The sequence below is a fragment of the Asticcacaulis sp. P4_H10 genome, assembly GCF_056400965.1.
On record NZ_JBFUKH010000007.1, the window covers coordinates 1 to 57,671 of the forward strand.

The 57,671-nt window shown below is 59.8% G+C and carries 48 protein-coding genes (1 of these 48 running past the window's edge); 19 read left to right on the top strand and 29 right to left on the bottom strand.

All coding sequences use genetic code 11. The features are described from left to right. The 10 genes from AC1DON_RS13520 to AC1DON_RS13565 all read left to right on the top strand — a co-directional run. Positions 1-289 (top strand): sugar phosphate nucleotidyltransferase (locus AC1DON_RS13520; protein ID WP_476935333.1); only part of this gene is annotated, 289 nt, incomplete at its 5' end. A gap of 37 nt (positions 290-326) precedes the next feature. Then, a complete protein-coding gene (locus AC1DON_RS13525; RefSeq protein WP_476935334.1) occupies positions 327-1,109 on the top strand; it encodes an ABC transporter permease in 783 nt (260 codons plus the stop codon). 3 nt (positions 1,110-1,112) lie between these two features. After that, a complete protein-coding gene (locus tag AC1DON_RS13530) occupies positions 1,113-1,877 on the top strand; it encodes an ABC transporter ATP-binding protein (RefSeq protein ID WP_476935335.1) in 765 nt (254 codons plus the stop codon). Positions 1,878-1,994: 117 nt separating this feature from the next. Continuing rightward, positions 1,995-4,052, top strand: coding sequence for a hypothetical protein (locus AC1DON_RS13535; protein WP_476935336.1), 2,058 nt, complete (start codon positions 1,995-1,997; stop codon positions 4,050-4,052). A 10-nt stretch (positions 4,053-4,062) separates the two neighbouring features. After that, complete coding sequence (locus AC1DON_RS13540; protein WP_476935337.1) at positions 4,063-4,713, top strand: PI-PLC domain-containing protein; 651 nt, start codon at positions 4,063-4,065, stop codon at positions 4,711-4,713. A gap of 2 nt (positions 4,714-4,715) precedes the next feature. Continuing rightward, positions 4,716-5,336 (top strand): HAD family hydrolase, encoded by a 621-nt coding sequence (locus AC1DON_RS13545; RefSeq protein WP_476935338.1) that lies wholly within the window; start codon positions 4,716-4,718, stop codon positions 5,334-5,336. Positions 5,337-5,352: 16 nt separating this feature from the next. Then, a complete protein-coding gene (locus tag AC1DON_RS13550) occupies positions 5,353-6,849 on the top strand; it encodes a glycosyltransferase family 2 protein (RefSeq protein ID WP_476935339.1) in 1,497 nt (498 codons plus the stop codon). Beyond that, positions 6,846-7,565, top strand: a complete 720-nt coding sequence (locus AC1DON_RS13555; protein ID WP_476935340.1) for a glycosyltransferase family protein — start codon at positions 6,846-6,848, stop codon at positions 7,563-7,565. Before AC1DON_RS13550 ends, AC1DON_RS13555 begins: the two co-directional genes overlap by 4 nt. Before the next feature lie 28 nt (positions 7,566-7,593). Beyond that, positions 7,594-9,705, top strand: a complete 2,112-nt coding sequence (locus AC1DON_RS13560) for a glycosyltransferase family 2 protein (protein WP_476935341.1) — start codon at positions 7,594-7,596, stop codon at positions 9,703-9,705. Between the two features lie 209 nt (positions 9,706-9,914). After that, positions 9,915-10,937, top strand: coding sequence for a sulfotransferase family 2 domain-containing protein (locus tag AC1DON_RS13565; protein ID WP_476935342.1), 1,023 nt, complete (start codon positions 9,915-9,917; stop codon positions 10,935-10,937). 81 nt (positions 10,938-11,018) lie between these two features. Here AC1DON_RS13565 and AC1DON_RS13570 read toward each other — a convergent pair whose 3' ends face one another. After that, complete coding sequence (locus AC1DON_RS13570; protein WP_476935343.1) at positions 11,019-12,845, bottom strand: glycosyltransferase family 2 protein; 1,827 nt, start codon at positions 12,843-12,845, stop codon at positions 11,019-11,021. 243 nt (positions 12,846-13,088) lie between these two features. Here AC1DON_RS13570 and AC1DON_RS13575 point away from each other — a divergent pair, with 243 nt between their 5' ends. From AC1DON_RS13575 to metK, 4 genes are all read left to right on the top strand, one after another. Continuing rightward, positions 13,089-14,243 (top strand): efflux RND transporter periplasmic adaptor subunit, encoded by a 1,155-nt coding sequence (locus AC1DON_RS13575; RefSeq protein ID WP_476935344.1) that lies wholly within the window; start codon positions 13,089-13,091, stop codon positions 14,241-14,243. 3 nt (positions 14,244-14,246) lie between these two features. Further along, positions 14,247-17,393 (top strand): efflux RND transporter permease subunit, encoded by a 3,147-nt coding sequence (locus AC1DON_RS13580; protein WP_476935345.1) that lies wholly within the window; start codon positions 14,247-14,249, stop codon positions 17,391-17,393. After that, positions 17,390-18,754 carry an efflux transporter outer membrane subunit gene (locus AC1DON_RS13585; protein ID WP_476935346.1) on the top strand — a complete coding sequence of 455 codons (1,365 nt, stop codon included), beginning with the start codon at positions 17,390-17,392 and terminating at the stop codon, positions 18,752-18,754. The genes AC1DON_RS13580 and AC1DON_RS13585 overlap by 4 nt, the downstream gene beginning before the upstream one ends. Positions 18,755-18,846: 92 nt before the next feature. Then, entirely contained in the window at positions 18,847-20,025 is a 1,179-nt protein-coding gene (metK, locus tag AC1DON_RS13590) for a methionine adenosyltransferase (RefSeq protein WP_476935347.1), read from the top strand. Between the two features lie 11 nt (positions 20,026-20,036). On the opposite strand, the gene AC1DON_RS13595 is transcribed toward metK, so the two are convergent. Continuing rightward, complete coding sequence (locus AC1DON_RS13595) at positions 20,037-20,336, bottom strand: hypothetical protein (protein WP_476935348.1); 300 nt, start codon at positions 20,334-20,336, stop codon at positions 20,037-20,039. Positions 20,337-20,492: 156 nt separating this feature from the next. Here AC1DON_RS13595 and AC1DON_RS13600 point away from each other — a divergent pair, with 156 nt between their 5' ends. Further along, complete coding sequence (locus AC1DON_RS13600; RefSeq protein WP_476935349.1) at positions 20,493-21,302, top strand: hypothetical protein; 810 nt, start codon at positions 20,493-20,495, stop codon at positions 21,300-21,302. Between the two features lie 4 nt (positions 21,303-21,306). Here the strand turns inward: AC1DON_RS13600 and AC1DON_RS13605 are convergent, their stop codons facing one another. From AC1DON_RS13605 to AC1DON_RS13650, 10 genes are all read right to left on the bottom strand, one after another. Next, entirely contained in the window at positions 21,307-22,230 is a 924-nt protein-coding gene (locus tag AC1DON_RS13605; RefSeq protein WP_476935350.1) for an RDD family protein, read from the bottom strand. Next, positions 22,223-23,260 carry a stage II sporulation protein M gene (locus AC1DON_RS13610; protein WP_476935351.1) on the bottom strand — a complete coding sequence of 346 codons (1,038 nt, stop codon included), beginning with the start codon at positions 23,258-23,260 and terminating at the stop codon, positions 22,223-22,225. Before AC1DON_RS13610 ends, AC1DON_RS13605 begins: the two co-directional genes overlap by 8 nt. A 12-nt stretch (positions 23,261-23,272) precedes the next feature. After that, the gene (locus AC1DON_RS13615) at positions 23,273-24,589 is read right to left on the bottom strand and encodes a DUF58 domain-containing protein (protein ID WP_476935352.1); all 1,317 of its coding nucleotides are present in this window, start codon (positions 24,587-24,589) and stop codon (positions 23,273-23,275) included. Between the two features lie 10 nt (positions 24,590-24,599). Next, on the bottom strand, positions 24,600-25,556 hold the full coding sequence (locus tag AC1DON_RS13620) for an AAA family ATPase (RefSeq protein ID WP_476935353.1): 957 nt from the start codon (positions 25,554-25,556) through the stop codon (positions 24,600-24,602). Beyond that, positions 25,543-27,111, bottom strand: coding sequence for a hypothetical protein (locus AC1DON_RS13625; RefSeq protein WP_476935354.1), 1,569 nt, complete (start codon positions 27,109-27,111; stop codon positions 25,543-25,545). Before AC1DON_RS13625 ends, AC1DON_RS13620 begins: the two co-directional genes overlap by 14 nt. Then, positions 27,111-27,830, bottom strand: coding sequence for a hypothetical protein (locus tag AC1DON_RS13630; protein WP_476935355.1), 720 nt, complete (start codon positions 27,828-27,830; stop codon positions 27,111-27,113). The genes AC1DON_RS13625 and AC1DON_RS13630 overlap by 1 nt, the downstream gene beginning before the upstream one ends. 750 nt (positions 27,831-28,580) lie before the next feature. After that, positions 28,581-29,549 carry a replication initiator protein A gene (locus AC1DON_RS13635; RefSeq protein WP_476935356.1) on the bottom strand — a complete coding sequence of 323 codons (969 nt, stop codon included), beginning with the start codon at positions 29,547-29,549 and terminating at the stop codon, positions 28,581-28,583. A gap of 87 nt (positions 29,550-29,636) precedes the next feature. Next, positions 29,637-30,011, bottom strand: coding sequence for an energy transducer TonB (locus AC1DON_RS13640; RefSeq protein ID WP_476935357.1), 375 nt, complete (start codon positions 30,009-30,011; stop codon positions 29,637-29,639). Between the two features lie 62 nt (positions 30,012-30,073). After that, the gene (locus AC1DON_RS13645) at positions 30,074-30,427 is read right to left on the bottom strand and encodes a ribbon-helix-helix domain-containing protein (RefSeq protein WP_476935358.1); all 354 of its coding nucleotides are present in this window, start codon (positions 30,425-30,427) and stop codon (positions 30,074-30,076) included. After that, complete coding sequence (locus AC1DON_RS13650) at positions 30,424-31,116, bottom strand: AAA family ATPase (protein WP_476935359.1); 693 nt, start codon at positions 31,114-31,116, stop codon at positions 30,424-30,426. Before AC1DON_RS13650 ends, AC1DON_RS13645 begins: the two co-directional genes overlap by 4 nt. Before the next feature lie 1,141 nt (positions 31,117-32,257). On the opposite strand from AC1DON_RS13650, the gene AC1DON_RS13655 reads away from it, so the two are divergent. Beyond that, entirely contained in the window at positions 32,258-33,367 is a 1,110-nt protein-coding gene (locus AC1DON_RS13655) for a Gfo/Idh/MocA family protein (protein WP_476935360.1), read from the top strand. 75 nt (positions 33,368-33,442) lie between these two features. Beyond that, complete coding sequence (locus tag AC1DON_RS13660) at positions 33,443-33,622, top strand: hypothetical protein (protein WP_476935361.1); 180 nt, start codon at positions 33,443-33,445, stop codon at positions 33,620-33,622. Positions 33,623-33,632: 10 nt separating this feature from the next. On the opposite strand, the gene AC1DON_RS13665 is transcribed toward AC1DON_RS13660, so the two are convergent. From AC1DON_RS13665 to AC1DON_RS13695, 7 genes are all read right to left on the bottom strand, one after another. Then, positions 33,633-36,410, bottom strand: coding sequence for a bifunctional diguanylate cyclase/phosphodiesterase (locus tag AC1DON_RS13665; protein WP_476935362.1), 2,778 nt, complete (start codon positions 36,408-36,410; stop codon positions 33,633-33,635). Between the two features lie 178 nt (positions 36,411-36,588). After that, positions 36,589-36,999: a death-on-curing protein gene (locus AC1DON_RS13670; protein WP_476935363.1), complete on the bottom strand. Its 411-nt coding sequence runs from the start codon at positions 36,997-36,999 to the stop codon at positions 36,589-36,591. Between the two features lie 3 nt (positions 37,000-37,002). Then, the gene (locus AC1DON_RS13675) at positions 37,003-37,224 is read right to left on the bottom strand and encodes an AbrB/MazE/SpoVT family DNA-binding domain-containing protein (RefSeq protein ID WP_476935364.1); all 222 of its coding nucleotides are present in this window, start codon (positions 37,222-37,224) and stop codon (positions 37,003-37,005) included. A 170-nt stretch (positions 37,225-37,394) separates the two neighbouring features. Continuing rightward, positions 37,395-38,996: a tryptophan halogenase family protein gene (locus tag AC1DON_RS13680; RefSeq protein ID WP_476935365.1), complete on the bottom strand. Its 1,602-nt coding sequence runs from the start codon at positions 38,994-38,996 to the stop codon at positions 37,395-37,397. A 157-nt stretch (positions 38,997-39,153) separates the two neighbouring features. Next, on the bottom strand, positions 39,154-40,734 hold the full coding sequence (locus AC1DON_RS13685) for a tryptophan halogenase family protein (protein ID WP_476935366.1): 1,581 nt from the start codon (positions 40,732-40,734) through the stop codon (positions 39,154-39,156). Between the two features lie 99 nt (positions 40,735-40,833). Further along, positions 40,834-41,754, bottom strand: coding sequence for a glycoside hydrolase family 16 protein (locus tag AC1DON_RS13690; protein WP_476935367.1), 921 nt, complete (start codon positions 41,752-41,754; stop codon positions 40,834-40,836). 127 nt (positions 41,755-41,881) lie between these two features. Beyond that, a complete protein-coding gene (locus AC1DON_RS13695; protein ID WP_476935368.1) occupies positions 41,882-43,471 on the bottom strand; it encodes a sodium:solute symporter family transporter in 1,590 nt (529 codons plus the stop codon). Positions 43,472-43,735: 264 nt separating this feature from the next. Here AC1DON_RS13695 and AC1DON_RS13700 point away from each other — a divergent pair, with 264 nt between their 5' ends. Further along, a complete protein-coding gene (locus tag AC1DON_RS13700; RefSeq protein ID WP_476935369.1) occupies positions 43,736-44,641 on the top strand; it encodes an NUDIX domain-containing protein in 906 nt (301 codons plus the stop codon). Here the strand turns inward: AC1DON_RS13700 and AC1DON_RS13705 are convergent. From AC1DON_RS13705 to AC1DON_RS13720, 4 genes are all read right to left on the bottom strand, one after another. Beyond that, positions 44,586-44,861, bottom strand: coding sequence for a type II toxin-antitoxin system RelE/ParE family toxin (locus tag AC1DON_RS13705; RefSeq protein ID WP_476935370.1), 276 nt, complete (start codon positions 44,859-44,861; stop codon positions 44,586-44,588). The genes AC1DON_RS13700 and AC1DON_RS13705 overlap by 56 nt on opposite strands. Continuing rightward, complete coding sequence (locus AC1DON_RS13710) at positions 44,858-45,163, bottom strand: antitoxin of toxin-antitoxin stability system (protein WP_476935371.1); 306 nt, start codon at positions 45,161-45,163, stop codon at positions 44,858-44,860. The genes AC1DON_RS13705 and AC1DON_RS13710 overlap by 4 nt, the downstream gene beginning before the upstream one ends. A 153-nt stretch (positions 45,164-45,316) precedes the next feature. Next, entirely contained in the window at positions 45,317-46,129 is an 813-nt protein-coding gene (locus tag AC1DON_RS13715) for a DODA-type extradiol aromatic ring-opening family dioxygenase (RefSeq protein ID WP_476935372.1), read from the bottom strand. A 58-nt stretch (positions 46,130-46,187) separates the two neighbouring features. Next, positions 46,188-46,766, bottom strand: a complete 579-nt coding sequence (locus AC1DON_RS13720; protein ID WP_476935373.1) for a YceI family protein — start codon at positions 46,764-46,766, stop codon at positions 46,188-46,190. Positions 46,767-47,076: 310 nt separating this feature from the next. Between AC1DON_RS13720 and AC1DON_RS13725 the strand changes: the two genes are divergently transcribed. Beyond that, on the top strand, positions 47,077-47,610 hold the full coding sequence (locus AC1DON_RS13725) for a DUF1993 domain-containing protein (RefSeq protein WP_476935374.1): 534 nt from the start codon (positions 47,077-47,079) through the stop codon (positions 47,608-47,610). 64 nt (positions 47,611-47,674) lie between these two features. On the opposite strand, the gene AC1DON_RS13730 is transcribed toward AC1DON_RS13725, so the two are convergent. The 6 genes from AC1DON_RS13730 to AC1DON_RS13755 form a co-directional block, all read right to left on the bottom strand. Further along, the gene (locus AC1DON_RS13730) at positions 47,675-48,061 is read right to left on the bottom strand and encodes an OsmC family protein (protein WP_476935375.1); all 387 of its coding nucleotides are present in this window, start codon (positions 48,059-48,061) and stop codon (positions 47,675-47,677) included. Then, on the bottom strand, positions 48,061-48,660 hold the full coding sequence (gene wrbA, locus AC1DON_RS13735) for an NAD(P)H:quinone oxidoreductase (protein WP_476935376.1): 600 nt from the start codon (positions 48,658-48,660) through the stop codon (positions 48,061-48,063). The genes AC1DON_RS13730 and wrbA overlap by 1 nt, the downstream gene beginning before the upstream one ends. A 231-nt stretch (positions 48,661-48,891) precedes the next feature. Then, positions 48,892-51,210, bottom strand: a complete 2,319-nt coding sequence (locus AC1DON_RS13740) for a glycoside hydrolase family 3 C-terminal domain-containing protein (protein ID WP_476935377.1) — start codon at positions 51,208-51,210, stop codon at positions 48,892-48,894. 29 nt (positions 51,211-51,239) lie between these two features. Beyond that, the gene (locus tag AC1DON_RS13745; RefSeq protein ID WP_476935378.1) at positions 51,240-52,778 is read right to left on the bottom strand and encodes a tryptophan halogenase family protein; all 1,539 of its coding nucleotides are present in this window, start codon (positions 52,776-52,778) and stop codon (positions 51,240-51,242) included. A 10-nt stretch (positions 52,779-52,788) separates the two neighbouring features. Next, on the bottom strand, positions 52,789-54,324 hold the full coding sequence (locus AC1DON_RS13750; protein WP_476935379.1) for a tryptophan halogenase family protein: 1,536 nt from the start codon (positions 54,322-54,324) through the stop codon (positions 52,789-52,791). 366 nt (positions 54,325-54,690) lie between these two features. Next, positions 54,691-57,671 carry the 3' portion of a TonB-dependent receptor gene (locus tag AC1DON_RS13755; RefSeq protein WP_476935380.1) on the bottom strand. 160 nt of this gene lie beyond the right edge of the window, so the window shows 2,981 of its 3,141 coding nt (coding positions 161-3,141); its start codon lies beyond the right edge, outside the window; its stop codon occupies positions 54,691-54,693.

A 57,671-nucleotide genomic window follows, 5' to 3' on the forward strand; every position in this document is an offset into this window, starting at 1 on the left:
GATCACCGACGTCAATCGCGTCTATCTCGAGCGCGGCCAGCTCTCCGTCCAGCCCATCGGCCGCGGCTATGCCTGGCTCGATACCGGCACGCCCGACAGCCTGCTTGATGCTGCCGAGTTCGTTCGCGTCCTCGAAAAACGCCAGGGCATGAAAATCTGCTGCCCCGAGGAAATCGCCTGGCGTCAGGACTTCATCGACAATGCCCAGCTCGAAGTCCTCGCAAAAGCCCTCGGCAAAAGCGAATACGGCCAATATCTGCTAAAAGCTCTATGCTTTGGCACGGCATGATTGTGAAAACCACGAGCAATGAAAAGTAAATTACAACATGTTTGAACGATCACTTCGCGACCTAGTCGCGGGAATTAAGCTGTATTATGTTTGGGTCTACCAAGCATATCACGATATCACAGCGAAGTATAAACGCACGGTTCTGGGGTCGCTTTGGGTGTCGGGCGGGATGGTGGTCACGTCCATATCGATTGCCGTTATTTTCGGGGCCCTTTTCGGCCAAAGCTTGCAAGAAGCCCTGCCCTACACCATGGCCGGCATTCTTGTTTTTGGCATGGTAGGGTACGTATTCTATGATGGTGCAGAGATGTTTATGACATCCGGCGGCATCATAAAAAATCACGCCTACCCGTTCACGTTTTATGCTTTCCACACTGTGTGCAAATCTTTTTTTCTGTTCCTGCACAACGTCGTCGTCTTCTGGATATTAATGGTCATTATCGGGACGATCGCCATTCCAAATTGGTCTTTGGTGTTCGGCCTGATTATAGCATTGATCTTCATGTTTACCTGGGGGATGCTCGCGGGTATGCTTGCCGCTCGCTTTCGCGACATGCGCATTATGCTGCCTTACCTTGGCCAGCTTTTCTCGATGCTCACTCCCATCTTCTGGCGTGCCGAAAATCTTCCCCCGAATATTCTGTTTATCGTCAATCTTAACCCAATATATCAGGTCATCCAGATTGTCAGAATGCCGCTGATGGGGCAAATGGCGAGCTCAACAGCATGGAGCATTGCATTAGCTTACACTGCTGCAGGTGTAGTGATTTGGGCTTTAGTGTTCACCGGCTTCCGCCGTCGCATTCCTTTCTGGGTATAAATAATGTCTACTATCGTTGAACTACAGCATGTTGAACTGAGCTACCCAATATATTCGACGAAGGCGCAGTCTCTCAGAAATGCGATTGCAAATATAGCGGTGGGCGGCAAGTTGCTCCGTGACGGGCATGACTTTGTGCATGTTAAGGCCCTCGACCGTATTTCCTTTACCCTCAACGAGGGCGACCGGCTGGGCATTATAGGGCACAACGGCGCGGGCAAGTCGACGCTGCTCAAGGTTCTGGCAGGCGTTTATGAGCCTGACCGAGGCAGGGTTCACATCGCCGGCCGCATCTCGTCCATGATCGACATCAACCTGGGTCTGGATTTTGAACTGACCGGTCGCGAAAACCTCATCACTATGGGGCGGATGCGCGGGTTTACGCTCAAGCAAATCCATCAGAAAATTCCAGGGATCATCGAGTTTTCGGAACTCGGCCAGTTCATCGATCTTCCCATCAAAACCTACTCTGCCGGCATGACGACCCGCCTGGTTTTTGCCGTAGCCACCAGCCTTGAGCCCGACATACTGCTCATGGATGAATGGATCGGCGCTGGAGACGCCTCCTTCTTCCAAAAGGCAGTTGATCGACTAAACGATATCCTGCAGAGATCGCGCGTGATCGTTTTGGCCAGCCACAATCAGCAGTTGATTCGGGATGTCTGTAACAAGCTTCTGGTGCTTGATGGCGGCCAACAGCGGTACTTCGGCAGGACGGATGAATGGGACTTCCAAAACCAGACAAAGCTGACCCAGAATATCGCCTAATCCCGCGTCTGGGGCCGTACCATCTGCTTGGCCCGCTTGGTTTGTTCTATGAATGCCGGCTCGGTTTGAAGCCCCCTTCACCGCAGCCATACGACGCATATGTTTCAGGAAATGAATATGAGTAACGTTCGCACTTACGACTTCAGTAAGACAAAGCAACGGGTGACCGATGCGGCCAATGACCTGAACCTTGGAAAAGTTGTAGAGTGTCTTGAACAGTCCCTTCCTGACATGCCCGCACCGGAAGCTTCCGCACTGATCAGGATTGCGCTGAACGCAATCGTCCAGGTACGGGACAAGGGAAACGCTCCAAAGGCTCTGGATACGTTATTGGCCCTGTGGCGTACGTACAAGTCCCATGACATCTGTGTGGAATTGCTGGTTATACTGACCGTAGTCAGACCCTCCGCTGATGGCTTTAACCATCTCGCCAAAGACATACCCGCCCATATCAGGGAGAACGGGCGCATTCAGCTTCTTCTTGCTAACGGATACAGCAATGAGCGAAATGTAGTCCTTGCGGCGGAACATCTGCGCAATGCGCGTTTCGCAGACATTTCCGATGTGCCGTCATTCGTGGCGCTCCGGAAAACCCTGATTGCCAGGATTATAGACACTGCGGCGACCGTCATAGGCGCGATGGCTGATCAGTGCGACATCCCCGGACTGGCCGACCAGTCACGCAACCTTGCTGCCGCGTCGGTAGTCCAACGACTAAAGGATTTGTCTCCGACCGAGTTTGACTGGCAATTGCGTAATATCGCCTTTATTGGGCCTGCCAGCGAACGCCAGCCGCTTGAAGTCATAGCGCGGGCAATCGAAATCCTTTCCGAGTGCACAACTCCGGAAAATCTTGTCGTCGCGCTCAGGATGCTTGTATCGATAAGGTTTCACGAGCAGGCGAATGCACTGGCCGAGCGGCTCTATAATATCGAGGCAATCCGGCAGCATCCGGGCTTTGTCAAGAGCATTGTCAAACTGGACGAACTGGTGCCATCGGAGCTCTGGACGCAGCGCGCGATGGAATGCTCGGAAGCCATTGCTACCGGAAAGGCACCGGAGTGGGAAGGCCCGCGCGTTCACCTGCAGAGACCCGAGGTCATCGGCAGATTTGCCCAGGCCACATACCAGCCCACACTCGCAAAGGCTCACAAGACACTCCCCCCGACGGTAAAAAATACCCATTCCGGAGAGGGCGTCTCCCACCTTTTCGTCGGCATATTCGGCCAACTGCGCTTCCCGAACGCCGTGCTGCCGACATTGAACACCTATCTTAACCATCCGGCGGACCGGCCTAGTGACTGCCCGGTGTCATTTGGCATCAGCACCTGGGACAAGGTTGGCCACAGAATGGTCGCCACCGACGATCCGATCGTCTTCGTTCTTGACCTCCTTCCGGGAGAGATTGCCTCCGCGGTCAACGACATTGCGCCAGTTGCCGTCAAAGGTGCACGCCAGATACTGCCGCGTACGGTCGATCGTATCCTGGATTCGCAATTGTCGGGAGATCAGGTAACGGCGGCCTCCATATCCGCGATCTGGGGCGATAATATCGCCGCCGACATCTCTACGGATCGCAAATTCATGGAGGAAAAAGGACAGTTCGTTGCTGCCCGCTGTAACAACGACCCTCACTTTGTCAACCAGGCCAGGATGTGGAACCGTATCGCCGGTCTGCAGAATCTGCTCGTCGAAGCTGAAAAATCGAAGGGTATTCCTGTTTCACACGCCATTCTTCTGAGGTCGGACCTCAAATTCCACCACGGCTCGCTTGTTGCCCTTGTTGAAAGCGTGGCCAGGATGGGAAGCAATTGCGTCTTTGCGGACCATGATCCGCATGCGAATTACATCGAAGGTCTTGGCGACAGATTCATGGTTGCGGACCGTACGGCGTTGGACCGGATACTGGATGCCGAGCGGCTGATGCAGATGGCGGCGGCAAAAGGCGATACAATCGACCAGACCTACATCAAACGTTTCGCGGCACACGAATTCCTGGACACGATCCTATTCGAGCACGGATCCAGAGTGGTACGCGTTCCGTCTGGCGAAGTCGGTTTCGAGATTTTCCGCGGACGCTGGTCGGTGGCAGATCTGCGCCAAGAACTGTTAGCCGATTTCGAAAGCGCTCCCCCGTCCGTCAAAGCCGCAATCAAGATTGCATTGGGTATATAGGTACTGGAACATGGAAATAATCGCGCATCGCGGCTGGTGGCACGCACCAGATGAAAAAAACACAAAGCTTGCCTTTAGTCGGGCACTGGAAGCCGGCTACGGAATCGAGACGGACATACGCGATTACAACGGTGTCGCGGTAATCAGCCATGACCCCCCCACTTCGCAGAATCAGACACTCGACGATTTTCTTCAGAAATACCGGGACCTCGGCGCTACAGGAAAACTTGCGCTCAATGTCAAGGCCGACGGCCTGCAACGACTGATCAAGGACGCCTTGGAGGCGCACGAAATAAGCAGCTATTTCGTATTCGACATGTCTGTTCCGGACAGCCTGCACTATCTGAGGAGCGGGTTGACACTATACACACGACGCAGCGAGTACGAACTGGGCTCAAGCCTCGACGAGAGCGCTGCCGGATTTTGGCTGGACGCCTTCCTTGAGCCTTATGTCCCCTCCCGGCTCGTCACAGATGCCCTTCAAACGGGAAAGGAAATTGCCATCGTATCCCCGGAACTGCACGGCAAGCCGCATCTGGACGCCTGGAATGACTGGTTTAAAATCCTTGAATCAAATCCGACTCGAGCTAAAGGTGTCGGCCTCTGCACTGATTTTCCCGATGCCGCGCAAGAGTTTTTCCAGGCAGTCTTGGAGCACTAAGAATGATAAAAGCTGTACTCTTCGATATGGACGGGGTCCTGATCGACGCAAAAGACTGGCACTACGAAGCTCTGAATATGGCGCTGGATAATTTCGGTATGGCGATAGATCGCGACACGCATCTTTCGACCTACGACGGCCTGCCGACGAAGACGAAGCTTCAAATCCTGACGAAAAGCCGCGGATTACCTGTCAAATTACATACATTTATGAATAATTTGAAGCAAATCCACACGATCGAACTCACCTATGCCCGTTGCCGGCCGGTATTCAATCACAGGAAGGCTTTGGCCAAGTTGCAGGCTGACGGTCTGAAAGTCGCGGTTTGCTCGAATTCCATCCGCAAGACCATAGAGCTGATGATGGATTTGTCACAGCTCCGCGAGAATATCGATCTTATTCTTTCAAACGAAGACGTGGAAAAGCCAAAGCCGGATCCCGAAATCTATCAAAAGGCGATGGCCCATTTTGGCATCCAGCCGGAGGAAGCCGTGATACTCGAAGACAACGACCACGGCATTCAGGCCGCCCGGGCGAGCGGGGCCCACGTCCTTGTTGTGGGCACTCCGTTCGATGTAACTTACGAAAGAATCACGGCGGCAATTGCCCAGGCCAACAGCTGATCGAATCGAGTAATCAATGCAAATTCTTGTTCCCATCGCCGGCCTCTCTCCGTTCTTTAAACCGGAGGATTACCATTTCCCCAAGCCGCTGATTGAAGTGGCGGGCAAGCCAATGATCCAGCTTGTTCTTGAGAATCTGGTCGATATTTCGCCAGACGCGAAGTTTCTGTTCGTTACCGCCTGGGAAGATACAGCCAAGTATTCATTGGCCAGTGCGCTTAGCCTGCTATCACCGACATGCAAGGTGATTTCCCTGCGGGAAAAGTGCAACGGAGCCTTGTGCTCCTGCCTGATGACCGTCGACGACTTGGAAGAAGACGAACCGTTGATCATCGCAAACGGCGATCAGATTATTGATGCCTCCTTGAAGTCGATCATTGCTGATCTGGAACTTAAATGTGTTGACGCCGGCGTCATTACTTTTGAAAGCATTCACCCGAGGTGGTCCTATGTCAAGACGGACGCTGACGGTACGGTATTGCAGGCCGCGGAGAAGCAGGTAATCAGCAACAGCGCGATCGCAGGCGTCTACTATTTCAAGAAGGCATCTCTGTTCATAGAGGCGGCGAAGAAATGTATTATCGGCTCGTCTACGACCAACGGTCAGTACTATATCTCAGCGACATTGAACGAGCTTATTCTTGAGGGTAAGGAAGTTCAGGCCGTCAGGATTTCCAACGACGCCTTTCACAGCTTCTATTCTCCGGCAAAAATTCAGGAATTCGAGGACAAAAGGCAGTTGCAACAGGTCCGCTCTTCGAAGGCTGTAAACGTCGTCATTCCAGCTGCCGGTGAAGGTAGCCGCTTCAAAGCCGCCGGCTATGAGAAGCCCAAGCCGTTTATCGATGTCCTGGGGGTGCCAATGATACAGCACGTCATCGGTAACGTGACCCCTGAAAATTCGAAGGTTCATGTGATCTTCCGCAAGGCGCACATGGAGGCAGAGCCCGGTGTCGCCGGCAAGCTGGTTGCTGGTGGCATTCAGCTGCATGCAGCGGATCGCCTGACCGAAGGCACCGCTTGCACCTTGCTGCTGCACAGGCCTGTCTTCGATAACGACACCCCGCTTCTGGTCGCCAATTCAGATCAGTATGTCGATTTCTCGGTTGATGCCTTTGTCAACGATTGCCGCAGGCGCGGTCTTGACGGGTCCATTCTGGTCTTCAAGGATCCGACGATGGATCCAAAGTGGTCGTTTGCCAAGATCGACGAAAATGGGCTGGTCACCGAGGTCGCAGAGAAAAAGCCAATATCGGACCTGGCGACCGTGGGTATTTACCTGTTCAGCAAGGGCAGTGAATTTGTCAGCGCCGCCATTGACATGATTGCGCGCAATGACCGGGTCAACAACGAGTTCTACACATGCCCTGTGTACAACTACATGATTGCCAACGGCGCCAGGATCGGCGTCTACGAGATTCCGCAACACGCTATGCACGGCCTGGGAATTCCGGCCGATCTTGACGCATTTATCCGGTTCAAGCAGCCAGATGGGGCGGCAGTCGCCAAATGAATGTAATTGTGCCGCTGGCGGGGCCGGATTTCGAAGTATCGGATTCAAGAGTAAAGGCTGAAGTACTCACTGCCGGCAACCCCTTGTTGCTGGCAGCACTTCATAAACGGCCCTGGATGCAGGCTTCCGGAACCGGCAATATCGCACTAACGTTCATTTTACGGGACTCACCGAATACGAAGCGCTTTGCCAATGGCCCGCTCCGCGACTGGTTTCCCGACGCGCGGCAGGTATTCATTTCAGAGTACACCGACGGCGCAGCCTTGTCCGCGCTGGCAGGCGTCGCATGTTCGTCAACGAATGATCGCCCTTTTTGCGTCGACCTTGCAGATATCCTTTACGACTGCACATTCGATCCCATGCAAGCCTTCGAGCGTGAGCAAGCGCTTGGAGGGGTCGCTCTTACCTTCCAGTCCGATAACCCTGTCTATAGCTATCTGGACATCGATGAATCCGGATATGTAACCAGGGCAGCTGAGAAGGTCGTCATTTCATCCCACGCGTCTGCGGGAACCTACTGGTTCAGATCGTTCGCAGTTTATCTGCGCGCAATGGCACACGCCCTGGAAAATCGTCATATTCAGACCTATAATGGTCGCTTTTTCGTGTGCCCGCTCTATAACGGCGTAATCGACCAGGGATTACGCGTTCGTTGCGGTGAGGTGTCCAATATACAGGACGTCAAAATTTTAGCTAACGCGTCAGGGGCGGCGTAATTATTATGCAGTATTACGAGCTGATTAAATGAACTTGAAGAATCTTTTTACGCTCTTAAAAGCACGGGTATATTCTGCGTATTTGGCTTCGAAACAAGAGCGGACGCCGAGCCTGAACAGAAAAGAGCATGAGTTTGCTCACATATTTCATGGAAGGCGTTATTTTTGGGCCGATGATTACCTAACGCGCTATTCGGATATTGCGCGGGCGGAAGTCGATCCTTTCAAGCACTTCATTGAATTTGGCTTGAAAGAAGGTCGGTCGGCCCTGTTTTTTGACAATCAATGGTATCTCTCAACACACAAGGACGTCGCTGCCGCCGGCTTCGACGGGCTGCTACACTATCGTCTTTTTGGCAAGGCTGAAGGGCGCATGGCGCGCCTGCTTACCGTTCAGGGCACCAGCGAAAAGAAGGGGCAGATTTCTTACGAGGAATGGCACCGGAAATACGGCGCCTACAGTGAGGCGGAACAACCCATTTTCGAAGAAATGGGATCAACATTTCCATATCGGCCCCTGATCTCCGTCGTCATGCCTGTGTACAAGACGCCAATCCGCTTCCTGCGGGAGGCGATCGAGTCCGTGCTTGGCCAAAGCTACGAAAATTTTGAGTTGTGCATAGCCGATGATGCATCAGGCAGTGACGAAATCACGCAACTCCTCAAGCACTATCAGGATACCGATTCCCGGGTAAAGCTCTGCCTGCGGGAGCAGAACGGCCACATATCCGAAGCCTCCAACAGCGCGCTTGAACTGGCGTCAGGCGAATTCGTGGCGCTGTTCGATCATGATGATCTTCTGGACCGGAATGCACTGTTCTGGGTTGTCGACCAACTGAACAAGTCGCCCGAAGTCGATCTGATATATTCCGATGAGGACAAGGTGGACGCGCGCGGACGCTTGTTCGATCCGTATTTCAAGTCTTCATTCAACTACGAACTCTTCCTGGCGCAGAATATGATCTGCCATCTGGGCGTTTATCGCACTGCGCTGGTGAGAAAGGTTGGCGGCTTCCGCAAGGGATATGAGGGTTCGCAGGATCACGACCTTGCGCTCAGAGTCATCGAGAAAACGGAACCGCAGAATATTGTCCATATTCCCCGCATCCTGTACCATTGGCGGGCCATACAGGGCAGCACGGCGCTGGCGACGAGCGAGAAGTCCTATACGGTGTCTGCCGGCCTTAACGCGGTCAACGACCATTTCAAGCGGATAAAGGTCAACGCGACGGTTTCGATCGCCGACGGCAAGTCGGGCCACTTCCGCATCCGCTATCAGTTGCCCAAGCGCGCAGCCAAGGTAAGCATCATCATTCCGACCCGTGACAAGGCCGAGCTGCTAAAGCAGTGCATCGACTCCATCATCACGCGGTCGACCTACATCAATTACGAGATCGTCGTCCTGGATAACGGAAGCCAGGAAGAAGAGACGATAAAATATTTCGCTGAGATATCGAAAGCGAAGAATATAAAAGTCGTTCGGGATGAGGGTGAGTTCAACTACTCCCGTATCAACAATGTTGCCGTCAGAAAATCGACGGGCAAGTTCATCTGCCTGATGAATAACGACATTGAAGTGATAACACCCGACTGGATCGAAGAAATGGTCGGCTTCGCACAGCAAAAGGATGTCGGATGCGTCGGCGCAAGGCTGTGGTATCCCGATAAGACCTTGCAGCACGGCGGCATCATTCTGGGTATCGGGGGAATAGCCGGCCATTCGCACAAGTATGTCAGTGCGTCAAACAAGGGATATTTCGAGCGGGCGATACATCATCAGGCCTTCAGCGCGGTAACAGCTGCCTGCCTAATGATAAAGCGGTCCACCTATGACGAGGTTGGCGGGCTGGACGAGGGCCTGGCCGTCGCGTTCAATGACGTCGATTTCTGCCTGCGCGTAAGGTCCGCCGGATATCGCAACGTCTGGACGCCGTATGCGGAAATGTTCCATCACGAGTCGGCGTCGCGTGGGGCGGAAACAACACCAGAAAAGCAGGCGCGCTTCAACGGCGAAGTGGCGTTTATGAAGAATCGCTGGAGCGACGCACTTCTGAATGATCCCTACTATAATCCCAACCTGACGCTTGAGCACGAAGACTTCACAATCGCGTCGCCGCCGCGGGTGCACCGGTTACCTTAGATGTAACGGTTTTTTGAATGGAAACATTCAGTTCTAAGTTTGTGTTGCCGGTGTTTATATTTGTATGCCTTTACAAAGGCTACTACAGTTCTGTAGCCTAAGGTAGGCGGTGGCGGCACTCCGATATGGTAGGCAATAACCGCAACGCAACGCCGGCATGGCCGGTTTCAGAAACAGCGGTTATTCGCTAATCCCGTGTAGGATACACTATGGAACTCCAACCTAAGGCGTTCATCGATTCACCTGTAAGTAGTGCGATTTCATCAAATCTACTGAAGATGGAGGGCTGGTACGCTTCTGACGCCAATGCGCTTGTTGAAATCTGCATAAATGGCATCGAACTCGACTATGTGCATTGGATAGAGCGGCCGGACGTCAGTGAGGCGCATCCCCAGCACCATTGCCGCGGGTGGATGGTCTGGGCCGATGTGGGCCAGTTCAGGAATTTAAATCGCCGGGGTGTTACACTTTCCGTTCGTGTGGACGGCCGGATCGTTTCTTCGAAGGTTATACGCCCGGTATGGCAGGGCGACACGACGGAGCAGCTCCTTTACTACTTCCTTCACGTGCCCAAATGTGCAGGAACCAGCATCGCCAGTTCGCTGGAGGGGGCATTGGATAAGGCGTTTTTCCGTGTGTATGAGGACCACCCTCAGTACCCTTGCTACGAACAGTTCTGTGAGTTTTCGTCGGCAACGACCAGCAAGGTCGAGGTTATATTCGGCCATTATTCATTTGGAATGCACAGGGACCGCATCGACCCTCGCCCCTACAAATATGTGGCCATGGTCAGGGAACCTGCCAACTACCTGCTTTCGCAGTTCCTGTTTCAGAAATTCAACTGCCTGAACCCCGAGTTCGCCGAATACAAAGATCCCTACGAGATGCTGGAAAAATGCTCGCGGTCGGACATGGACAATGTGTTTTGCCGGCAGCTGTCCGGCGCCTTCCGTTACAACAAGCCGGTCACCAGAAGACATCTGGAACTGGCAAAGAAAAATATCGATGACCACTTTGAATTTGTGGGCATCGCGGAGAAAATTGAGGCCAGCGCTAAAACTATATCCGAAATTTTCGGCGTGAATATCGGCCGGCCGCCTGTTGAAAATGTCTCTCAGAACAAGGAACTAATAGACGATATAAACACCTCGACCTTCCGAAATGCGGCCAGGCAACGTATTGTCTACGACGAAGAACTGTATGAATACGTGAAGGAAAAGTACTGGTCGTAGCCGCCGCTAACCTGCCCACGCCGCGACGTCAAACCAGGACGTCACGATGGTGCAGAAGCGGTTGCCGCCGGCTGGTCACGCTTACCCCAGCCGCCCCGTCTCATCCGCGCGCGTTGTCGCCGGCGACAGCCATGGGTCACACTCTATAAAGCTATGCCACCGTTCGGCAAAAACCCGCAGCTCACGTTCGCGTCTTGACCGCTTAGCCGCGTTCAGGTCTTCTCCGCGGCTTTTTCCCTCAAGATGCAAGGCCTGCGCATCCGCGCAGTAGAGAGAATACCAGCCACGCCGTGTAAGCTTCAGGCAGAGGTCTACGTCATTCAGCGTGACGGGAAAGGCATCCTCGTCAAATCCACCAACAGCGTTGAACTTGTCAACGGCGACGCAAAGACATGCCGCTGTAACGGCAGCCCGCAAGGAAGAGTGCAGCAGGCGCTCGTTTCCGGCAATCTGGTCATACGGCGTACCGCGCCATAAATGGCCACAAGCCTCGGTCAGTCCGATGGCAACCCCGCCGTGCTGAAGTGTAAGATCGTCGTAAAGTAGCCGGGCCCCAACTGCGCCGATATTGGTCCGTTGAGCATGCCGCATCATGTTCCCCAACCAGTTCCGGTCCTGCAGCACAATATCATTGTTCAGAAATACAACATATGGAGTGTTCACTTCCCGCACCCCCTGGTTGCACAGGGCGGAAAAATTGAACAGCCCGGCGTTTCGAACAATCCTCAAACCTTTGGCGGCAAATCGCTCGAACACGGCAAAGGTCTCCGGCTCGCTGGATCCATTGTCGATTACGATGACTTCATGGGGCCAGTCCGTATTGTCGAACAGTCCTTCGAGGCACGCTTCAAGAAGGTCCGAACGATCGCGGGTCGGGATGATGATGGTACACCCGGGCCTGTCAGCTTCGACCGGTACCGGCACAGATAATGGCAGCGTGGTTTCTCCCGACACCATGGGCGCCGACGCGACGGGCACAGCGACGAGCTGCGCCTCTTCAAGGGCAAAAGACAGGCCCTCGACATCCCGTCGCAAGGCGCATGGCGTAGGAAGATGCGAGGCATACAGGATCGGATCCCAGGCTATTCTCGCCGTCGCTTCATTGCCCCGCCAGACGTCGGCAATCACGGCCCTGCAAGGCTTCTCGGCCGACAATATGCATTCAGCAAACAGCAGCAGGGCATCCCGCGTCAGGCGCTCTTCTGCATCGATTATTAAACGGAAATCCCAGTCGTCCTCCGGACGGATCGACCAGTGAGGATAGATTTGCGCGGCAAGACGGTCGGCGCTAACGGTGCCGCCAGCGCTGTCACATATCAGGAACAACAGAGGGCGGGCAAGCTTGGCAAGACGTTGCTGTCCCGTTTCGTCAGCAAGACGGGCATGATGAAGGCAGTCGAACCGGCTGTGGGGCGCCTCCAGCACCGAACTGCGCTGGGACGGTGCTCGAGCCCCGAAACTGCCCCTGCCTGCTAGGGCGCGCCGCACCAGTCCAGCGATGCGCCCAACCGATAGACCGGAGCGCACGGCGGACAAAAGCCGCCCCCCCAGCATGGCGGCCAGTGACAAGACACCGAGGGGTTCCAGACACAGGTTCTCTACACGATAGCGCCCCGGCCGCGCCCCGGCCTGCACGCACAGATCGTACCGCCCGGCTTCCAGTCGTATATAAACCGGACATCCCGACTCGACCGTCAATTCCATGAGCGAGGCAATGTCGGGCTGGCTCAATCTCAACTTCACCGGCCCGTCGCTCTGCCGGACGGAAAGCCGGTACCAGCCTGCAGCCAGGTCGACGGTTCCTGCATCAAGCCTGCCCCATGGCCGGTCAATGCAAATCCCGCCGGCATATACCCCAGCTTCGCCGCCTCCTGCCTGAACATGCCTCAAAACATCGATTGCTACCATGCATACCTCCCTCGTCGCTCTATGAAGAGCGCGCCCGGGTGTGACAACCCTTGCAATCGCTTTCTTGAATCGCGGTGAATATTTTTCCGCGATTGCCGGTAAAACCCTCACACTCGATGCAACACAACCCGTCGCATCGAAAAAACCTGTGAAATTTGCATATGAACGGCACTAACCTGGCATGTTAATGCGCCGGGAATCTGGCATGAAGCCGTTATACGTCAGTATACAAGAGGCGCATTGATGTTAAATCGGATTTTCGTGGTGACGACAACGATCATAATGATCTCCGTTATGCTCACCGCCTGCAGCAAGAAACCCGAAGATGGCCAGGGACAACGTGGTGGCGCGGCCAGCGTTGGCGTCATGGTGCTCCAGGCGCGCCCGGTCAATTTGACGCAGGAACTGACGGGACGAACCTCGGCCTGGCTGGTGTCCGAAGTGCGCCCTCAGGTCGGCGGGATCATCAAGGCGCGCCAGTTCACCGAAGGCGCCAGTGTCACCGCCGGGCAGCCGCTCTACCAGATCGATCCGGCGACTTACCAGGCCGATTACGACAGCGCAGTCGCCGCCGAGCAGCAGGCCCAGGCTGCATCTGAAGCCGCCCAATTGCGTTATAGCCGCGCCCAACAGCTCATCACCATCAAGGCCATCAGCCAGCAGGACTTCGACGATGCCCGCGCGGCGTCCAAACAGGCCTCCGCGCTACTGGCGGCGCAAAAGGCCGCCGTCCAGCAGGCAAAGATTGCGCTCGACTATACCCACGTCGCGGCCCCTATATCGGGCCGTATCGGCCGCTCAACGGTAACGCCTGGCGCACTGGTCACCGCTAATCAGGCGACGCCCTTGGCGACCATCCAGGACCTGTCGAAGGTCTATGTCGATATTACCCAGTCTTCGTCCGACATGGTCAGGCTGAAGCGCGATGTCGCGGCCGGCTCGGTCGGTGCCGTAGACCATGCTGACGTCACCCTGACGCTCGATGACGGCTCGGCCTATGCGGTCAAGGGCCGCGTCCAGTTTTCCGACGTCAGCGTCGATCCGGCCACCGGCTCGGTGACCCTGCGTGCCGTGTTCGATAATCCCGATGGCTTGCTGCTGCCTGGCATGTTCGTCCGCGCCCGCATCATCAAGGGCAGGGTGTCCGACGGCATACTGGTGCCCCAGCCGGCCGTCATTCTTGATCCGAAGGGCGGCGCCAGCGTCATGCTGGCCGGTCCCGACAACAAGGCGCAAAAACGTGATGTCCAGCTGGGCGAAATGATCGGCAAGGAATGGCGCATCATTTCCGGCCTGAAGCCCGGCGACAAGGTCATCGTCGAAGGCGCCGCTAATGTAAAGGACAAGGGGCCGATCAAGCCCCGCGCCGTTACCCCGGCCGTCGCCGCGGAGCAATAGCCCATGTTATCGCGTTTCTTCATCGACCGGCCGATCTTCGCCTGGGTCATCGCCATCGTTATCATGCTGGCCGGCGCCCTCAGCATCACCCGTCTTCCGGTTGAACAGTATCCCGACATCGCCCTGCCCCAGGTACGCGTCAATGCCAGCTATCCGGGCGCTTCGGCCAAGACAGTCGAGGACAGCGTCACCCAGATCATCGAACAGGGCATGATCGGGCTCGACCGCCTGAAGTACATGACCTCTACGTCATCCGATAATGGCGGCGCCAATGTCACGCTCGTCTTCGAAGCCGGCACAGATATCGACGTCGCCCAGGTCCAGGTCCAGAACCAGATCCAGTCGGTTATCAACCGACTGCCGCAGGACGTGCAGGCCCAGGGCGTACGCGTCAACAAGGCGTCGAACAACATGCTGATGGTGTTCTCGCTCTATTCGACCGACGGCTCGCTGACCAATGCCGACCTCGGCGACTATCTGGTGTCAAACATCCAGGACACACTGGGCCGCGTCGATGGCGTCGGCGAAACCAATGTCTTCGGCTCGGGCTACGCCATGCGCATATGGCTTGATCCCGGCAAACTGGCCGGCTTCAACCTGACGCCGGCTGATGTGGTCACGGCCATCCGCGCCCAGAACGCCCAGGTCTCGGCCGGCCAGCTTGCGGCCCAGCCGGCGACGGACGACGTCGCGCTCAACGCCACCATCACCTCGCAGTCGCGCCTGACCTCGCCCCAGGAATTCGCCAACATCATCCTCAAGAGCGACGCCACGGGCGCCACGGTTTACTTACGCGATGTGGCGCGCGTCGAACTGGGCCAGCAGAACTACGAATCCTTCAGCCGGATCAACGGCAAGCCGGCAACCGGCATCGCCATAAGCCTGGCGACCGGCGCCAATGCGCTCAAGACGGCCGAACTGGCCAAGGCCAAGATGGAGGAGCTGGCCGAAAGCTTCCCGTCGAACATCGCATACGCCATCCCCAATGACTCGACCGATTTCATCAAGCTGTCGATCAAGGAGGTCATCAAGACCCTGGTCGAAGCCATCCTGCTTGTTTTCGTGGTCATGTACCTCTTCCTGCAAAGCTGGCGGGCGACCCTGATCCCGACCATCGCCGTACCCGTCGTACTTTTGGGGACCATGGGGATTCTCGCGGCTTTCGGCTTCTCGATCAATCTTCTGACCATGTTCGGCCTGGTCCTGGCCATCGGCCTGCTGGTCGACGACGCCATTGTCGTCGTCGAAAACGTCGAACGCGTCATGCACGAGGAAGGCCTGTCGCCCAAGGAGGCGACGCGCAAGTCGATGGACGAGATCACCGGCGCCTTAGTCGGCATTGGCCTGGTGCTGGCGGCCATGTTCGTGCCGATGGCCTTCTTCGGCGGCACCCAAGGCATCATCTATCGCCAGTTCTCGATCACCATCGTCTCGGCCATGGCGCTGTCTGTCGTGGTCGCCCTGGTCCTGACCCCGCCCCTGTGCGCGACCCTGCTCAGGCCGATCGACCACGAAAAGAAGGCAAGGCGCAAGAATCTGTTCGACCGCTTCTTCGGCGGCTTCAACAAGAGCTTTGAAGTGGCCGCCAACCGCTATCGCGGCGGCATCGGCGCCATGATCGCCAAGCCGTTCCGCTATCTGGTCATTTATGGCGCGGTCATCGTCGCCTGCGGCATGATGTTCCGTATCCTGCCGACCTCTTTCCTGCCCGAGGAAGACCAGGGCATCGTCCAAACCATTATCCAACTGCCGCCCGGGACGCCGACCCAGGTGACGCGCAAGCTTGTCGACAAGGTCAGTGCCTATCTCGAGACCGACCCGACCGCACGCTATATCTTCTCCCGAACCGGCGGCTCGCAGAACCAGGGCCAGGTTACCATCCGCATGAAACCGTTCGAAGAACGGGAGGGAGAGGACATGCGTGTGCCGGCCGTCATCGAACGCGCGCGCAAGGAGTTTGCCAAGCCGGAATATGGCGGCGCCCGGATCATTCCGACCCAGCCGCCTGTCGTCCGCTCGCTCGGCGACGCGTCCGGCTTCTCATTTGTCATCAAGGACGTCGGCGGCGTCGGCCCGGCAGCCCTCCTGCAGGCGCGCAATGACTTCATCAAGCGCGCCGAAGAAGACCCGCGTGTCGGGTCGGTGCGCTCCGGCGGCCAGGACGTGACTCCGCAGCTGAAGGTCGATATCGACAAGACTGCCGCTGGCGCCATGGGCGTCAATGTTTCCGACATCAATGCCATGCTCAGCGCTGCCTGGGGTGGCTCCTATGTCAATGACTTCATCGATCGCGGCCGCGTCAAGCGCGTCTATGTCCAGGCCGACGCGCCCTTTCGCATGCGGCCCGATGATCTGAGCCGCTGGTACGTCCGCAATCGTGACAGTCAGATGGTGCCTTTCGCGTCGTTCGGGTCGTCGCGCTGGACGACCGGCACGCCGTCGCTGGAACGTTATCAGGGCTCACCCTCGACAGGCGTCCAGGGCATGCCGGCCGATGGCGTGTCTTCGGGCGATGCTATGAACGCCGTCGAAGGGTTGGCCCGCGACCTGCCCCAGGGCACCGCGATCGAATGGACCGGTATCTCATTGCAGGAACGCGAATCGGGCGCCCAGGCGCCTGCCCTCTATGCCCTTTCGATCCTGGTCGTCTTCCTCCTGCTGGCGGCGCTCTACGAAAGCTGGACCATTCCTTTCGCGGTCATTCTGGTCATTCCGCTGAGCGTCTTAGGCGCGCTGCTGGCCACCTGGGCGCGCGGGCTCGACAACGACATCTTCTTCCAGGTTGGCCTTCTGACCACGATCGGACTGTCGTCGAAAAACGCCATCCTGATCGTTGAATATGCCCGCCTGCTGCATCAGGAACGCGGCATGACCCTGCTCGATGCGACGCTTGAAGCCGCGCGCATCCGCCTGCGTCCAATTCTGATGACTTCGTTCGCCTTCGTTTTCGGCGTGCTGCCCATGGCGCTGTCGGCCGGGGCAGGTTCGGGCGCGCAACGCGCCATCGGTACCGGGCTGATCGGCGGTGTCCTGGCAGCGACCTTCCTGGCCATCTTTTTCGTACCGCTCTTCTTCGTCCTGGTCCAGCGCGTGTTCAAACACGATAATTTGCCCCAGGATGTCGATGCCAAAAAGGGAGCAAAGGTATGACAAGGACAGTTGTTTCCCTGGCCGTTCTCGCTACAGCCTTGTCGGCCTGCGCCATGACACCCGCCTATGACCGGCCGGACCTGCCGGTCGCTGCCCAGTGGCCCGTAACGGCCCCCACGCCCGCCACCGGCAGCCTAAAATGGCACGACCTGTTCACCGACCCCGCCCTGCAGGGCACGATCCAGTTGGCGCTCGACAATAATCGCGATCTGCGCGTTGCGGCGTTAAACATCGAACGCGCCCGCGCCCTCTACCGCATCCAGCGCGCCGACGGGCTGCCGGCACTCGACGCTTCGGCCGGAGGAACGCGTTTGCACAGTGATGCTTCGGGCGACAGCGAGAATTATTCGGCCGATCTCAATCTCGATTGGGAACTCGACCTGTTCGGCCGCATCCGCTCGCTGAACCGCGCCGCCCGTGAAGATTTTCTGGCAACGCAGGAGACCCGCAAGGCGGTGGCGATCTCACTGATCGCCGATACAGCCGACGCCTGGCTGACCCTCGCCGCCGATCAGGACCTGCTGGCCATCACCCGCCAGACCGTTGTATCGCGCAAGGATGCCTACGACATAGCGCAGGGCCGGGCGCGCCTCGGCGCCATTGGCGACCTTGAGCTCAATCAGGCACGTGTCCAGTACGAAGAGGCGCGTGAGGACATCGCCAATATCGAGACCCAGATCGACCGGGACAAGGCGGCCCTCACCTTGCTGACCGGCGCATCCCTGCCCGCCAGCCTGTTGCCTGTGGCCTTCAGTGACAACGCAGTCGCTGCCGCCCTGCCGGTCGGCATCCCGTCGGATGTCCTGCTCAACCGTCCCGACGTGCTGGCGACCGAACATGACCTCAAGGCCGCCAACGCCAATATCGGCGCGGCGCGTGCCGCCTTGTTCCCCAGCATATCGCTGACAGGCTCGGCGGGTTCGGCCAGCGACGCACTGGGCGATCTCTTTTCCGACGGCACCAACAGCTACTCCTACGGCCTGCGCCTGAACCTCCCGATCTTCAATGGCGGCGCCAATCTGGCGGGCTTGAAAAGCGTCAAGGTCAATCGCGACATCGCCCTCGCGCAATACGAAAAGGCGATCCAGTCGGCTTTTTCGGATGTCTCCCAGGCCCTGGCGGTCCGTGCCCGCATCGACGAGCGCCTGTCGGCGCGGCTGGCGGCCACAGACGCCGCCCAGCGCAGCCTGGCTTTGAGCCAGGCGCGCTATCAGAACGGCGCCGACAGCTACCTCATTCTGCTCGACGCCCAGCGCACGCTTTACGGATCACAGCAAGGCCTGGTCAATCTGCGCCTAGCGAAGGCGTCGAGCCTGGTCACCCTTTATCGGACCGTCGCAGATACCGGCAGTGTGGACTGACACAGGAAATTTGCCCCGGACGAAAAATTAAGCCTTGCTCCATATAAAGACATCTTTATATGGTTATGAGCTGTCCAGCCGAGGGTTTCGCCATGCGTCCATCCTATATCTTCACCTCCGAAAGTGTTTCCGAAGGCCACCCCGACAAGGTCGCCGACCGCATTTCGGATGTCGTGGTCGACGCCTTCCTGAGTCGCGATTCCGAGGCGCGCGTCGCTTGTGAGACACTTGTCACTACCAATCGCATCGTCCTTGCCGGCGAAGTCCGGGCGAGCGACGATCATATCAGCGACATCATCGGTGGCCTTGAAGACAAGGTTCGCCGCGCCGTCAAGGAGATCGGCTACGCGCAGAAGGGCTTCCACTGGGCGATGGCAGATTACGCCTGCCACCTGCATGCCCAGTCGGCGGACATCGCCATGGGCGTCGATGCCGGCAGCAATAAGGATGAGGGCGCTGGCGACCAGGGCATCATGTTTGGCTATGCCACAGATGAGACAGCCGAGCTGACGCCCGCGCCGCTGCAATGGTCGCACAACATTCTGCGCCGCCTAGCCGAAGCACGTCACGGCGGGGAGCATAACCTGGAGCCCGACGCCAAGAGCCAGGTAACGGTGCAGTATGAAAACGGCGTTCCCAGTAAGATTCTGAAAATCCTGGTCTCGCATCAGCACAAAGACGGCCTGACACCTGCCGATGTCGAAGCTATTATCAAGCCTTACGCCCTCGAAGTCCTGCCGCAAGGCCTGGTGGGCGCGGATACCGAATGGCTGGTCAATCCAACCGGCAACTTTGTCATCGGCGGCCCGGACGGCGATGCCGGCCTGACCGGCCGCAAGATCATTGTCGATACTTACGGCGGCGCCGCTCCGCACGGTGGCGGTGCATTTTCCGGCAAAGACCCCACCAAGGTGGATCGTTCAGCCGCGTATGCCCTGCGCTACCTGGCAAAGAACGTCGTGGCGGCCGGCTTGGCCAAGAAGTGTACGCTTCAGGTCTCCTATGCGATTGGCGTAGCGCGCCCCCTATCCTTCTACGTCGATACACACGGCACAAGCCAGGTCGACGTCGAGAAACTGGAGAAAATTCTGCCTGAATTGATAGGCGACCTGACGCCAAAAGCGATCCGCCTACACCTGGGTCTCAACCGCCCGATCTATGAGCGCACAACCGCCTATGGCCACTTCGGTCGTACGCCCGATGCCGAAGGCGGCTTCTCGTGGGAGAACATCGACCTGGTCGCCGCCCTAAAATCCGAATTCGGCGTATAAATTGAGGCGGTTCAGGCGTAACTGGGGCGACTGAAGGCGCAGTTGTCGCTGTCAAGCGCCGTCGCACCGGGGATCAGTGAAAAGTACTGAGCCAGGTTCATATGCGCCCACAGGTCGGCCTTTCTGGCCGTGGGGCCAAGGCACTGCGCCATTCCCGGCAATATGAACCGCCAGCGGTCATCGTCAGGTTCAGGACGGCGCATCAGTTCCGCAGCGGCAAGACCGATGGCCGCCGGTAGGTAAAGAATAACGCCACACGCTGCCAGCGCAGCGCTGTGGATACCCTGTCCGATCCTTTGTGCAATACCCATGACCAACTCCTTAAAGCCATATCATGGCAAAGGATCACTATGGCTTCAGTCTACAATTACATCGATTAACCAAAGAAGCCGTAAAAAGCCGCGTACCTGTCTGCTGGACGCGCCGGCGAACTATGTTACGCTTTCACGTCAGCAAAGGGGACAGACATGCCGGCCTTCGACATTGGAACCGTATTCAGCCGCTTCTTCAGGCTTGTGGGTGAGAACTTCGCCGTCATTGCCGCCTTGGGACTTATTGGCGTCGTCCTGCCGTCTGTCGTCGTGGCCTATGGCGTGACGTCGATGCTCGGTGGCCTTATAGGCGCTCCCAACCCGACAGACGCCTATCTCGGCCTGCTCAGCGGCACAAATTTAGGGATATCCTTCGGCAGTGGCCTGCTGCTGTTCGTCCTGAACCTGATCATCCTGTCGATGATCACCGAGGTGACCATATTGCGCGCCATTGGCAAGCCTATGGATATCGGCGCGATCTTCAGTCACGCCCTGCGCAACATCCTGCCCCTGCTGGTTATCTCCATCCTGGTCGCCATCATGATATTCTTCGGCTTTCTTGCCTTTATCATTCCCGGCATCTTCCTGGCGCTGGCGACCTGCGTGGCCGTTCCCGTCTATGTCGGCGAACCGGCGCGCGGTATTACCGGCAGCATTTCGCGCAGCTTCGAGCTGACCAAGGGCCGTCGCTGGTGGCTGCTGTTGATCTTCATTGTCTTGGGTATCGGCGCCATGGCTATCGGCGGAACGATCAGCTCGATGACCATGCCTTTCATGTTCACCCCGGGCACGACGCCGGATCCCGCAAACATGGGCGCGACCATGATGCCCTACATGCTGGTCAACGCAGCGGTTGATGGCGTGGTTCGTGTCCTTGGCACCGTTCTGGTCGCCGCCATCTATGTCTGCCTGCGCGAAACCCGCGAAAAGCTGACGCCGGAAACGACCGCGGAAGTCTTCAATTAAGAGGTTACGTCAGCGCCGGATCGTGCTTGTCCTTGCGGCGCCGGCCCAGCAGCATACGGGCTTCCAGGTGGGCGCGCAGGGCGCTGTAATAGGCGCGCAGGAAGTCCTCATCGCGCGGAATGTCAGCCGCATTTTTCGGCTCCTGCCAGCCGATGCGCGCTTTGATCTTGTCGGCAACAGCCTTCATCACCGGGGCTTTCCGCTCCCGCAGCACCTGCTCGAGAACGCCCAGCTCCATCTCGCCATAGGCCAGTTGCACCGCCGTGAAGGTCAGCCCCAGCCGGCGGTCGCCGTCGAGGTCGGCCAGGTCGTAGCTCAGCTTTGCCCGCGGCATGTGCACGACACGCGTGCCGGCGAAATAGTCGCCCAGCCGGGCGTGCTGGCGATTGAACAAAGGCAGCAGCAGCACACCAAGCGCCCAGATCAAGGCCAGCCAGCCCAGCGAATTCTGCGCAGCCATCCCGGCGAAAACCAGCGTCAGCGGCAGATAGAGCTCAACCTCGCGCATGGCGTTGCGGGTGAAGACCGCCGCCGGCGTCAGGCGTCCACCATCGTGGGCGATGACTCTCAGCTTCATCAGGCGCTTACCTGGTGTCGCCGCCTTGGGCCCCATTTCAAAGAACATGAAATAGCCCGAGCGGAGAAAAAACATCAGGGCGATAATGGCGATCTGGAAAATCGCCGATGCCGTCGTCTCGCTGCCCATCTGATCGCCCGGCAGGATGATCCAGGCGATGAAGACCAGGATCGGCACCAGGACCACGATGATCAGGTCGATGACAAGGGCGCCCAGACGCTCGCCGAAGCTGGCATTGATGAATGGCAGGACGACCCCTTCGGGCGTGACGATTTCGGTCGCCGTGCGGCCATACTCACCGTAGGGCGCATCGCTCATCAGGTCGCGCCGGGCCGTGTGTTTGTCAGCCATCGGCCTTCGCCTTCCTGCCGACCATAAGGAAATAGGCCAGCCACAGGGCAAGCATGACCGCACCTATCGCGATGCGGACGAAACTGTCGGTTATGGTCTGGCGGCCTATGCCTTCCAGGCAGCCCGCGACGGTCAGCATGAGGGCCACGCCGATCATGACCGTGCCGGTCCGGCGGCCAGCCTCGCTCAAGGCCGCCATGCGTGTCGCCTCGCCCGGGAACATCAACCGCCGGCCGATATGAAAGCCGCACGCCCCGGCGATGATGATGGCGAACAGCTCGGTCGTGCCATGAATGGTCAGCCAGGCGCCGAACTCGAAGCCCAGACCTTTACGCGCAAACAGCCACAGCATGGCCCCCAGGCTGATGCCGTTCTGGATCAGCAGCATCAGGGTCGGCAGCCCGAATATGGCGCCCAGGGCAAACGCCATGATCGCCACTTGGGTATTGTGCGTCATGAGAAAGACGGCAAACGGCGATAAGGCCGTGTCTTTTGGCCCGCTGCCCAGGGTCTCACGCAGCGACTGGGCCGAGGCCGACAGATCGCGGCCACCCGCTTGGTCCACGGGTACGAAGACGTCATACCAGCTCGAGTCGCTGGCGCACAGCAGCCAGCCGATCAGTATGCCCGCCGTCAGCGCCGCGAAGGCCAGCCACAGCTCGGCCGTCAGCTTGCGTATCGTCTGTGGCCACGCCATGCCGAAAAAGTCTGCCAGCACATCCTTGAGGCGCGAATGGGGTCCGTAGATGTAGACATAGGCCCGGGCGCTGAGCGATTGCAGGTAGACCACCATGTTGCGGTCGAGCGAAATCGCCATCGCCATGCTCAGTGACGACATGGCCTGGCGATAGAGGACCGGCAGGTTCAGCAACTCGTCAATCGAAAAGCCGCCCAACCCCTGGCGCTCAGCGCGGTCGAGCGCGGAATTGAGCGCGCGCCAGTCGCCCTCGCGCGCTTCGCGGAACTTCTGGCTCTTGAGCTGGAGCCCGGAATTCGAAGAGGGCGTCTTGGGTGTATTTGGATCAGCCATGGCCTCCCTCCCCTACAACCGGTCGGCGCGTTTCAGCGCCAGGTATTTGGTAACGATGGCCGTCGCCAACCCTTCGGTCGGCGCCTCCAGAACCTCGACACCCTGGCGCCGCAGTTGGGTCAGGACGCGATCGCGCTGCAAGGACAGACGCTTGGCGAACACGGCCCGTGTCACGTCTTCGGGCTGGTCGGGCCGGCGTGCGATCAGGTCGTCGACGACCTCGTCCTTGAAGGCGACGAACATGACGAGGTGCTTCTTCGACAGGCGGTTCAGTGCCTCCAGCATCAGGTCGGCCGAGATTTCGTCGATGAAGTCGGTGAACAGGATGATCAGCGATCGCCTGGCCACCTTGGCATTGAGATCGGCCAGCGCCAGCGTATGGTTCGATTCATCCTCACTGTCCTCGAGCGCCGACAACTGGCCCTTGAGTATCTCGAAGGCCTTGGTGCCCGAAATCATCGGCGCGGCATGATAGGGCCGTGACGAGAAGGCGAAGGTGCGGATATTGTCGCCTATCCGCAGCGCGCAGTATCCCAGCAGCAGGCCGGCATATATGGCGCGGTCGAGCCGCTTCAGACCATGCAGCGGTTCGCCCATTAACCGGCCGGTATCATAGACCAGGACGATATGGTGGTTGCGTTCCGCCTGGTATTCCCGGCTGTAGAGCTTCATGTGCCGGGCTGACGATCGCCAGTCGATGCGGCGATGGTCCTGCGAGGCGTCGTATTCGCGCAGCGCATGGTATTCGGAACCGTTGTGCAGCTGGTTCTGAATGCGGACGCCGTAGATATTGTCCATCGAGAACAGGTCCGACGCGTCCTGCTCGACGCCCTTCAGATCCGGGGTGACGATGACGTGACCATCAATCCGCAGGGTCTTCTGAACATCGACCAGACCGAGATAACCCTGCCAGCGCACCCAGGCGGTATCGACGTCCCCGCGTCCACGCGTCCGCGCGTCGAGATGTAGCTGTCCGCTGAAGCCACCCTCGGTCTTGTCGAGCGTCCGGTCATATCTGGAACCGGCCAGTATGGTGTTCATACCCAGCCGCAGCTCCAGACGGGTGGGTTGCCGGGCCTGCATGAAGCGAAGGGAAAACGGCACACTTATGGTGCGGCCCACCCCCACCGTCCGGGGCAGGCGCATGACGATCTGCAACCCCTGCCCTACCGGCGCGAAGACGCCATCCAGCACGGCCAGGATGAACACCGCCAGAAGGACGACCGGCACCCACGGCCAGGCGTGTGGCGCGAACAGGCCGACCGCGATCGCGGCGGGCAGGCCGAGGCCGAGCAGAACCAGCAGGCGTGTCGTGGGTGAGATGGACAAGGCTAGATGCTCACCGCGGGATATCGATGGTTTCGAGCAGGGTCTGCAGGACGCCGTCGACATTCAGGCCTTCGATTTCGGCCGAGGGCGACAACAGGACGCGGTGACGCATGCAGGGCCTGTAGAGCGTCTTGATGTCATCGGGCAGCACATAGTCGCGACCGTCGAGCACGGCATAGGCGCGTGCCGCACGGGCCAGCAGGGCGCCGGCGCGCGGCGATGCGCCCACCGACAGCTGCGCCGTCTCACGCGTCGCCCGGATAAGCGCGACGATATAATCGAGATTGGCGTCATTGAGCCGGATAGCCGCCACTGTGTCGATTGCCTCGGTCAAGGCCTGCGCCGTCAGCACGGCGGTCACGCCGGCATTGGCCGGGTCGGGCGATGCCGAAGCATTTCCGGACGTCTCGATGATCCGGCGCTCCTCCTCCTGGCTGGGATAGCCGAGGATATGCTTGAACAGGAAGCGATCGAGCTGGGCTTCGGGCAGAGGATAGGTGCCCTGCTGCTCGATCGGGTTCTGGGTGGCGATGACCGTGAAGTGCACGCCCAGGTCATGACGCACACCGTCAAGCGTCACGTGGCGCTCCTGCATGGCTTCCAGCAGGGCAGCCTGGGTCTTGGGCGGGGTCCGGTTGATTTCGTCGGCCAGGAGCAGATCGCAGAAGATCGGCCCCTTGCTCAATGAGAAGGCAGACGTCTGGAAGTTGAACAGGTTCGACCCCAGCACGTCGCCCGGCAGCATGTCCGGTGTGAACTGGATGCGTCCGTAGCGCAGGGACAGCGACTGGGCGAAGGTCCGCGCCAGCAGGGTCTTGGCCGTGCCCGGCGGGCCTTCCAGCAGCATGTGCCCGCCTGAGAAAAGGGCGGTCAGCATGAGGTCGAGCGTGTCCTTCTGGCCGACAATGACCTTGCCGATTTCGTCGCGCAGCCTCTGGGCCAGGATATGGATGTCACTTATGTGCACGTTCGATCTCCGATCTTCCAATCTGTTCCTTCCAGCCATGCAGCCGTCGCGCGTAGTCGATCAGCTGATGCACGGTGAGAAGTTTGTCGGCCCCTGTCCTGAGGTCTGTGTATGTATCCGAAGCGCCGTAAAGCCGGCCGATACGGTCGGCCAGTTCGTCGGGCGATTGCTGAAGGTTGCTTAAGCGATGTCCCCTCGCCTTCAGCACTTCGTCACGAACCAGTTGGGCGTAGGCGGGGCCGAGCTTGGATTCCTTGACGGCAATAGCCATGATGCGCGCGGCATTATCGGCCAGAACCCGCACACCACGCCCCAGCGCCGGGCCTGCCGCCACGGGCAAGGGCGGGCCAAAGCGGCTGAACGCCGCCCAGGTCAGGCCCAGGCCCAGCAGAATAAGGCTCAAGGACACACCCAGATAGGGCGGACGGCTGAGCGCGTGCAGCAGGTCGCGTTCGACCGACAGGTTGTTGAAGGTCAGGTTGAACACCACGGACGGGCGCGCCTTGGCGGGCGCAAGCGCACTGACTATGCCCAGTGCGGCGACGACCTTCCTGGGGTCGGCCATTATCTGATTGTTCAACAGGTCCGGATCGCTGATGAGATAGACGGAGGCTATGGGTTGCGCGCGGCCCTGCGTGACCGACACCTTTGATATCAGCGCCTCGCCATTGGGCCCGACCAGGACCGGCGTCAGGTTGGGGCCGGTGATAGACTGAAGATCGGTAATGGTACCCACCGCCAGCGGTGTGTGAAACACCGTCTGCCCCGCCGCGCCTTGCACCGTAATCGGCCCCGTCAGGCGCGCATGCCGGACCTCATAGGCCGGGGCATCATAGGTCAGCAGGCTCTCGCCATCGTCATAGACCTCCTTGCCGTCCGGAGCCGTCGTCCGGACCCACTGGGCCTTCTCATCATCTGCGTTGTAGTCGACATTCGGCGACGGGCTTGACGCGACAGGCGACAGGACCATCAGCATGCGGCGCAGGACCTGGTCCGGATAGGGTTGCGGATCGCCACCCCAGCGCGGCTTGCCACGTGCGGGTCCTGACACCCACTTGGGTGCGACGACGATGACGACCTTGCCCAGCGGCTTATAGAGAATATGGTCGGCGCGGCGTTTTTCCGGAACGTCGGCCTTCGTTTCCTGTTCGTCTGCCTCGGAAGACGCTGATGCCGAGGATGACTCCGAGGCGGACGATGACGATGAAGACGCCGGCTTCGACGATCGCACACGCCGTATCGCCTTCATACCGTCGTGATTGAGGGTAATGACCTCGATATCGCTGTGCAGGGGTTGCGCCTCCTCCCCGCCATCTTCGAAGCGATTGCTGGCCACAGCATGTCCCCGGCGTAGCAGCAGCCGCTTCAGGCCCTGGTAGCCTTGTGCCGCCGTTGAGGTCGGCAGGGATGACGGTCCACTTTCCGGATCCGCCCCCACCGAGAACATGGCCACGGCGACCATGGCGAACATCGACAGGCACAGGATCAGGGCCACGGCCGGCAGCCAGCGCCGGGCGTCGGGGACGGCCAGCTTTGGCAGGGCAAAACCGGGCATCAGGCGATCCCCTCTGCCGAAACGAAGTCGACATAGGCCTGGCGACAGGCGTCAAAGCCGGCCTTGCCCACGGAAAGCCCGGCGAAATAGCTCTTTTCCACCCACTCGACGATGCTGCGGAAGGCGGGGCGGGCCGCTTCGGGCAACAAAGGGTGGGTGAGGATGTCGCGTGAGGAATAGTGCGGACGCACCATGTCCGGCCGGAAGGCATTAATATCGGCCACCGAACGTACCAGCAGAAGGTGGATGGCCTCGTCGTAACGCCCCTCCCCTGCCAGGGCATCGATATCACTCAATATGGCCACGACAGCCGCGCGTGACGGCCGCCAGGCCGTGTCGGCGCGCAGGTGATCACGCGCAATCAGCCGTTCGAAGCGCGTGGTCAGGAAGAGCCGCACGACCGGCGACAGCAGCAGCAGGATGACGGCCAGGCCGAGCGCATACAGAAGATAGGGCAGCACCGGCGCGATCGGCGCGAACAGCTCGCTGGCGCCCTTGAAGAATCTCGCAAACCCCTCCGCCAGATTGCGCCAGAACTCGGCGACAGCGGGATCGGGTTTGGGAGTGTGCGCGAACGAAGCCTGAAGATCCTTGTCGGCATTGACTGTCTGGATCAGCTTTCTGGCCTCATCGAGGCTTAGTCCCGGCTGTGGCGCAGCGGACAGCGCATTGCCGGCCTGAGCCTGCACACCCGCTGCCTGAGGGCCGGAAACTGACACGATGATGGAATCCCCGCAGGATAGTGCCCACCGGTCCCCTTCCGGCATATGCCGGCAACTTAAGGGCCAGTTCTTAACAGCGTCAATACCCGCCGCATTTATTGTGATTCCCTCGGGATACACACCTCTCCGCCCGGTTTAAGCGCGGGCCCGGCCTTTCTATCAGGCCAGGGCTCGCAAGCGCCCAGCCCGTAACAACACACCGCATCCTGATTAAGAGTCTTTTATAAGAATCTTAAGTAAGTTAAGGCGGGTTAATTTGCCTTTTTTACTATTATTTTCAGTGTGTTGTTGTGAGGCGCAGTGTGCGATACCCCGTGTTTCGGTGGGTGTTCCCCCGCGAGCCCGGCGGGTGTTCCCCCGATAGCAGGGTGGGCAATACCCCGAGGGCCTTGGGCAGGTAACGAGAGTTATCCACAAATTTGCCCACAGCCGTACGCTGGGTGACCGTCATGCTGACGGTGTGTGATCCCCCGATGATTTGCCAAATGCCTTTCGAACGGGTCTTTCCACGGCTTTTCACCGCAATCGGTGCCATGGGGTGAGTGTGCGATCCCCCGAAGGTTCGGCACCAGGGACATTTCATCGTCACTTTGGCGAATCGGTGTGTGATCCCCCGATGATTCGGGGCACTACCTGTCCGCCTCAGCCTTGTTAACAAAGGGATCAGACCGCGAACAGGGTGTGTGATCCCCCGATAGCCAGACCTTTTCCAGCGAAATCGACGCAGACGTGCCGGTAAGCAGAAGATCAGGCAGGGGCGGTTGTTTTCATGCCCACCTTGGGCTTTGCAGCGGTTTTCCGCGCCATTTTTGGAGACTTGGCCGGCGGCGGAAGACCATCGCGAGCATTGAGGTGCGCCAGTTCGGCCGACACCGCCCCTTCCAGCGCGGCCATACGGCTGATGACGAACAGGGCCGGTGAACCATCCTGGGTCGTGGTCAGTTTCAGGTCGTATTCCGGCAGTTGATTGCGCTCAACCACCTTGCGGAGCATGCGATTGAACTCTTTCGGCGGGCTGTCGGAGCCGGTCTTGGTGTGCAATACCTCGATACGGCACAGCCAGCCTTCGGGTTGCACACCGGCGTGCTTGCGGGCGATGCGGTACAGCGAGCGTTCCAGCCCACCGGTCAGCAGGAAGTAATCGCCATGCATGGTCAGCAGCGACCGGTCGCCGACAATGCCCTCATACACCCAGTTCGACAACGTCAGGGTCATGCCGCGCGGCTGGCCGGTCGCCGGGTCGATTTCCAGCGTCCAGCCGTCGAGCCAGCCGAACTGCGCTTCGGTCCGCCGGGTCGGGGCGCGCAAGGATGTGCGGATAGAGGTCGTTTCCAACCTCTGGAGCGCTGCCTGGAGCTCTTGGTAGGCCTTGCCGCCGGTATCGCGCTTGATGGCGCGCAGGAGGTCGTAGGTGGTCGTGCGCAGCGTCCGGGGCAGATCGTTCACACCCTGGGCCTTCATACGCGCCAGGGCAGACGCTGCCCAGATGAGAATGTCGGCGTCCCAGATGGTCGCCATGCCATAGGCCGGCATGGCTTCGACCTTGACCCAGACCTCTGCGTCGGGGGATTTGTATTCGATAGGCTTGAGTCGCTTGCGCTTCTGGAGCGAGAAGAACGGCCGTTCCATAGTCTCGCGCTGATCCTTCAGCGACACATCGTGCAGCAGAGGAATAAACAGGTCGAGTTCGGCGTTCGGATCGCGACGGCGGGTCATAGCGATTCAGCCTGTCATGATTCCTTCGTGCGATGGAGTCAATTGTTGGGCGTGTGGACACGTCCGGTGTGTGGACGGGTAGGCCGGTTACTCGTCTGGCAGATCCCAGCGGAATGTTGCCTTGTATTTCGTTCCAATGGCTTCCGGCTTCGTCGGGTCAAAACGGCCGCGTTTTACCGCTAAGAGTGCCGCCTTGCCAAACCCCATGCCCGGAGGGGTTTCACTAAGAACGATGCAATCACCAGGCTGGAAGGACTTGGTGATAGTACACTCAACCGTAGCCTGGCCTTCAATTCCCTGTTTGTAGGCTTCGCGTGGATATAGTTCAGGCCTGTCAGCTTCACGCCGTTTAGTGTCGGCGTTGCTGGCCGTCGCGCTGAAGATGCCTAGCGCGATAAATACGGCATATATGCATACGCGCCCGCTGCCATGGCTGTCACCGCAGTATGTAAATCTTTGCACGTCCCGGCCCTCTTACTGGCTCTGACAGTAACGCGCGATTTACATTTTACAAGCGCCCTGCCCTAACGCTCACCCATCGGATGCTTCCCATATTTGTGAAGAATCGCATCCAGCCCCTCCCCTATCAGCGCCTGGACCGTCGTGTCGCGTTCGACAGCCAGAAGCTTGACGGCCTTGGCCATCTGCGGACTAAAATAGCCAGCGATCATTGTCTTGCCGTCGCGTGCCTTTGGCGTCTGTTCAGCTACTGGCTGAGATACGACGGCCATTGGCCTGGGCTTTATGCGCGGCGCCTGGACGGCAGTGGCCGGTTCCGGGGCAGCCTCGCGGGCTATGATGGCGGAAGGCTGGACCTGCGGGCCGGCGACGGCGGCCAGGCGTTCAGCTAAACTCGGACGGGCGTTGGACTTGCTCATGCGGCACCTTTAAGCGGTTCGATTGTCTTCTTTTGTGGAGAGGTCGGCATGTCGAGACGTCCACACACCCACGCGTAGAGCTTCTGGACCTCATCGGCAGCCTTGCCTAAAGGCTCGAATTCGGCCGCCGTCTGGCCGTTGATGACAGCGTGACGCAGCGCTGCACGATCGACCAGACACACCGGCGCGATGTTGAGATTGAGCGAATGGATGACGGTCGCCACCTCTTCGATGAGCGCATTGGCGCGCGCCGGCACAGCATTCAGCAGCACGCTGGCAGGTTTTTGCGCGACGCGAACCAACTCCGCCGTAGTCTTGATGGCGTGCAGATCGAAGGCCGATGCGCGGGTCGGAATGAGCACCAGGTCGGCCATCTTGGCGGCGGCGACGGCGGCGGAGTCGGCCGCCGGCGGCGAATCGAGGATCACCAGATCGACGCCCATCTTGTCCGCTTCCTTGATCGTGGCGGCCAGACGGGCGTGGGGTGCGGCGACGACAACCGGATTTTCGGTAGCCCCCTCCCCTTTTCCGGCATTGCGCCAGTCGGACCATTGCGCGGCGGTGGCCTGCGGATCGAGGTCGATAATGGCGACGCTGTAACCGGCGGACGCTGCGGCGACGGCGATATGAACGGCGATGGTCGTCTTGCCGACGCCGCCTTTCTGCGAAACAATAGCCAGGGTTTTCATAGACTTACTCCCTTCCAGCGACCGGACCTGAGGACCGTTCAAGGTGTGGACACGCCAAATGGTAAAGGACTATGACTAACGAAATACTAAAATGCGGGCAGGTTGGCCCGCCCGATTGTGGATAATCTGACCGGCCCGCCCGCTGGTGTGTGGAAAACATGGCGGGATGGCCTGCGGAGACGTTGATACATCGACACGTAGACCCGGTGACATGTCGTCAAGCCAACGCGCGGAGGCGCCCGCACCTCGTCATTCCGCCATGTGGACACGCAGGCTTTTCAACACGCGCGCAAGACGACGTGTCGATATGTCTATATATATACATGTTGTGATGCAGGCCTGTCCCTGTGTCCGGCGCTCGACACGCCTACCTGCGGGCCTGCCGAAATGACGGCGAGCGGACAGGTGTGCAAGTGGCTACGGCAACAGGTAGGGAGCGGGACTTCACAACACGCGGGCACATGATACGCGAAGACAGGCCCTCATCCCTTCATGCGGATGAATGGGCAAGGCCACAGGTGGGCTAATTTGGTTAACAGAAGATTACCGATGGCCCACAGCGCGTACGGCATTAAAAGCGATATCGGGATCACCAGGGGAAGGGGAGGGGCCTCGCCTGACCCGCCGCTCAAATACTCTGCCAGCCGCACGGTGACGTGCGAAGCGGTCATGATGCCGGCGGCCAAGGAACTTCGGACTGCGCGCTGGAACCTCCTCGACGCGGACGGGATGCGCTGGCTGCAGAACCGGCCGTTCATAGCAAAGGTCCATCGCAACTATACGGAGGTCCGCGTGGGCATAGAACCGATCGCAGCCTTCCGGACGGCAAGGCAGGCGTCCAGGCCGGTACTCGTGCTTCCACAATGTGTCCCAGACGATGGAGGCGGAGGCACCGCGTCACGACCTGGCGCTGCTGGCCGATATCGGCAACTATGCCGCTGCCGGAAAGGCCACGCGGCATCTTATTTCCGAATCTCTGGAATTTATCGATTCCAATGCTGGACTAAGAACGTCTGGCAGGGGAGGGGGGAGTGGAAACAGCGTGTCCGCCTGTCCTGCACAAAGACGTGTCCACATGCCGTCTTGCCTGCGCGCTTGATAGCGCTATCATGCGGCAAAACTACAAATCAGGAGGGAATTAATGAGCGCATTCAACATCAGCCGCCGCGGACTGCTGATCGGGGCAGGGGCCTTGCCGTTTGTCGGCCCGGCCTGTGCCGCTACGCCGTCGGGCAAACAGGCGCGCTGGGCCATGGTCGGGCTCGGCTCTTTTGCGGTGGGCCAGATCATGCCGACCTTCGCAAACACCAGGCATTCGAAGATGACGGCCTTCGTTTCCGGCACGCCATCGAAACTTCAGGAGCAGGGCGCCAAATACGGTGTGACCCACCACTACAGCTACGACAATTTCGATGATATCGCCAAGAACGACGAGATCGACTGCGTCTACATCCTGCTGCCGCCCGGTCTGCACGCCGAATACACCATCCGCGCGCTGAAGGCCGGCAAACACGTCCTGTGCGAAAAGCCGATGGCGTCGACCGCCGCCGAATGCGCGGCCATGGTCGCCGCGGCCAAGGCCGCCAACCGTCAGCTGGGCGTCGGCTACCGCGTCCATTTCGAACCCAGCAATGTCGAGGCGCTGAAGCGCTTCAAGGCCGGTGAGGTCGGTGCGCTCAAGCACGTGTCCGGCAAGGCCGGCTTCGAGATCAATCCGAACTATGGTCCGCACAAATGGCGTCTGGACAAGGAGATCGGGGGAGGGGGTTCGATGTACGACATCGGCATCTATGCCTTGAATGGCGGCCTGATGTTTGTCGATGAGGCGCCGCAAAGCGTGTCAGCTGTCTATACCTATGACCGGAAAGACCCGCGCTTTGCCGAAGTCGAGGGCGGGGTCGACTGGAAAATTGGTTTTGCTTCGGGTCTCGAGGTCAAGGGACAGTCCTTCTACACGGGCTCATACGTCACCAGGCAGGTCATAGACGGCTCTGGAGGGCAGATCGTGCTCGACCCGGCGTCTGCCTATGACGGGGTCAAGGCCAGCCTCCAGAAGGCTGGTGGGGCTATACAGGCCATATCAGCAGAAGACTCGCGCCAGCAGTTCGTGGCCCAGATCGACGGGTTCTCGCTGGCGGCCCTGAACAACACGCCGCACCGGACGCCGGGTGAGATGGGTTGGCGCGACTTGCGGCTGATCGAGGCCATGTACCGCAGCGCCGACGCGGGTGGACAGGTCGTGAAAGTGTAGCGCTTTTAAGCGGAATGGTCGTGGCGAAGCCGGAGCCGCTCTGCACGTCAGGCTGGTCGCTGAATGGAAGATACTATGTCGTCTATGAAAGACGTACAGGCGGCGAGGCTTGTCCTGCAAACTCGCAATGCATCCCTGCGTATGACGGCGCGGGCGACGCCCGACGGGCTCCTGGCCATTGGCGGGCTCGTCTGTGGGATTCTGCTGGCGACCGCCATCGTCTGCCGGGCGTCGCAGGCGCGCCGAATACCCTGATCAGGGCGCCTCAGCAGGCCAGCCGTGCCGGTGAAATGTCTTCCTGTGGCCTTCCCAACAGGTAGCCCTGGGCCTGATCGCAGCCTTCTTCGCGCAAAAGCGCCATCTGGCCTTCGGTTTCGACGCCTTCGGCCAGGACGGGGATCTCCAGCGACCGGCCGAGCGCAAGTATGGCGCGGACGATGGCGCGGGCCTGGGCGCTTTTGTCCGCTTCCATCAGGAAGGAGCGGTCGATCTTGATCTTGTCGAACGGGAAGGCGTTCAGCGTGTCGAGCGATGCATAGCCGGTGCCGAAGTCGTCGATGGCGATGGTCACGCCCAGGGCTTTGATCTGGCGCAGGATGTGCAGCGCGCGCACCTTGTCCTCGATGATCATCGATTCGGTGATTTCCAGCTCCAGCCGTTGCGGGGACAGGCCGCTCTCGGCCAAGGCGGAGTGGACGATCTCGATCAGATTGACGTCGTTGAGCTGGACGGGTGACAGATTGACGGCGATTTTTAGGTTCCCTGCCCAGGATGCGGCCTCGAAACAGGCCGTGCGCAGCACCCAGGCGCCCATTTCGACGATGGCACCGCTTTCTTCCGCCACCGAGATGAAGTCGGCCGGTGAAACATAGCCGCGCACAGGATGCTTCCAGCGCACAAGCGCCTCATAGCCTGTGATTTCACGCGTCCGGACGTCCTGCTGGACCTGGTAGAAGACGCGGAACTCCTTGTTGGCCAGGGCGCGCCGCAGGTCCTTTGCCAAGGCGCGGCGATCGCGGGCGGCTTCGTCCATGCCGGGCTCGTAGAAGCAGACCTTGTCGCCACCGGGCATCTTGGCGCGGTACAGCGCCAGATCGGCATTGTTGAGCAGGGTTTCGCGCAAAGACCCGTCTTGGGGATAGACGGCGACACCTAATGAAGCCTGCAGGGCCACGTCGACACCATTGACGAGGATGGGATCGCAGATGCAGTCGTAGAGCAGGGCGACGCATTCGGCGATGTCGGTGTCGTCGTCGAAACGCTTGATGGCGGCAAATTCATCGCCGCCCAACCGGGCCACGAAACGGCCATCGCCGCTGGTCAGGGCGGCCAGGCGTTCGGCGAGAATCTTCAGCGCTTCGTCGCCGGTTTCGTGGCCGCGCTGGTCGTTGATATCCTTGAACCGGTCTAGGTCGAGCGTGATGACCGCGACCTGTTCGCCGTGGCGGACGGCCCAGCCGAGTTCGGTGTCCAGGTATTCGTTGAAATGGACGCGGTTTGGCAGGCCCGTCAAGCCGTCGTGGCGCGCCATATGGGCGATACGCTGTTCGGAAGCACGGCGTTCGGTAATGTCGTCAAACGTCGTCACCCAGCCGCCGGACGGCATGGGACGATGCGCGATCGACATGGTTCGGCCGGACAGAAGCTCCGATATGATGATACCGCCACCGGGCTGTGAAATGACAGCGCGATGCTTGGCGTGAAAGGCTTCCAGCTTGGCTTCGTCCGGGACCTGGCCTTCACGCAGGGTAATGATGCTGGCCAGCAGGTCGCGCAAGGAAACGCCTGGCTTCACGACGTCGCTGTTGAGGTCATAGATGCTGTTGAAGCGTGAATTGCTGAGGACCAGTTTTTCATTGGCGTCGAACAGGCAAAGGCCATGCGACATGTGGCTCAGCGCCGCGTCGAGATTGCGCGACACCTCAAGGATCTGGTCCTGGGCCTCTTTCTGGGCGGTGATGTCGCGCGTGACGTTGGCAAAGCCCAGCAGTCTTTGTGGGTCGTCGTAGAGCGGCGTAATGACGGTATGGGCCCATAAGGTCGAGCCGTCCTTGCGCCTGAGCAGGCCTTCGGTTTCGTAGCGGCCGGTTTCCAAAGCGATTTTCAGTCCTGCGGCGGACGTGACCCGGGCCGCGGCGTTGACCGCCGATACCTCGGCAAAATGCCGGCCGATGACTTCATCGCCGGTATAGCCGTTGATGCGTTGCGCACCCATGTTCCAGTTGGCTATGCGCCCATCCGGATCGAGCATGAAGATGGCGTAGTCGCGCACCCCTTCCAGCAGGGTCGAGAAGCGACGCTCATTGTCGGCCTTGATGTCGTCCATCTGCCGGCCCCAGCGCACAGCGGCGGCGCACAGGCCCAGAATGGCGGCTGCCATGATGGCCAGGATCAAGGACATGCTGTCGGGGGATAGGGTGAGGCCCGTAGCGGCGTGGCGCGGGTCGGGTACGACCGTGACGGCGCCCATGGCGGTGAAATGGTGCGAAACAATGGCCAGAACCATCAGGCCGGCGGCAGCCGTTCGCGTCCACGGCGTCTTCTTGTCGAATACCCACATGGCGATGGCGCCGACGGCGAGGCCCGCGACGATCGAGGCGATGACCAGGTCGGGCGCCCAGCGCATATAGCCGTGCGTGCTGACCGCCATCATGCCCAGATAGTGCATGGTACAGACGCCCGAGCCCATGACGGCGCCGCCGGTCACGGCTGAGCCCTTGAACGCGCGCGAAATGGCGATTTCGGCGCCGCCGGCGGTGATGGCCATGGCGGCGAACAGTGAGATCAGGGTGAGGGGCAGGTCGAAGGCCAGTGGCAGGCCCGGATCAAAGGCCAGCATGGCGATAAAATGGGTTGCCCAGATGCCGAAACCGCCGGCAGCCCCGGCCGTTAAAATCCAGCGCAGGCGGCCACGGCCCGATATGGTGCGGGCGCGACCGAGGACGAGGATGGTGACGGCGCACGAAACGACACAGACCAGCGCGGCAAGAAGAACCAGCTTCCAGTCATGGGCTGTTTGGAGACAGGCGAGAATGCGGTACATAAACTGGGGCCAGGCCTTTTGCGTGCGTTTGTCGCGATATTTGTCCGAAAACCGCTGGGCACTTTTCGGAATATCGCGAGAGGCCACGCCTTCTGGCGCGGCTATTCAGCGCTCATCCTAGCCGAATGACGTTTTTTTCCCGTTAATTCCTCGATTTGCGCAAGTCTGCGGCCTTTTTCTATCCGGTTACGGTAGCCGCTGCACCTTCTGCCGGAATGATATGGCCGCGTATCCAGCTGGCGAAGGCCTCGGCGCTCAACTCGCCATTAGCGACGACTCCGAAACCGAGATAACAGGTCGTATCGTCGGCGACGAGACGGTAGCCGTTCTGCGACAGGAAGACTTCGATAGTCAGCAGCGCCGTCGTCAGGTTGTGACTCAGAAACAGCTCATCGTGGGCAAGGCCGAAGCCATAGCAAGCCGCGAGGCTGGCAAGATCAGCCGTCCGGCTTTCGCTCAGGGCCTCGGTGCGCGCCATCAGCATCCTGAGCATGCTGAGTTCCCGCAGGCCAGCCACGCCGCCGTATTCCGCGGCCAGTTCGGCCTGGATGGCGGAGATGATCCCGTCTTTCAGGAGTACGAACGCCACGGCCTATTTGCTCAGTTCGTTGAGAACGTTGCGGCGCTTGCGCATCAGCGTACGGGCGGTCTGCATCTGTTCGGCAAACTGAGGGTCCAACGCCGACAAGCGGAACCCTTCCGGAGTTTCGGTGATAAAAATGCTGTCGCCCTTATCCAGCTTCAGACGGATCAACAGCTCGCGCGGCAGGATGACGCCCAGTGAATTCCCGATCTTGGTGACCTTGAGTTCCATGCAAATAACGCCTTCGTGTCAATTATACCGATGTATTAACATCGATTTGCGCAAACGCCAAGGTGTGCGTTCCAACGTTTGTGAGACTCGGAGTCGATGCGTGTGTCATCGTGGGCACCGAAAGGTACCAAATTATGACTTAACACTTGGTTGACTATGTTGAGAAAGGTTTAGGCCCTCTTGGGCACAGCGACGTAGTTCTCTTTTGCCTTCTCCGTGAAGCCACCGGCATAGACCTGTTCGACGAGTTCGCGGTGCGCCGGGAGTTCCCGGGTCGCTTGTTCGCCAAAGCGAGCGATACGGGCAAAGGTGGCTTCGGCCGCTGCCTGGCGCGGGCTAAAGCCGCCGGCCTTGGCACTGATATCGGTGCGGAAGTTCATGCCGTACAGTATGTACTGATAGTTGAAATAGGAAAACGTATCGACGTCATCCATGAAGTCGAAACGCGACGGTGGCCGGTATTTCCACATGGCCAGGAGTTCGTTCAGTTCGTCCGGAATGGTGCGAACATCGGCATTGTCGCGCCAGAACGGCTCATGCCGTTTTGTGACACAGTAATGCAGCTTGAGGAAGTTGACGGTCTTCTCGTTGCGCAAGGTCATCAGCCGGTTGAAGGTCGCGGCTTGCGCATCAATCGGGCCGTCGTGCGGAAAGAATTCGGCCAGCATGCCGATGGCGACTTCGATCATCATGATGCCGGTGGCTTCCAGCGGCTCGAAGAAGCCGCCGGACAAGCCGATTGCAACACAGTTCTTGACCCACTGGGTTTCGCGATAGCCGGTGTCGAACTTGATCACCCGCGTCGAATAGTCGGTGCCCTTAGGGCCGACGTAATCCCGCAGGACCTCTTCGGCGCGGGCATCGCTGGTATGGGCGGACGAGTAGACATATCCGACGCCACGGCGGCTGTTGAGTCCGATGTCCCAGGTCCAGCCCGCCTCATGGCCGGTCGAAACCGTGTAGCTTTCAATAGGGCTATCCGGCGCGTCATATGGCACCTGGCAGGCAATGGCGCTGTCGGTCAGTAGCTGGTGCTTGACGGACCTGTATGGCGATTTCAGTGCCTTGCCGATCAGGACGGCGGCGAAACCGGTGCAGTCGATATAGAGGTCGGCGTCCAACTCGCCGTGACTGTCGGTAAGCACCGAGGCGATGGCGCCGTCACCAGCCAGTTTTACATCTGTGATCCGGCCCTGGAGGTGGGTGACGCCCAGGGAGGCCGCATGTTTCGCCAGCAGCTTGGCCAGCTTGGTGGCGTCGAAGTGGTAGGCGTAGTTGAGCGGCCCGGCGTAACCGCCCTGGTGCAGGCGCTTGGGGGCCTTCTGGGCTTCGGCGACGCGCTTCTGAAAGGTGACGGCCTCGGCGAACGGCATGCGCGTGGCCTCGTCTTCAAGCAGCCAGTAGGGCAGGAGGCCGGCGCCGTCGACGAAGTAGGGGGGATCGAACGGATGGAAATAATGGGCGTGCTGGCCGTTTCCGGGTGTCACTTCCCAGTCGACGAAGCGGATACCCTGTTTAAAGGTCGCGGTGGCCTCACGCAGGAAGGTTGCTTCATCGATGCCAAGCGTTTGCAGTGTCGTGCGGATGGTGGCGAAACTGCCTTCGCCGACACCGATAATGCTGATGTCGGGGCTTTCTATAAGGGTAATCCGGGGGCAGGTCGCCGGGTTCTGCCCCAGGACCTTGGCGAGATAGCAGGCTGTAAGCCAGCCGGCCGTGCCGCCGCCGGCAATCAGCACACGACGCGGCTGTAAGGTATTATGCGGTTCCACGGGTTTCCCGGCCTGTGAGGTACGATTGCCGGGCAGGCTAACATAGATTGGTATTATATCAATAGTACCAATTCGGGCGAGCTATATGCCGAAAAGTGTGTAGCGGTTTTGGCTGCGCCGAACGCTGTTTCGGCGAAATATCGCGATAAACAAAAGGCTAAGCCTTCTTCCCTGAAGAGACCTTGTCCTTCTGCCGGTCGATAAACCCGCTACGATAGACCTGTTCGATCAGTTCGCGGTGGGTGGGCAGGTCCTTGACGGCGTGTTCGCCAAAGGTCCGGACCTTCTCAAAAATCCTCTGGGCTGCCTCGATATTGGGGTAGGAACCGCTTGCCATTGTCAGGTCGGTGTCGAATTCCATGCCATACAGGATGTACTGGTAGCTGAAATAGGGGAAGGTCTCGACATCAGTGAGGAAATCGAAGCGCGAGGGTGGCCGGTGTGTCCACATCTGCAGCATGTGACGAAGCTCGGGCGGGATCGTCGCCTCGGCTATGTTGTCACGCCAGAACGGCTCATCGCGCTGCGTCAGGCAGTAGTGTAATTTAAGGAAGTTGACGATCTTCTCGCAGCGCTGGCGCATCAGCCGGTTGAACAGGTCGGCCGAGGCATCAATCCGGCCGTCGTGTGGGAAAAACTCCGCGATCATGCCGGCGGCGACCTCGATCATGATGATGCCCGTGGCTTCCAGCGGCTCGAAGAAACCCGCTGACAGGCCGACAGCGACGCAGTTCTTGACCCACTGGGTTTCGCGGTAACCTGGATCGAACCGGATAACGCGCGTTGATACGTCTTTTGCCATCGGTCCGGCATAGGTGCGGACGACCTCTTCGGCGCGCGCATCATCGGTGTGATCGGAACTGTAGACATAGCCGATGCCACGCCGCTCGCTGAGGCCGATGTCCCAGGTCCAGCCCGCTTCGTGGGCGGTGGCGACGGTATAGGAGTGAATAGGGCTCTTCGGCGCTTCGTAGGGTACCTGGCAGGTGATGGCCCGGTCGGTGAAGAGGTATTTTCGCACAGAGGTCTGCTGGACGCCCATCGCCTTGCCGATCAAAAGCGCGGCAAAGCCGGTGCAGTCGATATAGAGGTCGGCCTCGAGCGTCCCGTGTTCGGGAGAGGTCAGGCAGGCAATCGCGCCATCGTTGTCGAGCATCACGTCGTCTATCGTGCCGCGCAGGTGCTGCACACCCAGGGCGACGCCGCGCCGCTCCAGCAGCCGGGCAAATTTCACCGCGTCGAAGTGGTAGGCGAAGTTCAGAGGGCCCGAAAAGTTGCCCTCGTAGGGCCGCTTGGGCGCCCTGTCGGCGTCGGCGACCTTGGGCTGGAAGGTGACGGCTTCGGCGAAGGGCGCGCGCGTCCCTTTGTCCTGAAGCAACCAGTAGGGCATGAGCCCGGCGCCCTCGACCCAGTAGGGTGCGTCGAAGGGGTGAAGGTAGTGCTTGTGCTGGCCGTCCTTGGGGGCATGCAGCCAGTCGACGAACTTGATACCTTGCTTGTAGGTCGCAGTCGTTTCGCGCAGGAAGGTCGCCTCTTCGATGCCAAGCGTCTGCAGTGTGGTGCGGATGGTCGGGAAGGTGCCTTCGCCGACGCCGATGACGCCGATTTCCGGGCTCTCGATCAGGGTGATGGTCGGGGTGCGGCCGGGCTCATGACCCAGGACCTTCGCCAGGTAGCATGCCGTCAGCCAGCCCGCTGTGCCGCCGCCGGCGATCAGGATGCTGCGTGGCGATGTCATAAGGCGCTATCCCCGTTGGCTTTTCAGGAACAGCTAACATGAGCAGGCACACGGCGACAAGCGCGCCGTGTGCCTTATTGTTACGAAGGTGGGGGAGGGCTATGGTTTTGTATAAACGCGGACGTAATCGACCTTGAATTGCCAGGGCAGGGAGGCATCGTCCACACCGCTGACTCCGCCGAAGTCGCCACCGACCGCCAGGTTCAGGATCAGGAATTGCGGGTGGATGAAGGGCCACTTGGTGTAGTCGCCGCTGCCGTCATTGCGGAAACTGAAATAGTTGCGGCCGTCGATTCCCATGGTGACGCGATCGGCGGTCCAGGTCATCTCATAGACGTGCCAGGCATTGCAGGCGTCGGCCACGTCGGTCAGCACGCTCTTCTGGGTGTTGATCGAATGGTAATAGGCACGGGTGTGAACGCTTTGGTAGATCTTGCCGGCATTCCACCCGACATATTCCATAATGTCGATCTCGCCGTCATCGGGCCACGAATTGTACGGCGCTGACGGCAACTGCCATATGGCTGGCCACGAACCGCGCGGGCAGGTGACATAGGCGCGGCTTTCGACGTGGCCGTACTGATAGCTCATTTTCGACAACAGACGCGCGGACGTGTAGGCCTGTCCACCCCAGTCGGCATTGCCGTTAAGCGACTCCTTCCGTGCCTCGATAATCAGGTTGCCGCTCTCGACGCGGGCATTTTCCGGACGATTGGCCGAATAGTACTGCTTCTCGTTGTTGAACCAGCCCTCCTTGTTGCGGACGGTGTCATAGCTCCACTTGGTTGGATCGGGCAGGCCGTCCGTATTGAATTCATCTGACCAGTGCAGCGTGTAACCGGCGGGGATGCCGCCGGGTTCGTTGATTTGGGTCGGGCCAGGACCGCTGGCGGACGAGGTCGACGAACTGCTGGCTGCGCCTCCGCCGGTGCTTTGTGCCGATCCGCCGCCGCAGGCCGCGAGCGCGGCAAAGCTTAAGGTAACGGCGATGGTGGTGCGCAGTCGGTAGGTGGCTGTCATGGCGTTTCCTCTTTTTTCAACTAATGACATCGATGACATTTTGCTGCAACGTGTTTTTCACATGGTGGGATTAAGCGATATACAAAAAAGGGTTCGCGGTTTTTGGCTAAACATCGCGGCAAAAAAACTAGAAGAAGGCGATGACGACAGCGCCCGTGATGACCAGCAGACCAATCGAGAGAATGCGGTAGTTCTGATACCATTTTACCGTCCGCAGATGGGCGGTTTCGGTGTCCCAGATTTCCTTTGAGAACATCAGCGGAATGATGCGGTCGGGATCAGGCGCCTGACCGTAGCGGTTGCCAATGAAGAGCGCGGCAAGGCTGACAGAGAAGATGACGATGGCGGCCAGCAGAAAGTGCAGGTTTATGATCTTGAATGCGATGTCATCGGCAAAGAGGATAATGCTGGCGGCCGTGCCGAAGGCAAGCGCCGCAGCGGCGCCCGTGGAGTTGGCGCGTTTCAGGAACAGTCCGCAGATAAAGACAGCGGCGATCGGCGGCACGAAATAGCACAAAATGGACTGAAGATACTGCCACAGTGTGTCCTTGAAATGAACGATCTGGGGCGCCCACAAGATGGACAGGGCCATGACCGCGACCGTTGTCACCTGGCCGGTGCGGACCAGGCTCATCTCACCCATGTCGGGCTTAAGCCGGCGAATGAAGTCCATGGTCACCAGTGTCGAAGTGGCATTGTAGATGCCGGACAGGCCGGACAGGACGGAGATCAGGCAGGCGGCGACAATCAGTCCGATCAGGCCATGCGGCAGGATGTCGAAGACGATGTGCGAAAAGACCTGATCCGGATTGTCGAGGTCGGGGAACAGGGCAATCGTCGCGGCCCCCGGCAGGACGACGAGGAACAGGGTGGTCAGTTTCAGCGCACCGCCCATCAAGCTGCCCCAGCGGCCGTCGTCGAGCGTGCGGGCGGCCAGGACGCGCTGGACCATGGTCTGGTTGGTGCACCAGAAGTAGAAGCCGATCAAGGGTACACCGGTGAGCAGGCCGGTCCACGGCATGGACGGATCGTCGGCCGGCTTGATCAGCTTCAGGTTTTCGGGACTGACATTGCTGAGCGCTGTTTCCCATCCGCCAGCGGCATTGAAGGTGAACCAGGCGATGGCCGCACAGGTCACGACGAGGACCAGCCCCTGCACCGACTCGACCATCAGCACGGCGCGCAGGCCGCCTGCGACGAGGAAGCCACCAGCCAGCAGGGCCAGCAGGGTACACACCTGCCACAGCGCCCACCCAGGAAACAGAAGCTGAAATAATACCGCGCCGGCGAACAGCCCGCCGGCGGCATCGAGGAAGATGCCAAGCACGATCGACAGCGCTGAGACATAGGTGCGAACAAAGCGGCCATAGCGCAGTTCCAGGAACTCCGGCACGGTAAAGACCTGGCTGCGGATATAGGTCGGCAGGACGAAGGCGCAGAATACGGTCAGGACGACCGCCGCGCTCCATTCGTAATTAAAGACGGAAATGCCGTGGGCATAGGCGCTGCCGGTCAGCCCGACCAGCGAGGTCACCGATATGGTCGAGGCGTAGAGCGAGAAGCCGATCTTGGGCCAGGCTGCCGAATTGCCGCCCAGGAAGTGGTCGCGCGCCTTCAGCGTCCGGCGCTTGTCGAACCAGCCATAAAGCAGCAGTGCGGCGAAATAGGCGAGGATGATCCCGATATCGAGCAGGCTTAAGGCGGAGGCCTGAAACATAAAGCGGGACCCTGACTTTGTTATGATTCTGGGTTGGGATGATGTTTTCCAAACACCAGTCTGACCCAGATATTTGTTTTGTCGCGATATTTCGTCAAAAACCGCTACACACGTTTTGACACATCGCCCTGTGCGCCTTTATCGGCAGTACACCACATAATGACGAATTTAAAAGCGAAATTGCCAAGGTGCGCCGGTGTGTGAAACCCCGATAATTGCGTGGCCGCCAAAGCAGGATGTAGCTGACAGAATCGGAGAGCCGACATGCCTGAAACTGTAATCCGCGGCCGTTTCGCACCGCCAACTTTGGAAGCCATCGCGGTCATCCGGCACGCCCTGTCATCCGGCAGGGTAGAGGTCGTCGTGACCTGCGCGGACCTGGCAAGGTCTAGCCGCCTGCCGTGGACGGTAGCTGATCGGGTGGATATGCTGCGCCTGGCCCTGGGCGAAGATGCGGGACAGATAACGATTTCGCAGGCCGACGGTCGCCAGGGCGAAACGATCGTGCACGACGCGGCCCTGGTTCCGGCCTTTCTGAACGGCGAGGATATGCCCGTACCGGCGGCAGTCGCCGAGTGGCTGGATGCGTTCCGCCGTACGGACGACTTCGTGCAAATGGTCAAGGAAGCGCGTTATGTCGAGGACTATAAACGCGCCTGGGCGGCCGCGCCGTATCCCGTGACCCTGGTGACGGTCGATACTGTCATCGTCCATGCTGATCCGCACGGTGTGCCACATGTCTTGCTCATACGGCGCGGCGGCATTCCCGGTAGCGGCAATTACGCTGTGCCTGGTGGCTTCATCGAGCCGGACGAATATCTTCTGACCTCGGCGCTGCGGGAGCTGCGCGAGGAAACCGGCCTCGTACTATCCGATGCCGAAGCGATCGAGCGGCTTAGGGGCCGTTACGTTTTTGACGATCCGGAGCGGTCGTCGCGTGGACGTGTCATTACGCATGGCTTCCACTTTGACTTCCCGGCAGGTCCGTTGCCGGACGTCGAAGGTCTTGATGATGCCGTCGAAGCGCGGTGGGTACCGGTGGCGGACCTGGCGCAATATCACGGCCAGTTCTTCGAGGACCATGGCGCCATTCTCAGGCACTTCCTGAATCCGATTAAGTCCGACGCGCCGTGTGGCGGAACTGCAGAATCTGAATATTTTCGCCGATGATGCGGTAGGTAACGACAAATGGCGTGCGATTGATCGACAGTTCGCGCGTATTCTTTTTCCGGCCCGGCCGTCCGAGGTGCGGATGCGTCAAAAGCCGGGTCGTCTGTTTCTGAACTTCGGCCAGTTGCTTGAGTGCGGCGCGGATGCTTAATTGCGCGACATGTTCCAGCGCCGCGTCGCGAGCTTCACGCGCGTCCTCTGTCCAATAGATTGCGCTCATTCTGCGTCAGGATTTTCTGCAAGACGTTTCAGTAAAGACTGGCGCTGACGCTCCATATCGGCGACGACTTCTTCGTGCGGGATCCATTTCGTATTCGGATTGTCGGCGGTCGCGATGGCGCGGTCGAGGTCGGCGTCGAGCCATTCGTCGTATTCGCGCTGGTCCTGCTGCTTTCTGACGAATTCGCGCATGAAGTCGCGGACGATCTGGGAGGCCGGGCGATGGCTTTCGGCGGCTTCCTTCATGAAGGCATCACGCAGGTCTGCTTCGAGCTTGAGCGTAAAGACGGCTTCCTTGGACATGACGGGCCTCGTGAACCAGAGCAATATGCCAAAGAGTGTGCAGCGGTTTTTGGCTAAATATTGCGATAAAAATTAGGTACTGACGACGTATATACCACGTCAGTACCTAATTTTCAATCTTACCATATGCTCAATGTGAGCGATTGGCTTTCCTTATGCGCTGGCGGCGCCAAATTGAAAGGCAGTCAAGGCAATACCCGTCGCGCCAAGATCGTCCTCGTGATAGGTGACGGCGGCTTCATCGCCGTCGGCCGCACCGGCCACGACCATGAGCGGGATCAAATGGTCTTCGCGCGGGTGGCAGTCATGGGCGCTGGGTGCCGAGGCCCAGTTGACCAGGCCTTGCGGATCGGACAGCACGGTATCGCGCAGCCAGGCGTCGAAGGCGTGCGAGGCTGGGCCGCTGTTGTTGGCCGGGTCGCGGCCCATCAGGCGCGGGATGCTGTGAAAGCTCATACCGCTGCCGATGATGAGCACGCCTTCGTCGCGCAACGGAGCCAGCGCCCGGCCGATAGCCATGTGCTCGGCCGGATTAAGCGGCGCCTTCATGGACAACTGAATGGTCGGAATGCCTGCATCGGGCCACGCCATAAGCATGGGAATAAAGACGCCGTGGTCGAAGTCGCGGCTGTGGTCGGCCTTGACTGTGATGCCGGCAGCGGCTGCCAGTTCGGTAACACGCGCAGCCAGTTCGGGCGCACCCGGCGCCGGCCAGTTGAGGCGATAGGTGTGTTCGGGAAAGCCGTAATAGTCGTAGAGCAGACCCGGTGCGGGCTTGGTCTGGACGGTGAAGTCGGCCTGTTCCCAGTGCGCAGAAACGATCAGCAGGGCCTTGGGCGCGCCGGTATCCTGCGGCAGGCGTTTCAGGTAGGCGCCCATGACGTCCCACATGCGGGGCGGATTCCAGTCCATGAAGAAGCACGGACCGCCACCATGTGGAATATAGACGACAGGCATCCGTGACATGGTTGTTCCTCACACAAATGATTTGGGGGCGGTGTAACCCGCCCCCTGGTATGCAATTCTACTTCGGCAGGTTCAGTTCGGAAGAGATTTCCAGGTCGATCTCATCGCTGACTGCGGGAACGAAGCGCGAGATACCGAATTCGCTGCGCTTGATCGTACCCTTGGCATTGAAGCCGGCCTTCTTCTTGTCGTCGGTGATCTTGTTGAGCGTGACGTCGAGCGTGACCGGCTTGGTGACGCCGTGCAGGGTCAGGTCGCCGGTGACCTTGGCGGTCTTGGCGCCGGTGACGTCGACCTTGGTGCTCTTGAAGGTCGCGGTCGGGAACTGCGCGGCATCGAAGAAGTCGGGCGTCTTCAGGTGGTTATCGAGCGCAGCGACGCCGGTGTTGATGCCATCGATGGCGAAGGAGACGTCGACCTTGGACGTTGCCGGAGCAGCTTCGTCGAGCACGACTGTGCCGACGGCGTTCATGAACTTGCCGTTCATGCGGGACAGGCCGCCACCATGATTCCAGGTGAAGGTCACCGAGGTGTGGGTCGGTTCGATATTGTAGGTGACCGGCGCGGCAAAGGCGGCGGTGCCAACAAAGGCGAGGGCGACGGCGGAGGCGGCAAGCAAGGATTTGATGGCATTCATGGCGGGTCTCTCTCTCATCAGACTTTTGGCATCTGGCTTCAGTATCGGCGCAGGGGAGCAGCGCCTCTATTCGTAACAATAATAGTTACTGTTTGACATTTCAAGAGGGGCTTTACGAACCCCCTGAAATTTTTCGCGTGATGATACCGCCTGACAATTGCGTCCATCCTGTGGCAGTTGCAAATGAGAATACGGAAGCGGCCGAACAGACTTATCCCCAGGCTCTGCACTTATAACCGTAACAGTGTCTCCTATATATGAGCCGCCACTCCGGCCTAAGCTCAACCACCTGACCACAGAGAGGATTTCCATGTCCCAGGCGTCCGCGGTTCTAGAACACGCGCAGATCAATATGTACGCGGCCACAGTGCCCGTCGTGCTGAACGGTCTTAACAATCTGAAGAAGATCCTGACGAAGGCCGAGACCTGGGCGACCGAAAAGGGCGTCAAGGAGGAGACGGTTCTCAATGCGCGCCTGGCGCTTGACATGCTGCCCTTCGCCAAGCAGATCCAGCTTGTCAGCGATACCGCAAAGGGGGCTGCGGCCCGCCTGGCTGGCGTCGAGGTGCCGAGCTATGCCGATACGGAAACGACCTTTGCCGAATTGCACGAACGTCTGCAAAAGACGATCGATTTCGTCAAGTCGGTCGATGTCAAGGGCTTCGAAGGCGCCGAGTCCCGACAGATCGTGATGAAGTTCCCGAGCCGGACGATGGAATTCACCGGCCTGGCCTACCTGACCGGCTTTGCCATTCCGAACTTCTTCTTCCACGTCACCACGGCCTACGCCATCCTGCGCCACTCGGGCGTGCCACTGGGCAAGCCTGACTTCCTGGGTGGCTAAGCAAGCTTACGCTGAAAAAAGAAACCTCCGGACGCGCATGTCCGGAGGTTTTTTACTTTAGAATTCAGCCCCGTGTCGTATTGATCGTCAGGCCGTTTTTCAGGGTCTTGGTGACCGGTGTGCGTTCGCACACGTCAAGCAGGCGCGCGACCTGCGCCTCATCGAGATCGCCGGTCAGGGTCACGACCCGGTCGATGATCTCCTTGTCCTCGATGCGATAGAAGTGCAGGGCGACGTCGGCGATCTTGAGGTCCCACCCCTTGCGTTCGGCGTACATGCGCAGCGTAATGGCGGTGCACGCACTTAGAGACGCCAGCAGCAGATCGTAGGGCGCGGGCCCGACGTTCTTGCCGCCGTTGTCGGCCGGTTCGTCGCTGGTCAGGCTGTGCCCGCCGGCGACGATCTGCGTCGCGTAGTCGTCGGTGCCGATATGGGCTGTGGCACGTGCCATCAGCCATGCACCTTGAGGGCGACTTCAGCAACGCGGCGACCCTGATAGCGCGCGCCTTCCAGCTCGTTCGCGCTGGGCTGGCGCGAACCGTCGCCGCCGGTGATGGTCGTGGCGCCGTAGGGCGAGCCGCCGGTGACTTCATCCAGCTTCATCTGGCCGGCGAAGCCATAGTTCAGGCCGACGATGGTCATACCATAATGGAGCATATTGGTGATGATCGACAGCAGCGTCGTTTCCTGTCCGCCATGCTGGGTAGCTGTCGATGAGAAGGCGCCGCCAATCTTGCCGTGCAAGGCGCCGCGTGCCCACAGGCCACCCGTCTTGTCGAGGAAGGCAGTCATTTGCGACGCCATGCGGCCATAGCGTGTGCCAACGCCGATGATGATGGCGTCGTAATCGGCCAGTTCATCGACCGTGGCGATCGGGGCTTCCTGGTCGAGTTTGTAGTGTGACGCCTTGGCGATGTCGTCCGGGACGGTTTCGGGGACGCGCTTGATGATGGCTTCAGCGCCGGCCTCAATCACGCCTTCGGCGACGGCCTTGGCCATGGTCTCGATGTGGCCATAGGCGGAATAGTAGAGAACGAGGACCTTGGTCATGGCTGAATATCCTTTTGCTGCCGGTTAGCGTGCCGTAACTAAGTCGGTTACATATAAGATTGCAAGCTCGCTTTTTAGTGATCACAAGGATGTTAGGAGCGGCCTAAAGCCCCTCACCCGATCGCCTTCGTTTCACTCGGCTCTCGTCCTCTCCCCTCAAGAGGGGAGAGGTGAAGCATAAAAACGCCGCCTGTGGAAAAACAGGCGGCGTTTTCATCTTGATGTCACGACTTACTGGCCGCGAACGTTGAGCGTCTGCTGGGAAAGCGTGACGGTCGCCGTCTGGGTCAGGTCGGTAGCTGAGTTGCCGGTCAGGACCTTGTAGGTACCGGCCTTGACCGTCCAGGTCTTGGATGCCGAGTCATAGGTCGCCAGCAGACGCGGATCGACGTCGAGTGACAGGTCTTTCGCTTCGCCGGGCTTCAGGTCGACCTTGGCGAAGGCACCGAGGCGCTTGGGCGCTTCCCAGCCTGCATCCGCCGATGGCGAGACATAAACCTGAACGGCGTCCTTGCCGGCGACCTTGCCGGTATTGGTGATGCGCACCGACACCTTGAGGCCCTTGCCCGAGGCTTGCGCCGACAGGTTGGAAGCTGCAAAGGTCGTGTAGCTCAGGCCGTGGCCGAAGGCGAAAAGGGGCTTCAGGCCCTTCTTGTCGAACCACTTGTAGCCGATGGCAGCGCCTTCGATGTTGTAGTTGCTCATCGGGTGCGAGTCGCTGTCGAGCTTCGGATCGCCTTCCAGGACCGGGCGCGGCGTCTGGGCCAGCGAGGCCGGGAATGTCGCCGGCAGGTGGCCCGACGGATTGACTTCGCCGGTCAGGACGCGAGCGATGGCTTCGCCGCCGGCCGTGCCGGGATACCAGGCTTCTAACACAGCGCCGACCTTCGACAACCAGGGCATGACGACCGGTCCGCCGGTCTGCAGGACGACGACCGTCTTCTTGTTGGCGCCGGCGACCGTGTCGATAAGCCTGTCCTGGTTGTCCGGCAGGTTCAGGTCCGGCGCGTCGATCGACTCACCCGTCCACTGCTCCGCAAAGACCAGCACGATATCGGCCTTCCTGGCCGCCGCTGCCGTCGCCTTCAGGTCCTTGCCGTCGAGATAGGTGACGGTGGCCGAGCTGCGGGCCTGGATGCCCTTCATCGGTGATGACGGATACCAGACCTTCGGGCCGGGGAACCCCTTGCCGAATTCGTCGGCGACGGGCGAGCCGCCGACGGGATAAACCTGGCTGGAGCCGCCGCCCGACAGAACGCCGACATCGGCGTGAGCGCCGACGATCAGGATCGACTTGGCCGTCTTGCTGAGCGGCAGGAGGCCTGGCGTGTTCTTGAGCAGAACGATCGCTTCTTCGGCATCGGCCTGGGTAATCGCGGCGTGCGCCTTGAGGTCGATGCTTGATCCCTGGTCGCCCTTGACCGGGTTGTCGAACAGGCCGGTTTCGAACATGGCCCACAGGATGCGGCGGGCCATGTCATTGGCGCGCTCTTGCGAGACGTAGCCGTTGTTGACGGCTTCGCGCAGCGCACCCTCGAAATAGTTCGAGCGATCGAATGCCCAGCCCGATTGCTGGTCCAGGCCCTGGTTGGCGGCCGGGATGGTCGAATGGGTCGCGCCCCAGTCCGACATGACGTAGCCCTTGAAGCCCCAGTCGGTCTTCAGGACCTGGTTGAGCAGCCAGTCGTTTTCGCAGGCATAGAAGCCGTTGACGCGGTTATAGGCGCACATGACCGAGGCCGGCTTGCCGACTTCATAGGCGATCTGGAAGGCCAGCAGGTCGCTTTCGCGCGCGGCCTTGTCCGTGATCTGGTGGTCCATGTTGAAACGGTTGGTCTCCTGACCGTTGAAAGCGTAGTGCTTCATGGTCGTGATGACGTTGTTCGACTGGATGCCGGCCATCTCCTTGCCGGTGATAACACCCGACAGAAGCGGGTCTTCGCCGCCATATTCGAAGTTGCGGCCGTTGCGGGCTTCGCGCAGCAGGTTCATGCCGCCGGCCAGCTGGACATTGAAGCCCGAAAGGTAGGCTTCGCGGCCGATCATTGCGCCGCCAGCAAAGGCGACGTCCGGGTTCCAGGTCGCGGCCGTGGCAATGCCCGATGGCAGGGCCGTACGGCCACGCGGCAGGTCGGCGGACTTGTCGGAGGCGGGCACGGTCTGGGTCGCGACGCCGACGCCGGCGTCGGTCTGCCACTGGTTAGGGATGCCCAGGCGCGGCACGCCCGGGACAAAGCCGGCCGAGAAAGGCAGGCCTTCTTCGGGCACGACGAAGTTCTTGATCTTACCGATCTGCCACGGCGCCTTGGTCGAGAAGTAGCCGAAGGTCAGCTGCAGCTTTTCGGTCAGGGTCATTTCCTTGAGGATGAGGTCGGCGCGCTGTTCGGCGCTCAGGGCCTTGTTCATCCACGGGCGGTCAGCCGGCGCATCGGTCGGCGTGGCCGCGGCCTTGGGCGCATTATTGGTCGTGTTGGTCTGAGCCGAGGCAGCCATAGGCGCCAGGGCAATCAGGGCTGAGGCGCTCAAAAGAGCAAATTTGTTCAATGTCATGCAGGAGTTTCCGTCTCTTTTATTCAGGTTTATTCGGCGGCGAGCGTGTTTTTTCGTAATGCCGTGGGATGGGCTGGACAATAGGTTTTAAGGAAGTCTGACAACGCTGGCAAGGTTTGCACAAAACTCTGCAACTGCGGCTTCACTTCGTTTAGCAAAGGATGCAATTGTGCACTATCCAGCCGGTCGGTCAGGAAACTGTAGCGGTAGGGCTTGACTGCCATGCCTTCCAAGACGGAGTACCACGACGGTTGTCGGAACAGCTCTTCCGGACCGGTTTCGCGTAAGGCGCCCGAGGCCCGGAAAACGTCGAGCTTGGCGCGCAACGAAGCGGGGATAGGGTCCGACTTGACGCGCCGCCAGAATTCGGTGTCGTCGCGCTGCGTGACGCAATAATGCAGGATGATGAAGTCCTTGATCTCTTCGTAGTCGTTGTAGATGCGGCGGTTGAAATCGGCCTGAAGTGCCGGATTGAACGATTTGTCCGGGAAGTAGCGGAAGAAGAAGTCGAGCGTCCGGTAGACGAGGTGGATGGCGGTCGATTCCAGTGGTTCGATAAAGCCCGAAGCCAGGCCCAGTGACAGGACGTTCTTCGACCAGACCTGCTTGCGGATGCCGGTCGTGAACGGGACGATCATCGGACCAGCCAAGACCTTGCCGTCGACCTGGCTCAGCAAGGTGGCGGTCGCTTGGTCGTCAGAAATATAGTCCTTGCAGAAGACGTAGCCGTTGCCCGACCGGTGTTGCAAAGGGATGCGCCAGCGCCAGCCATAGTCCTGCGCCTGTGCCAGAGTATAGGGGGCGGGCTCACCGACGTTTTCGGTCTGGCAGACGACGGCGCGATTGCACAGAAGCTGATCGGCCCAGCTCTCGTATTCGACCCCAAGCGTCTTACCGATCAGGAGTGCCCGGAAGCCAGTGCAGTCGACGAACAGGTCGCCGCTGATTTCTTCTCCGGACTTGAGCACCAGCGAGCGGACATTGCCATTGGGCGCCTGGTTGACCGTTTCGATCAGGCCTTCGGTACGGACGGTGCCGAACTTTTCGGCATGGCCGCGCAGATACTGGGCGACCAGCCTGGCATCGACGTGCAGGGCGTAGTTGGCCGAGGCGATTGGTGTGCGCGCCGCCTTTTGCGGCAACATGAACCGGCCCTCGGCCGCCATGACGGAAGCGGGAGCGAAATCCTGCAATTCGCTGTCGTGGCCCTCGAGCTTGGCCTTAAGCCAGCAGTGATAGAAGTCGTTACCTTCGATGGCTGCGCCGATCTGGCCGAACGGGTGGAAATAGCTGTGGCTCTTGGTTAGCCAGTTCTCGAAGCAAATGCCGAGCTTGAAGCTGGCTTGCGTCTTCTGGATGAAGTCTTGCTCGTTGATGCCGAGATTAGCGATCAAGCCCAGGAAAGGCGGGATGGTGGATTCACCGACGCCGATCGTGCCGATCTCTTCCGATTCGATCAGCCGGACGCGGGCACCGGGCATGTGGACGGCGAACAGCGCCGCCGCCATCCAGCCGGCCGTGCCGCCACCGCAAATGACGACGTCGCGGATTTCATTGGGGTCTTTCATGACGGACTCTTTAAGCGGAGACACGATGTCCTCCCGAAAGGCGATTGCAGTGGTCGAGGAAAGCGCTGTGCGGCGGCGCGGCCTTTACCGTCGCGTCGATTTCCCGGCGCATGTGCGCAACCCTGGCCTGGACTTCGGCGGGTGAAAGCTGAGCGACAGCCGGATCGACGCTGTCCGGCCAGACATCGAAGCCGGCATAGATGGCCAGCCACGATGCCGGATGGAACATCTCCCAACGATAGCGGACGAAATGGCCGCGGCTCTGATATAGGTCGATCTTGCGTTGGAGCGTGTCGGGCAGGTCCATACTCGCCGCCTGCTTCCAGAAGTCCGTATCGCCGCGCTGGTTGAGCTTGTAGTGCAGGATGATGAAGTCGCGGGTGCGCTCCATTTCGCGCTTGGCCATGTCATTGTGCTCGTCAACCAGCATCTCATCGAAGCCGTCGATCGGCAGCAGCATCTGGATGCGCTCGATGCCGGTCTGGATAAGCGCGATCGAGGTCGATTCCAAAGGCTCCAGGAAGCCGGAACTGAGGCCGATGGCGACGCAGTTCTTGTCCCAGGCCTTCAGCCGGCGGCCGGGGCGGAAGCGGATGACGCGTGGCTCCGTGACGGCCTTGCCCGGCAGACTGTCGGCCAGGATGCCGATGGCTGCGTCGTCTGACATGTGCGCCGACGCATAGACATGGCCATTGCCGGACCTGTGCTGCAAAGGAATGTGCCACTGCCATCCGGCGGGGCGAGCCGTTACATCGGTATAGCTGTTGGGCACGTTGACGGGCTCGCTCTGCTGGGCGACGGCGCTGTCGCAGAACAGCCACTGGCCGTAATCCTCATAGCCGACGCCTAAAGCCTTGCCGATCAGCAGTGCCTGAAAGCCCGAGCAGTCGATGAACAGATCGCCGCTGACCGCCTGGCCGTTATCAAGATTGAGCGCCGTGATGTGGCCGCTGTCCGGATCGAGCGCGACATCCTTCAGTACGGCGTCGATGTGGCGAATACCGCGCGCCTTGGCGAAGTCCCGCATATGGGCGGCAAACAGACCAGCGTCGAAGTGCAGCGCCCAGTCGAACTGGGTGTAGGCGTCCTGGGTCGGCGAGGGCAGGGCGAACTTGCCGGCCTTGGCCAGGGCCGCGCCCATGGCGTAGTCGTCGATGTCCTTCAGGTCGAACTCGTCGCGATACTGGTTCCAGAAGTGGTGAAATCCGACACCACTGAGGTCGTGACCAAAGGCGCCGAACGGATGGATGAAACTTGCGCCGTCGTGCTTCCAGCCATTGAAGCGGATGCCGAGTTTGCACGAGGCGTGGGTAGCGGCAATGACGCCGTAGTCGGTCATGCCCAGAGCCGCATAGAAGCGGCGCAGTGTCGGGATTGTGGCTTCGCCGACGCCGATGGTGCCGATGGCCAGGGATTCGATCAGGGTAATTTCGATTGGGCTGTTGCGGTAATGGTTGATCAGAGAGGCTGCGGTCATCCAGCCGGCGGTTCCCCCGCCCAGAATGACAATACGAGACAGGCGTTTGCCGCCTTCGACGTTTTTCATCGCACTCCCCAAGCCTTGCACCGCACCGTCCGATGTGCGAGCCGCCAAAGCTATTGTTGCTGCGCTCTTCTTTAAGAGCGCCGTGAGAAAAAAAGCTCCCGTGCAAAAGTCTTAAGCCAGTTTGCACGGGAGGGAAATCACGTCCACGGCACGGAGTCAGGGTGCCGGGACCTGTCAGTTGGGGAAGACAGAAACCAATGGACGGAAGAACTACGCCCAACATGTTCCTGCATCACATATCCGGTACGCACACACCCAGGGAGTCATGTTCGCATGCGGATATGTGACCGGGATGCGCACCGGTCTCCGCCGGCTTCACGCAAATATCTTGTGCGGGATGCGTCGGACGCACCCCGCACATTCAGCTTACCACTTGGCGCGGACGCCGATCGTGTAGCGCGGCTCGAACTGGTACTGATAGGCGTACTGTTCGGAGTCGCCGAAGTGGTACTTGTACGTCTCGATCTCGCCGGTAACGTTCGAGCCGTTGAAGTACACCGACACACGGTCGCTGATGTTGTAGGTGGCATTCAGGTCGATGAAGGTCGTCGGCTCCGCATAGATCGGGACCCGCGACGTGTCGACCAGGTTGGCCACGCTGGCCAGACGTTCCGAGCGATAGTTGTAGGCGGCGCGGATCTGCAGCTTGTCGTCCTGATACCAGCCGATCAGGTTCACCTGATGCTCGGAGTTATCGTAGAACGGCAGCTTTTCACCATCCAGACCCGTGTCGCTGAGCTCGCTCGGCGAATAGGTGTAGTTGGCGTCGATGCCGAAGTTCGACAGGAAGCTTCCGTCCATGAAGTCGGCGAACGCAACCTTGCCGGCCAGTTCCAGGCCCTGGACCTTGCCGCCGTCACCTTGCAGCGGTAGCGAGATATTGACAGCGCCAGCTGGCGAACCATCGGAGTTCACGAACTGGCCCGGTGTTGACTGGACCTGGCCACGAACGACGTAGCTGTCGATCTGCATGTCGAAGATGGCGGCGCTGATCATGGTGGCGCGGCCGAGATAATATTCCGCCGACAGGTTCATGTTCGAGGCGCGCCACGGGTTCAGGCCCGGGTTGCCGTTCGAGTCGGCCGAGGTCACAACGCGGCGCGGCGGGACGTGGCCCGGATCGTCGTTGGTGTTGACCTTGATTGAGCCGCCGTAGTTGCCGAGATCCAGCGGTTGCATGGTCTTGGCGTAACCGAAGCGGACCTTGAACTGGTCGGTGACGTCGGCATTTATGTTCAGCGACGGCAGGACATCGGTGTACTTGCGGTTGGTGACCGTGTCGCCGGTGTCAGCCGAGGTGTCGCCATAGGCCAGGGTGTCGCCCGTAACGTTCTGCTTGACGTTAAGCTCGGTCTGGATGACGCGAACGCCGACATTGCCGGAGAAGATGCCGGTTTCGAACTCGCCCGACGCGTAGACATTGTTTTCGTACATGTCGACTTCGTAGGTTTGGCCCGGAACGGTGATGCGCGTGGCGCCACCGAAGACCTGCTTGTGGAAGTCCTCGACATTGTCGAAGTCCTTGGCATCGACGGCCCAGAAGCCCGGAATGCCCGAAGCTACGTCGCCACCCAGGCCTTCGACGAAGACAACATTGTTGTACTTGTCGAGCGCAGTCGGACGATTGACGGTATAGCCCTGGAACACCATGACGGCCGGGTTGGCGGCCGACGGCACCATTTCGCCGGCGGAGCACTGGCCCTGGTCCATCACGACGTCGATGGCCTTCCACTGGGCCAGACAGCCCGACGCGGGAACGGGCTGTCCGTTGGCCTGGACGCCCTTGCCGGCGTAGAAGGACGAGAACAGGTGGAACTGCTCGATGTCGGTCGTGCGCTGGCTGACGCGGACGCCGGCATCGACCTTGGTGAACAGGCCCAGCGCCTTTTCCTCAAAGCGATAGTGACCATCGAAACGCGCCACGTTCAGCGTCGAGGAAGCATCGTTATTGCCTTCCGACGAGAAGGCGGCGACGCGGTAGGAGTTCAGGTTGGCCATGTAGTCGGCGGTCGTCTTGCCGGCGCCGAGTCCGCCTGTGCGGGCCATGACATTGCCGAAGCCGGAGAAGACCGGCGACTCGCCGCTGAAGTCGACATGCAGCAGCGGGTTGGAGTTGTAGCCCTGCGGGTTCGGATCGAGATAGCAGCCACCCTGTGAGCCGACGACGGCGTTGGTGCGCTGCGACGTCGGATAGCCGGCGCAGATGTCCGACGGGTAGAAGGTGCCGCGCGTGCGGTCGTCGCCGTTGCGGAACAGGGTGAATTCACCAGGCGCCGCCGCGTCGTAACGCCAGTTCGACAGGTCGCCCTGAACCTGGCCGTTCATGCTGAGGCGGCTGGTGCGAGCACTGATGAAACGGGTCTCGGCGGTGAACTTGCCGCCGTTATCGTACTTCAGCTCGAGATTATAGTTCGTCGATTCCGAATTGTTGGTGCGGTTGACCGTGAACGAGTTCAGCCATTGAGCGTTGATGTCGTACTGCGACACGTTCCACCATGGCGTGCCGTTGGAGTCCGTCAGACCGGTGTCGGTGTGCGCCGTCGGGGTTGCCCAGGTGGCGAACGCGCCGCCGTCCCAGCGATTGGAGATGTTCAGACCCATGGCGCGATTGTGTTCTTCCAGCTTGGAGTAGAACACGTCGCCGGTCAGGGTCCAGCCGTCATCCAGCTTGGCCTGGAAGGACAGGTTGGCGCCGGTGCGCTTGCGCTGGATGGCGCGGTTGTAAACTTCGAAGCCGTGCGGCGCGATGTAGTTCTGCGGCTGACCTGCGCCCCAGTCGTTCTGGGAGAAGACGCCGCCGCCGGAACCGGCATAGTTGTTGCCGTTGGTCGTATCGCCGACGGCGACGCTGGCCAGGATGCCGACACGGTCATTGCGCCACGAAGCCAGCGCGTTGACCATGTAGTCGTTTTCCTTGGTGTAGTCGCCGCGCGACGCTTCGGCGGCACCCGTGAGGGTCAGGCCCTGCGACAGCTGGAAGGGGCGGCGGGTCTGCAGGTCGATCGTGCCGGAGATACCGGCCAGCGGCGTGCGCGGATCGACGGACTTGTAGACGACGACGCCGCTCATCAGCTGCGACGGCACGTCGAGGAAGTTGGCCTGGGCGGTGCCGATATTGCCGGCAGACAGGTATTGTTCGCCGTTCATCAGCGTCATGGTCTGGGCCAGGCCGCGGATGTTGACGCGCGCGCCTTCACCGGCTTCGCGAATGATCTGGATGCCGGGAACGCGTTGCAGCGAGTCAGCGATGGTGGTGTCCGGCAGCTTGCCGATATCTTCGGCCGAGATGCCGTCGACCTGGGCGATTGCCCGCTTCTTGATGTCGACCGCGCGCAGCTGCGAGCCGC

Coding starts and splice junctions, on each gene's coding strand:
- AC1DON_RS13540 (WP_476935337.1), top strand. CDS start 4,063: ATGGAAATAATCGCGCATCGCGGCTGGTGGCACGCACCAGATGAAAAA.
- AC1DON_RS13635 (WP_476935356.1), bottom strand. CDS start 29,549: ATGACCCGCCGTCGCGATCCGAACGCCGAACTCGACCTGTTTATTCCT.
- AC1DON_RS13625 (WP_476935354.1), bottom strand. CDS start 27,111: ATGCCCGGTTTTGCCCTGCCAAAGCTGGCCGTCCCCGACGCCCGGCGC.
- AC1DON_RS13605 (WP_476935350.1), bottom strand. CDS start 22,230: ATGGCTGACAAACACACGGCCCGGCGCGACCTGATGAGCGATGCGCCC.
- AC1DON_RS13570 (WP_476935343.1), bottom strand. CDS start 12,845: ATGGTAGCAATCGATGTTTTGAGGCATGTTCAGGCAGGAGGCGGCGAA.
- AC1DON_RS13725 (WP_476935374.1), top strand. CDS start 47,077: ATGTCCCAGGCGTCCGCGGTTCTAGAACACGCGCAGATCAATATGTAC.
- AC1DON_RS13690 (WP_476935367.1), bottom strand. CDS start 41,754: ATGACAGCCACCTACCGACTGCGCACCACCATCGCCGTTACCTTAAGC.
- AC1DON_RS13530 (WP_476935335.1), top strand. CDS start 1,113: ATGTCTACTATCGTTGAACTACAGCATGTTGAACTGAGCTACCCAATA.
- AC1DON_RS13645 (WP_476935358.1), bottom strand. CDS start 30,427: ATGAGCAAGTCCAACGCCCGTCCGAGTTTAGCTGAACGCCTGGCCGCC.
- AC1DON_RS13710 (WP_476935371.1), bottom strand. CDS start 45,163: ATGTCCAAGGAAGCCGTCTTTACGCTCAAGCTCGAAGCAGACCTGCGT.
- AC1DON_RS13695 (WP_476935368.1), bottom strand. CDS start 43,471: ATGTTTCAGGCCTCCGCCTTAAGCCTGCTCGATATCGGGATCATCCTC.
- AC1DON_RS13595 (WP_476935348.1), bottom strand. CDS start 20,336: ATGGGTATTGCACAAAGGATCGGACAGGGTATCCACAGCGCTGCGCTG.
- AC1DON_RS13665 (WP_476935362.1), bottom strand. CDS start 36,410: ATGTACCGCATTCTCGCCTGTCTCCAAACAGCCCATGACTGGAAGCTG.
- AC1DON_RS13660 (WP_476935361.1), top strand. CDS start 33,443: ATGTCGTCTATGAAAGACGTACAGGCGGCGAGGCTTGTCCTGCAAACT.
- AC1DON_RS13610 (WP_476935351.1), bottom strand. CDS start 23,260: ATGGCTGATCCAAATACACCCAAGACGCCCTCTTCGAATTCCGGGCTC.
- AC1DON_RS13700 (WP_476935369.1), top strand. CDS start 43,736: ATGCCTGAAACTGTAATCCGCGGCCGTTTCGCACCGCCAACTTTGGAA.
- AC1DON_RS13750 (WP_476935379.1), bottom strand. CDS start 54,324: ATGAAAAACGTCGAAGGCGGCAAACGCCTGTCTCGTATTGTCATTCTG.
- AC1DON_RS13685 (WP_476935366.1), bottom strand. CDS start 40,734: ATGACATCGCCACGCAGCATCCTGATCGCCGGCGGCGGCACAGCGGGC.
- AC1DON_RS13550 (WP_476935339.1), top strand. CDS start 5,353: ATGCAAATTCTTGTTCCCATCGCCGGCCTCTCTCCGTTCTTTAAACCG.
- AC1DON_RS13675 (WP_476935364.1), bottom strand. CDS start 37,224: ATGGAACTCAAGGTCACCAAGATCGGGAATTCACTGGGCGTCATCCTG.
- AC1DON_RS13565 (WP_476935342.1), top strand. CDS start 9,915: ATGGAACTCCAACCTAAGGCGTTCATCGATTCACCTGTAAGTAGTGCG.
- AC1DON_RS13720 (WP_476935373.1), bottom strand. CDS start 46,766: ATGAATGCCATCAAATCCTTGCTTGCCGCCTCCGCCGTCGCCCTCGCC.
- AC1DON_RS13585 (WP_476935346.1), top strand. CDS start 17,390: ATGACAAGGACAGTTGTTTCCCTGGCCGTTCTCGCTACAGCCTTGTCG.
- AC1DON_RS13545 (WP_476935338.1), top strand. CDS start 4,716: ATGATAAAAGCTGTACTCTTCGATATGGACGGGGTCCTGATCGACGCA.
- AC1DON_RS13740 (WP_476935377.1), bottom strand. CDS start 51,210: ATGACATTGAACAAATTTGCTCTTTTGAGCGCCTCAGCCCTGATTGCC.
- AC1DON_RS13600 (WP_476935349.1), top strand. CDS start 20,493: ATGCCGGCCTTCGACATTGGAACCGTATTCAGCCGCTTCTTCAGGCTT.
- AC1DON_RS13580 (WP_476935345.1), top strand. CDS start 14,247: ATGTTATCGCGTTTCTTCATCGACCGGCCGATCTTCGCCTGGGTCATC.
- AC1DON_RS13535 (WP_476935336.1), top strand. CDS start 1,995: ATGAGTAACGTTCGCACTTACGACTTCAGTAAGACAAAGCAACGGGTG.
- AC1DON_RS13525 (WP_476935334.1), top strand. CDS start 327: ATGTTTGAACGATCACTTCGCGACCTAGTCGCGGGAATTAAGCTGTAT.
- wrbA (WP_476935376.1), bottom strand. CDS start 48,660: ATGACCAAGGTCCTCGTTCTCTACTATTCCGCCTATGGCCACATCGAG.
- AC1DON_RS13650 (WP_476935359.1), bottom strand. CDS start 31,116: ATGAAAACCCTGGCTATTGTTTCGCAGAAAGGCGGCGTCGGCAAGACG.
- AC1DON_RS13730 (WP_476935375.1), bottom strand. CDS start 48,061: ATGGCACGTGCCACAGCCCATATCGGCACCGACGACTACGCGACGCAG.
- AC1DON_RS13745 (WP_476935378.1), bottom strand. CDS start 52,778: ATGAAAGACCCCAATGAAATCCGCGACGTCGTCATTTGCGGTGGCGGC.
- AC1DON_RS13715 (WP_476935372.1), bottom strand. CDS start 46,129: ATGTCACGGATGCCTGTCGTCTATATTCCACATGGTGGCGGTCCGTGC.
- AC1DON_RS13655 (WP_476935360.1), top strand. CDS start 32,258: ATGAGCGCATTCAACATCAGCCGCCGCGGACTGCTGATCGGGGCAGGG.
- AC1DON_RS13575 (WP_476935344.1), top strand. CDS start 13,089: ATGTTAAATCGGATTTTCGTGGTGACGACAACGATCATAATGATCTCC.
- AC1DON_RS13705 (WP_476935370.1), bottom strand. CDS start 44,861: ATGAGCGCAATCTATTGGACAGAGGACGCGCGTGAAGCTCGCGACGCG.
- metK (WP_476935347.1), top strand. CDS start 18,847: ATGCGTCCATCCTATATCTTCACCTCCGAAAGTGTTTCCGAAGGCCAC.
- AC1DON_RS13560 (WP_476935341.1), top strand. CDS start 7,594: ATGAACTTGAAGAATCTTTTTACGCTCTTAAAAGCACGGGTATATTCT.
- AC1DON_RS13555 (WP_476935340.1), top strand. CDS start 6,846: ATGAATGTAATTGTGCCGCTGGCGGGGCCGGATTTCGAAGTATCGGAT.